Below are 56562 nucleotides of genomic sequence, written 5' to 3'. Positions count from 1 at the left end.
ACGCTGCTCGACCTCGCGAGGACGTACCACCTAATTGGAATCGATGTCAGCCTATCGTTCCTCGGCGCGATGTTGGTCTTGTCAGGCGTTCTTCTCGCCCACCGCGGACGGGGCAAACAGCCTTCCCATCGGCCAACGAAGCAACCGCCGACGCCAACCGGAAGCTCAAGAGTTGTGTAGACCTCTGACGCCCGGCGCAGCCGAAGTAACCCTACCTGGCGTCTTGGCGTCTTGTCGGTCGCCCCCTCAGCCAGCAAACGCCGGGGGCCGGGGGCGCTCCCGCAAGGGAAGCCCCCGCGAAGTACCAACCGCTTCCCGCCAACTGTCGGGGGCTTCCGCTGTCGCGGAGCGCCCCCGGCACCCGCCGAAACTCTTCTCACACTCCAGAGCCTCATGAAGAAACGGCTACGCAAGAAGCTTCGGCTGGGAGAGTTCCGCGAGTACGGGTTTGAGATCGCATTTGCAACCGATCCAAGAGTATCGGCAGCAACGAGAAACTCCGTGCTTGACGAATTCATCGAAATGATCGAATCGCGCAACCTGCAGTTCGGGGGAGGTGGACTCCGAGAGTACTCTGGATTCGTTGCAGGGCCGTGGCGAGGTTCGGCTACCGACGAAGACCGCCAGGCGGTTCTGCAATGGCTTCACGCACAAGCAGAGATCGTCGCCGCCAAAGCGGGCCCCATGCGCGACGCGTGGCATGGCTAGGACTGAGCCAGAATCGGTGGCGGCCAAGACTAGATCACAATCACCCTCTTTGGCGTCTTGGCGGTTCGAACACCCAACCGACAATCGCCCCGTCACTCCGCCGCGGCCCACCCTCGGAACTCCGGCTCCCGCAGCGTCACGCCCTCCTGCACCAACTGGTAGACCACCGGCGCCTCGGGCCAGCCCATCGTGCCCAGCACGGCGTCGAGAATGAGCTCGGGGCACTCGCCGTTCAGCTCGACGCGGTGCACGCGGCCCTGGTGCTCGTGCATGTGGCCGTTGAGTCGCCAGAACGTTTCACCGGCCTCAACCGGCTCGTGACCGGTGACCAGGAAGAAGCCGTCGGGCTCGGTGTCGGTGCGGGGCAGGTTGCGGAGCGACTGCTGCATCGCCTCGAACGTGACGGGCAGGGTCGCAACAAACTCCGGCGGGCCGCCGGTCTGGCTGAGCAGGGTCGCCAGCCTCTCGCCACGCAGCTCTACCGCGGGCCCGTCAATCGCGGCGGGCGGCTCGGCGAACACATTGGCGTGCAGTCGTAGCACAGGGCCATCCTGGAGTGAGATTCCCAAAGGAGAAAGGCGATGGGTGACGCGTGCAACTTCCCCTTTCGCCTTTCCCCTTTCGTCAGGCCCCCGGCAGCTGGTGGCCCATCTTGTCGCGTTTGGTGCTGAGGTACTTCTCGTTGTGCTCGTGGATCGGCGGCACGATCGGCACCTGGTCGACCACCTCGAGGTCGTACCCGCCGTAGACAAACGCGTCGGTCTTCTTGGGGTTGTTGGTCAGCAGCCGGATCTTCCGCAGGCCGAGGTCCTTGAGCAGCTGGATGCCGACGCCGTAGTCGCGGGAGTCGACCTTGAAGCCGAGCGCCACGTTCGCCTCGACCGTGTCCATGCCCTGGTCTTGCAGCGCGTAGGCCTTGATCTTGGCGGGCAGGCCGATGCCCCGGCCCTCCTGCGGCAGGTAGACCAGCGCGCCCACGCCCTCGCGGCTGATCATGTCCAGCGCCATGTGGAGCTGGTCGCCGCAGTCGCAGCGGAGCGACTCGAGCAGGTCGCCGGTGAAGCACGACGAGTGCAGCCGCACGAGCGGCGCGTCGGCGGCGTCGAGGTCGCCCATGGTGAACACCACCGGCTCCATGGTCTCGTGCTCAACGCGGTAGCAGATGATGCGGCCCTCGCCGTACCTGGTCGGCAGGTTGGCCTCGGCCTCGCGGTGCACCAGCTTCTCGCCGACGCGGCGGAACGCGATGAGCTGCTCGATCGAGATGATCGGCAGGTCGTGCTCCTGGCAGAACGCGGCGAGCTGGTCGCGGTCGGCGCGGTCGCCGGTGTCGTTGAGGATCTCGCAGAGCACGCCGGCGGGGGTCAGCCCGGCCATGCGGGCCAGGTCCACGGCGGCCTCGGTGTGGCCCGCGCGGCGGAGCACGCCGCCCTCCTTGGCCACCAGCGGGAACAGGTGCCCCGGCCGGACGAAGTCCGTGGGCACGCTCTTCGGGTCGCACAGCGCCTTGATGGTCGTGGCGCGTTCGCCGGCGGTGATGCCGGTTCGGGCCGTGCGGTGGTCGACCGGCACGGTGTAGTTGGTCCGCAGCGGGGCGTTGTTGTTCTCCACCATCGCGTGCAGGCCGAGCCGCTCGCTCACCTCCGGCAGCACCGGCGCGCACAGCTGCCCGCGGCCGTGCGTGATCATAAAGTTGACCGTCTCGGTGGTCACCTTCTCGGCGGCGCAGACGAAGTCGCCCTCGTTCTCGCGGTCCTCGGCGTCCACGACCACGACAATCCGGCCTTTGCGGATCGCCTCGACGGCTTCTTCAACACTCGAAAAACGGCTAGACACGGCGGCGGGTGGCCTCCAGGGAGCGGGCGGGGCGGCTGCGGGGGCGACCGGGACCCTCTCCGCTATCCCCGACCGCCGTCTGGGCTATTATACAAGCGAAGGCAACCGGGCAGCGAGCCCTGAGCCCCCGCCGCGGGCGTCGGGCCGGGGAACGCGAGGGGCGAGCTCCGACGGCATTCCCCACACGAGTCCTTTCGCATCGGCGCCCCGCAGAGCCATCGCCCCGCCACTCCCGGAACTCAGCACCTTGCCCGCCCCCTCCCCCCCGCCCGAAAACCCGATCGCCCCGCTGGGGAGGGAGGAATACGTCGAGCAGGCGCACTTCTTCGGCACGCTGGGCGACCGCCTGCGGGAGAACGTGCCGGCCCAGGAGGTGCTCAAATCGGTCCGCGAGGAGGTGCTGGCCACCACCCGGCTGCCGATGGCGATCGACTTCATGCTCAGCGAGCTGCGGCACGCCGGCGCGTTCGGCACGGCGATGGCCAAGCTGCCGCACTACTTCACCCCGTTCCAGGCGTTCGTGATCAACCAGGCCGAGGACGAGCGGGGACGCTTCGACCTGCGGGTCGGGCTGGAGGTGCTGCGGCGCGACGCCGACTACCGCGCGGGCGAGAACCCCCACGTGCCGCCGTCGCTGCAGGGGCTGTTCCTCTACCAGTTCGAGGTGCTCTGCCGCAACCGCCTAAGCTACGACCGCGGTCTGGGCGCAATGGCGGAAGACCCCTGCTTCGCCGGCGACTGGCGGGACTGGATCCTGCGGATCCGGGGCCGCGTGGGCATGGTGGACGTGGCCGACCTGATCTACGTGAACAGCGACCACTGCCGCAACCGGCAGAACCGCGTCTCGCCCGACTGGGACGACGCCCAGCCCGCGCCCGCGGGCCCGCCGCTGTTCGGCGACCGCGAGGGCCGCATCGCGCTGGCCAACCGGAAGAAGGACCCGGTGTACCTGTTCAACTCGCTGCACCGGCAGCTCGGCTACCCCGAGGCGCCACGACACGCGCAGGTGGTGCAGGACGAGAACCCGCTGCCGCAGATGGCCCGCCGGCTGGAGCAGCTCGAGAAGCGGATGACGCTGATTGAAGAAGAGCAACGCGGCGGCATCGACCTCACCAAGCTGTACCAGCCGCCGCCAGGCATGTAGCGGCCTCCATCAGGACGCACTCTCAGCGCCCACAGCCGCCCGCGCAAGCAAAGAGCCCGCCGGCGTTTGCCGGCGGGCTCTGATGACTCGTTTACTTGAACGTCTCGCCGCTGGGCATCAGTACTCGCTGTCAGATGGCTGCGGCAGCTTGCGGTCCGCGACGCCATTCTGCACGTAGCTCGACCGCTTGTAATTGGAGGTCATCAACTGGGCGTAGACTTTCGGGTCGATGTTCTCGGTCAGGAAGATCAGGTGACCGTCGCAGAAAGCCACGTTCACGCCGCCCGAGTGAGCCGAGTTGGGGTAGCCGTAGCCCGGGCGGAACGAGACCTCGCTCGACGGCGCCATCGGGTTCATCACGCTCGGCGGCAGCTGGTCGGTCAGACCATTGATCCGCGAGGTCTTGGTCTCGTCGAACTCAACCGTGTTGCTGTCGTCCGCGATTGCGTTGTGCCACACAAACCCGAAGTGCTGCTTGCTGTCGGGCACGTCCGAGTTGTTGTTAGTGGGGTTGGCGTACGGCGTGTAGGTCCAGTACAGGGCGTGGATGTTCTCGCTGAGCATCAGGGTCTTGGAGGTGCCGTCGTTGGCGCTCACGTAGTCGATCGAGCACTGCGCGGCGGGCGAAGCCTCGCGGCCGTCGGAGGGCCCTTCGACGTTCAGGTTCTTGCTGAGGTCGAAGAACACGCCGTTGGCAACGCTCTCGTCGGGCGAGGCGCGGTTGGAGTCGGCGAACGACTGCCCCGCGTTGGCGACATACGACAGGGCCGGCGCGGCCGGGTCTTCGGGCGGGTCGCTCGGGCAGACGAGACCCTCAATCGAATTGACCATCTGCGTGTTGAGCGACGCCGGCGGGCTGTCGGGCCAGTTGCTGGCCCACAGGTCGTACAGGGCGGTCTGCTCCATGTAGGGGAAGGTCATGACAACCCAACTCGCCCGCCGGGCGGTGCGGAACTGGCCGTTGCCGTCCTTCGGGCTGGTGACATCCTCCAACGAGTTCACGTACCCCGGCAGCTTACGCAGCGCGGTGTCGTACTGCAGCAGGGCCGACTGCAGCTGCTTCATGTTGTTGAGGCAGGTGTTCCGGCGGGCGGATTCGCGCGCCGACTGCACGGCCGGCAGCAGCAGCGCCACCAGCGTGCCAATGATTGCAATCACCACCAGCAGCTCGACCAGCGTGAAGCCGGACACGCGTCCGACGGGGCGGCGGCTGGTGTGGTTGAGTTGACTCATCTGTCCCTCGTTCCTGAAAAGTTCAATCGCGCCCGGCGGTCGGGGCGGCCTCGGTCCGATGGGCGACGCCGCGCGGAAGGTGCGCAGGGCGGGCCGCCAGGGCGTTGTGCGCCTCTGTTTATCCTGACAGAAACCGGTCGGCCTGTCTACTAATCTGGGGCCTGTCAGGCCGCGGGGACGCTTGAAACGCAGGCTCCCTCTGATATGCTCGCCCGACGGGCGACCAGCTATTCCCACGCCGGTTCCCCGAATCGACGACTACTCACGGGGCAAGAGGTTGTAACCTCGGTTTCGCCGGCACTCTCGCCCCCCGCGGCTACCCTCACAGCGGAGTGTTTCCTATGTCCATGTACATCGGCGAGGCCCTCGCCGGCGACGGCAACGAGATCGCCCACATCGACCTGATGATCGGCAGCAAGGACGGCCCCGTCGGCGCCGCCTTCGCCAACGCCCTGGCCAACCAGAGCGAGGGCCACACCAACCTGCTAGCGGTCATCACGCCCAACCTGGCGGTCAAGCCGGCCACCGTGATGGTGACGAAGGTGACGATCAAAGGGATGAAGCAGGCCGTGCAGATGTTCGGCCCGGCCCAGGCCGCGGTCGCCAAGGCGGTGGCCGAGTCGGTCGCCGAGGGCGTGATCCCCAAGGACCAGTGCGAGGACCTGGTCTGCGTCTGCGGCGTGTTCATCCACCCCGAGGCCGACGACGACAAGAAGATCCACGACTTCAACCTCGAGGCCACCAAGGCCGCCATCGCCAACGCCATGGGCGGCAAGCCCACCGCCGACGAGATGGTCGCCGGCAAGGATCAGGCCCACCCGTTCCAGGGGTTCTGAGTCTGCTGATGGGGCATGGCCCGGCCCGCAGGCGGGGCCGCCCACGCAATCAAAAAGGGGAAAGGGGAATGCCGAAAGGCGTGATTCCTCTTTCCCCTTTCCTCTTTCCCCTTGTGCAATATGCCCGCCAACATCCTTGTCTGCCTGGACACCGACCCGCAGCCCAGCGTGTTCGACGCGGTGACGGCGATCGACGCCGGCGCTGACCACCTGCTGCGGCACGGCGGCGTCACGGCCGCCGATGTCGAGCCGCTGGTCCACGGCGCCATGTTCACCCGCGGCCCCGACCAGCTGAAGCACACGGCGGTGTTCATCGGCGGGTCGGACGTGGCGGCGGGCGAGGGGCTGCTGGCCGCCGCCACGGGGTGCTTCTTCGGGCCGATGCGGGTGTCGGTGCTGCTCGACTCCAACGGCTGCAACACCACGGCCGCCGCCGCCGTGATCGCCGCCGGCCGCTGCTTGCCGCTCCGCGGCGCCGCCGCGGTCGTCATCGGCAGCGGGCCGGTGGGGCAGCGCGCCGCGCAGCTGCTGGCGGGCGAGGGCGCGCTTGTGAAGGTCGTGTCGCGAAAGGCAGACCGCGCGGCGGCCGTTTGCGAGCGGCTGGCCGGCAAGGTCGACGCTGGGCTGCTCGAACCAGTCGGCCAGGACCAACTGCCGTTGGCCGACATCCTGAAGGACGCCCAGGTGCTGATCGCCGCCGGGCCGGCGGGCGTCGAAGTTATCTGCCAAGAAGCGTTCGCTAGCGCCGATTCCCTGAAGGTCGCGATCGACCTGAACGCCGCCCCGCCAGTTGGCATCGGCGGGTTTGAGGCGACCGACAAAGCCGTCGACCGCGGCGGCTGCGCGTGCTACGGCGCTATCGGCGTTGGCGGAACCAAGATGAAGATCCACCGCGCCGCGCTGCAGCGGCTCTTCGAGAGTAACGACGCCGTGCTCGACGCCGCCGAGGTGTACGCTATCGGCAAGGCGATGGATGACTGATTCATTCGCAACCGACGGCTACGCGTGGCGCCGGGCGCTCGCTGATGCCCGGCTTGTCGAAGAGCTCCGCGCGGCCGTCGACTCCGCCACGGGGGATGACCAGCCCACCACCCGCGGCGGCGCCCGCTACGCCGCCCGCAACCTGCTGGATTCGCCGGGCATCGACCGCTTCGCCCGCGGCGGACTGGTGCAGCAGGCGATCGGCGAACTCACCGGCGCCGGCGCGTTCCCCGTGCGGGCGATCCTGTTCGACAAGCTGGCGGAAGCCAACTGGCGGGTCGGGTGGCACCAGGACCTGATCATCGCCGTTCGCGAGCGGATCGACACGCCGGGCTTCACCGCCTGGAGCGTCAAACAGGGCGTGCCGCACGTGAAGCCCCCGAGTGAGGTCCTGCGAGAGATGGTCACGCTCCGCCTGCACCTGGACGACGCCGATCATGGCAACGGGCCGCTGCTGGTGCTGCCCGGTTCACACCGCTGGGGCGAGGTCGAGCCGGCGGAGGTTCCAGAACGCATCGCCGAGCAGACGCAGACCGAGTGCCTGGCCGCTGTTGGCGACGCCCTGTTCATGCGGCCGCTGCTGATGCACGCCTCGTCCAAGGCCGCCGCGCCCCGACGGCGGCGCGTGCTGCACATCGAGTTCGCCGCGGCGCCGCTGCCCGGCGGGATGCGGTGGTCAACCGAGCCCTAGCGTTCGGCCTTTCATGCCGCTAGCCGGCAGGGCACAATAGCCCGCATGGAAGAACCCGCCCACCCGGCCGAACGCGACATCCGCCTTCAGACCTACTGCCTATTGACGCTGACCATCCTGGCGATCGGCGTGGCGTTGTGGATGCTGCGCCCGGTGCTGGTGCCGTTCATGCTGGCGTTGTTCTTCGTGATCGGGCTCTCGCCGCTGCTGGACCTGATCCAGCGGAGGCTGAGCGCAACCCGCCCGGCGGCGATTGGCGTGACCTTCATCCTGGGCGTGGCGTTGGTGTTCGTGTTTGGGGTGATGTTGATCTCGACCTACCGCTCCGTCGTTGGCGACGGCGACAAGTACATGGCCGGCGTCCAGAGCATGGTTGAGGCCGTCCAGGATGGCCTCGAGAAGGCCGGGCTGCCTATCCCTGACGAGATTGCCGAAGTGATGGAGCACACCGAAGAGTTCATGACGCAGCGGCTCAAGTCGGTCATCCTGTGGCTCAGCACCGCGCTGCTCGACCTGCTTGTCAACCTCGGCGCGGTGCTGATCTTCATGTTCTTCCTGCTCGCAGGCGCCAGCAGCGAAGCGAGACCCACGACCGGGCTCTGGGTCGAGATCGAGGACAAGATCCGTGGCTACATCGTTACAAAGACGGTGATCAGCATCTTCACCGGGCTTGCTTTCGGACTGGTCCTCGGGGTGATGGGCGTCGAGATGGCGCCCCAGCTGGGGGTGCTGGCGTTCCTGCTCAACTACGTGCCCAATGTTGGCCCGGTAATCGCGTCGTTGCTGCCGATCCCGCTGGTGCTGTTCCTGATGCCCGAAGCCTCGGTGTTCTACAAGTCGCTTACGATCGCCGCCGGCTGCGCCGTGCAGATGATCAGCGGCAACGTAATCGAGCCCAAGGTCATGGGCAACTCGTTCGAGCTGCACCCGATCGTGATCCTGCTCTCCTTGATCCTGTGGGGCATCATCTGGGGCCCGGTCGGCGTGCTGCTGGCGGTGCCGATGACCGCCGCGGTGAAGGTGCTACTCGACAAGCTCGACCGCACGCGGCCGGTCGCCGCACTGCTGGCGGGGCGGCTGGAGCCGCTGGAGCAGGCCATCGACCGCGAAGCGATGGCGTAGCCGAACTCTCTGGCTGGTTGCGATTTGGTTGTAGAAAACGGCCACCCCGCGCGGTCCAATACAGCTATCGCCGCGGTCCCCGCACGCGATCTGCTTGTTAAGCCCCGCCAGACTTTTGTCCCTATAGGGGCGCACTGGGGGGACAAAAGTCCGCCGCACCCGCGCCGGCAGATTTCGTTCGAGGCTGCTATAGCAGTGTGAAACGCAAGCCAACGGCTGAGCTGGGGGCCGACTTTTGTCCCTAAGAATCGATGTCGTATTGAGGGACAGAAGTCGGCCGCCTTCCGACCGCCGGCCCGATGGCCAACAATGCCGGCATGACCCGCACCAATGTGGCCGATCGGCTGACCACGCTCGCCCGCCAACGCCCCAACGACCTGGCGGTGGTCAGCGCTCGACGCGGCGGCTACGACCAGATCACCTTCGCCCAGCTCGACCAAGACGCCACCCTGCTCGCCCGGGGGCTGGTCGCGATGGGCGTTGGGCCGGGCAAGCGGATGGCGCTGCTGGTGAAGCCCGGCACGGAGTTTGTCACGCTGGTGTTCGCGGTGCTGCGGAGCGGCGCGACGATGGTGCTGGTCGACGCCGGGCTCGGCAAGAAGAACATCGTGCGGTGCCTGGAGTCGACCCAGCCGGACGGGTTCGTCGGCATCCCCCAGGCGCAGGCGTTGCGGGTGCTGCTGCGGAAGCGGTTTCCAGCGGCGCGGCTCAATGTCACGGTGGGCAGGCGTTGGTTCTGGGGTGGGGAGTCGCTCAGCTCGCTGAGGAAGCTTGGCGCCAGTTCAAACCGATCCCCCTCTCCCCGTGAGGGCGGGGGCGGTCACCTCGACCTACCGCACACGTCGGCCGACGACCCGGCCGCGGTTGTGTTCACCAGCGGCAGCACCGGCCCTCCCAAGGGCGTGCTGTACCGGCACGAGACGTTCGTCACGCAGGCCGACGAGATCCAGCGGCAGTACGGCCTGGCGCCCGGCGGGGTGGACCTCGCCTGCTTCCCGCTGTTCGGCCTGTTCAACGTCGCGTGCGGCGTGACGACCGTGCTGCCGGAGATGGACTTCTCGCGGCCCGCGTCGTGCGACCCGGAGAAGCTGTTCCGCGCTGCCAACCGGTGGGAGTGCACGCAGGCGTTCGCGTCGCCGGCGGTGTGGGACCGGCTGAGCCGCCACGCGGTTGAGCACGGCGACCAGATCCCGACCATGAAAAAGGTGTTCTCGTGCGGCGCGCCGGTGCCGGCGGCAGTAATCGAGCGGACCCTAGCGATGGTCCACTCGGAGGCCGAGCTGCACACGCCCTACGGGGCCACCGAGTCGCTGCCGGTGGCCACGATCGAGGCGCAGGAGATCCTGGGCGAGACGGCCGAGAAGACCGCGGCGGGGCAGGGCGTGTGCGTCGGCGGGCGGTTCGACAGCATCGACTGGCGGGTGATCCGGATCACCGACGATCCGCTCGCCACGATCGACCAGACCGAGGAGCTGCCGCCGGGGCAGATCGGCGAGCTGATTGTCCGCGGCCCGCAGGTGTCGCGGCGGTACCTGCCGGCCGCGGACGCCGACCACAACGCGGCCGCCAAGATTGCCGATGGCGACCACGTGTGGCACCGCGTGGGCGACGTCGGCTACTTCGACGAGCAGGAGCGGTTCTGGTACTGCGGGCGGAAGTCGCACCGGGTGGTGACTGCCCAAGGGACGCTGTTCACCGAGTGCGTCGAGGCGCGAGTGAACTCGCACCCGCATATCCGCCGCAGCGCGCTGGTCGGAGTCGGCGACCCTGGAAACCAACGGGCGTGCATCGTTATCGAAACCCTGACCGAAGCAGCTTCGGAACCCGACCCAGATTCGCGGCAAGTCCAGCAGACCATTGATGACATCCGAGCAGCCACGGCCGCGTTCCTGGCGCCGAGCCCGGTTGGTGGCGTCTGGGCAATGCCTTCCCCGTTGCCGGTGGACATCAGGCACAATTCGAAGATCCACCGGGAGTCGATCGCCGAGTGGGCGGCCGCACGGCTCGCCGAGGAGCGGTAGCTACGAATCCCTGCGTTGCAATCTTGTTCAAATCCGGCCAGTGTCCCTAGGCGCCTACCCACGCGAACGGGGCTGCTAGCACTGCCGGCGCCACGATCGCGGCGCCCTAGACCACCCACATCCTGTATCCTTGGCAGCCCACGACAGCACTCAAGCACCGACTAGGCAACTCCGATTTCCATGCAAGACGACCGGGCGGCCGTGCCGATTAGCCAACCTGTGCGGCCACCCTTTTCTTCTTGCGACGCGGTTCTATGAGCTCGATCAAGACCCTCCTCCGACAAACGATTCCGCTCCCGATCCGCAGCCGCGTGGAGAACGCGCTGGCGGTCTGGAAGAGCCGCAAGTTTGCTAGCGCCGCGCGCACGCGGCGGCTTGTCGGCAAGGCCGAGGGCGAGTGGCCCGAGCGGATCGCCGACGCGATCGCCTGCCCCGACAACGAGCGGATCCCGCGGGTCGCCGGCGCGGGCTCGCTGAACGGCGGGGTGCTGACCATGCACAACGGGGTGCGCGTCGGCGGCCTCAGCTACTGCGGCCCGGGGATGCTGAACCTGCTGATCGACAACCGCGGCGTGCACGAGCCGCAAGAAGAGCTGGCCTTCGCCGAGGTGCTGCCGCACATCCGGCCGGGCGCCACGATGCTGGAGCTGGGCGCGTTCTGGGGGTTCTACTCCCTGTGGTTCGCCAAGGAGGTGGACGGCGCCGACCTGCACCTGGTGGAGCCCCACCCGGCCAACATCCTCTCCGGCAAGCAGAACTTCCAACTCAACCACCGCGGCGGCCGCTTCCAGCGGGCCTACGTCGGCGCCGACGAATCGCCCGCCCCGGACGGCACGGCCACCATCGCGGTCGACCCGTACTGCGAGCGGCACGGGATCAAGCACCTGGCGATGCTGCACGCCGACATCCAGGGCGCCGAGGCCGACATGCTGCACGGCGCCCGGCGGATGCTGACCAACCACCTGGTCGACTACGTGTTCGTTTCGACGCACTCCAACCAGCTGCACGATGACTGCGTCGCGCGGCTCAAGCGGTTTGGGTACCTGATCCTCGCGTCCGCCAACCTGGACGAGAGCTACAGCGTCGACGGGCTGATTGTCGCCCGCCGTCCCGGCGCGGAAGGTCCCGGCTCGATCGCGATCACCAAGAAGAAGCCGCTCGTCGCGGCGGCCGCCTAGGCCAGACGCTACGGCGCATTCGCGTTGGCGAGCCGCTCGGCCCAGAACGCCTTGGCGTGCGCGAGCTCCTGCTCGCTCACATGCGCGGCGGACTCGTCCAACCAGGCGAGGAAGAACTCGCAGCTCGCGCGGCTGATCCGCGGCTGGCCGGCCATCGGTTGGTAGAAGTAGGGCGCCGTCAGGCCACGCTCGTAGCCGGGCGACTCCATCGCCACGGCCCGCAGCAGGAACCACCCGGCGCCCTGGCAGTCGATCGCGGGCAGCTCGCCACGCGCCTTCGCCAGGTCCCGCAGCGAGACCGAGTGCTCCACCTGCCCGTTCTTGACGACCTCCAGGTACTCCACGCGGGACCGGGTGGTCAGGTTCAGGCCGAGCGTCAGGTCGGTGTTGTCGTCCATCAGCCGGTACGTGCGGCCGGGCGGCGGGATCGGGCGCAGCAGCGGCCCGTTGGTGGCCATCGCCTCGCCGGCGGCTAGCGAGTCCCACCACGCGGCGGGCGTGAAGCCGTCGAAGTTGCGGGCGTACACGCGGCACGAGCCGATGGGCGATTCGTTGTCGCCGCTGCCGCTGCCGCTGCCGGCGGCGGGCGGAAGCTGGAAGCCGGCGTTGAGCACCTGGAAGTAGATCGCCTCGCGCCACAACGCGGGCCCGCGGTCGCCGGAGTAGAAGTCTTTGTCGGGCTGCCGGCCCCACGAGCGGGCCTTGTGTCCCCGCAGCTGGTCGCTGGCGTCGATGACGACGATCGCGTCGAGCACATCGGCCGCCAGCCAGACCGGCAGCCGCCAGGACGCCGCGTCGGCGGCGACAACGCGTACGCCAGACTCACGGAGGTCGGTCAACGCAGCCACCGAGCCGTCCGCGACCGGCGTCAGCTCGTCACGCGTCAACGGCGCGTCCGGCCGCACCAGCAGCAGATCACCGGCATCGTCCCTGGCGCGCGCCGCCCACGGGCCGAACGTGACCGGAGCGTCCGCGGGAGCGGTGGCGGAGGGGACTTCGTCCCACTTGCCGTCGTCCAATCGCCAGGCGGTGAGCGGCGCGTAGCGGAGCCCCTCCCCGCGGAGCGCCGCGTCGACGCCCTGTCCACCCCGCGCCGCTAGCAGGTCCGCGGCGGCCCAGCCCTCGGCCTGCAGGCTCACCACGCGGTGCATCTCGACGGTCTTCGAGTCGGAGGCGCGGCGGTCGATCTCGAACCGCCCGCTGACGGGTTTAAACTCAGGGCCGGTAGTCAGCTCGAACGTGTAGCTCCCCCGCCGCAGTCCCAGCACGGACTGGCCGTCGACGTAGAAGTGATCGCCCAGCTGCGAGAGCCCCAGCCCGCGGGTCTTGAGCGCCCGCCCACCGGCGCGGGAGAGCTCGACCCGGGCGGCCAGCGGCTGCCCGGATTCGGCGTCGATGACCTTTACTTCCAGTTCACCGTCCGGTTTAGCGGCTTGGGCAGGGGTAGCAAGCAGCGCCAGTCCGCACGTGAGAGTTACGATTTTGTCGGTCGTCATGCCTGCTGGTTGCCTCGGGTGGGGTGCGGCTGCGGCTCCCTCAAGGGTAGCATGCCCGCCGCTCAAATAAGCACCGCACAACTCTTCATTTGAGCTACTCTTGCGGTATGTCCGCCCCAGGATCACGCCCGCCCGCCCCCTCGATGCAGCAGCAATCGGTGCGCCGCATCTGGATTGATATGGCCGTGCTGCAGGTCAGCATCCTGTGGCTGGCCGGCTGGGCGCCGATGAATCTGCTGCTGGTGTCGCTGTCGCTGATGTTTGGCGTGGTGTACCTGCTGTGGGGCTGGGACCTGACCGGGCCCCGCCGGCACCGGATGGGGCGGATGCTGCTGGGCGCGAGCGTGGTGGTGGCGGTCGGCCCGCTGCTGGCGGCGCCGCACGTGGACCTGCCGACCGAGCCCCTGCAGCTGCTCTTGCTGCTCGGCGCCGGCTACTGCGCGATGCAGACCAACCACATTGTGACCGCATAGCACGGCCGCGAGACCGGTTTGTGAGCTAGAGTTGCGGTATGCCCTCGTCTCATCACGCCTCGGCAGACGCCGAGCCCCGCCAGAGCCACTGGGTGGACCTGGCGATGTTCCAGCTCAGCATCATCTGGCTGGCCGACTGGACGCCCCGCAGCCTCCCGCTGATCCTGATGGCGATCGTTTCGGCCGCGGTGTACGCCCTGTGGGCTTGCGGCCCGGCGGGTGGCGTGCGCTACCGCACCGCGCGTCTGCTGATGGCTGCGAGCGTCGCGGCGCCGCTGGCCGTTTTCCTCGCCGCACCCTCTACCCAGCCGCACACGGAGTTCTTGCAGATCCTCCTGCTGATCGCCGCCGGATTTGCCTCGATGCACGCGCGGCCGAGCGCGCGGTCGCTGCGAGCCGCGGCGTCTTAGCCGGCGATTGGGCGATGGCGTTGGGCGGCGCCCTGGCTTATGCTGCGGGCTCTTCGCCCCGCCCGCCAGCCGAAGTGCGCTCTTGAAGGACCTGCTACGCAACACGCTGCTGGTGTCGCGGCCGGGCCTGTGGGCGACGCAGCTCTGGTTCTACCTGCTGCCGCTGGGCGGTCGGCGCCTGCTGGACGAGCCCACCTTCTGGCTCGGGGCGTTCTACGTAATGTTCCCGCTGAGCCACCTGCTCTACGGCTGGAACGACACCGCCGACTACCAGACCGACCAGCAGAACCCGCGGAAGGGCAACCTGCTGTTCGGCGCGCGGCTCGGGCGGGCGGAGCTGCGGAGGCTGCCGCTGCAGATCGCCGTCGTGCAGGTGCCGTTTGCGTTGGCGTTCGCGCTGCTGATTGGGCCGAGGTTCTTGCTGTGGGTCGCCGCCGTGGTGGCGGTCAACACGGCGTACAACCATCCACGCGTCGGACTGAAGGGGCGCCCAGGTTGGGACCTGATCTGCCAGGCGGGGTACCTGCTGGTGTTCGTGCTGAGCAGTTGGCTGAACGAGGTCCCGCAGCTGCCGTGGCCGGCGTTTGTGTTCGGCGCCTTGTTCGCCATGCACTCGCATCTGTTCCACGAGGTGACCGACCTCGCGCCCGACGCCGCGGCCGGGCGACGGACGACCGCGGTCGTGATTGGCGCCGCGCGGTCAAAGCTGCTGGTCGCGGTGATGCTGTTGGTGGAGTCGGCGCTCGTGCTCGCCTACTTTGACAGCCTGATGGTCGCAGCCTTCCTTGGGCTCGCGGGCATCGGGTTCCCGCTGGACGCCTGGTTGCGTCGCAATCAGACCATCAGCACGGACGCGCTGAAGGTAGTCTTCGTCATCTGGAACGTGGTCGCGATTACGAGCATGTACTGGGTGTGGCGCGAGGCCCTGTTCGCCGAACTGGGGTAGCCGGCGCCACTAGCTCTCAAACAGCCGCAGCACCTCCGCCGCGACGTCGACGCCCGTCACGGCCGACAGCGCCCGCCAGCCCGGCACGGCGTTGACCTCGAGCACTAGCAGCCGCCCGTCCTCGGCCGGGAGCAGGTCGACCCCCGCCAGCGGCGCCGCGACCGCGGCCGCGGCTCGCCGCGCCAGCTCCGCCAGCTCTCCAGTGACCTCCAATGGCTCGGCTCGAGCGCCCCGGCTGATATTGGTCCGCCAGTCTTCTCGATTGACACGCCGCATGCCAAACACAGTCTGCCCAACGACCAACAGGCGCAGATCGGCGCCAGAGTGCGGGACAAACTCCTGCAAGTAAACTACGGCGCCAAGCTGCTCGAGCATTCGGAACGCCCGCTGCGCGATGGCCGGGTCTTGCAGGCGGGTGATGCCACGGCCTTCCCCGCCAAAGATCGGCTTGAGCACCGCGTCGCCGCCAAATCGGTCGTAGGCCTCGATCGCTTGGCCGGCCGTCTGGCAGGTGATCGTTCGCGGCACGGGCAGCCCCGCCAAACGCAGTCGGTCCAATGACAGGTGCTTGTCCACAGCCGCCTCGATCGCCTTGGGCGGGTTCAGCACCCGCACGCCGATGCTCTGGAGCGTGGCGAGAGCGTCCATGCGGAACACCACCTGCTCCAACGAGCCGGGCGGCATAGAGCGGACCAGCACCCCATCGGCGTTCGTGAGGTCGTGGCCACCGGCGGACACCACCGCACCGCTAGAAGTCAACTCGGCGGCGATTTCACCGAACGGCACGACGCTCAACTCGTGCAATCCGCTGGCGGCGCGCGCCAGATCACTGGCGTACCAGCTTGTCGGCGATCCCAGAACCGTGATGCGCATCGACTACGACAACCCAAACGACTGCCGCAGAACATCCGGCAGCACCTCGCCCGCAGCGTGGGAGCGGCCCGTGTCGAGGTTGGCCAGTGTCGCCCGGGCGGGGCTGAACAGCAGCTTGTCGATCTTGTAGAAGTCGTGGTCGTAGGCGGCGAACAGCTCGCCGAAGGGCCGCCCGTGATCGGGCGAGGCGCCGCTCGGCAGCCGCGGAGCGATGGCGGCCAGCGAGTCGTCGTCGCCCCGCACATACAGCACCACCTGCCCGCCGTAGAGGATCGCGTCGTTGGTGCGGCCGATGCCGGTCAGCGCATCGCCCGCCACGGGCGGCAGCGGCGCCGTCCCCCATGCGCTCTGGATCCGATTGAGATCGAACCCGAGCTCGTGGAGTTTGTGCAGCGCAGTCTCGACGCTGCGGGCGACAACCTGCAGGTTTCCAGCAAGGCTGTTGGTGGGGGCGTACAGCAGCGTCAGGTTGTCAGTCGCGACCCCACACTTGCGGGCGATGTCGGCGCAGACTTCCGCCGGAGGAGCGGTGTTGGTCTCCAAGACCCCGAGGCACGCCTCGGCCTGCTCAGTGAACCCGATGTCGGCAAACAGGTCCTCGCGTCCGGCCGCGGCCCGCATTGGGCCCGACCCCATTGCGAAATAACCGTCCCCCTTCACCTCCCAGCCGGCGTACTGTGCGGCCATGCACGCGGCGATGGGGTGGTCGGTGCGGACCACGGCCGCGGGCCCCTCCTCTCCGGTGACCGCGGTGGCCGCGACCGTGACGGCGCCCAGTCCGGCCATCGACGCCTCGGCAAGCAGACGCCCCGCCTCGACGCCGCCCGGCACGGCGGCGCCGCAGTCGATCAACCGGGCGCCGTCGTCTTCGGTGACGCTGATCCGCAGCCGCTCGGCGTCCGCGGCCATGCGGTCGGCGACCTGAAGCGCAAGCCGATTCAATTGGGGGCCAGGCACAAGGATGCTTCGCTGGGCGATGAAGAAGATAGAACGCCCCTAGCGTAGCGAACCAGCCGCTACTTGAACAACGACCCCACCGGCGCCAGCCGGCTGCCGATGCCACCCACGGCGCCGCCACCGACGCTCCCGGCCAGCGCCTGCAACGCGTCTGCCGGCCCGCCCAACGCCGCGGCGACCTGGTTGTTGAGCTCGTCCAGTTCGGCGGTCAGCTGCTGCAGCTCGCCCGTCACTACCTGCTGGCCATCAGCCAGGAGCTTCTTGGCCTGACTTCCGGCGAGTTCGCGGACCGCGTTGTCCATCGCCTCGGCAACCGCCGGGCCGGCCGTCGACCAGACCTTCCATTCTGGCTGGCTCAGCTCACCCGATAGCGTGACGGTCGTGACAAGCTGCGGCGTCTGCGACAGCTGCTTGGCGAGCGAGTCTTCTAGCTGCACGTCCTGGATCACCCCTCCAAAGGAAGCCTTGACGTGGGGCGTCACCCGCACGTTGTGCTGAACGAGCTGCATGTCGCCCACCAGCTTCTCACCGGTGATCTGCAGGCTGATCGACAGCGCCGCGGTGCTTGGCGCCACCGTGATGCCCAGCGAGTCGGATCGGCCCAACGCGAGCCGCGGGATCGACAACGCTGGGCAGTCGACAATGAGCTCGTCGGTCGGAACGTCGCCGCTGCGGTCGACCTTCGCCCGCACCTCAATCGGCGCCGCGCCGGTCGTGGCGAGGCTGAGCCGCATCGGCTGCCCCAGCACGCGGGGTTGGGTGGTAAAGTCGGAGAGCACGCCGCTGAACTCCAGTGGACGCCCCGCAAGCCGGGTCGCGCCGCTGAGCCGCAGCGACCGGACCAGAAGGTCGGGCGTGGGGCGCACGCCGCGCGGCAGCACGTCGACGCCACGGCCGCGCTCGTCGCCCGCGTCTCCGCTGGCGGGCGCCAGCCGGCGGGCCCAACGCACCCACCCAACCAGTTCACCGACCGGCCCGGAAATCTGCTCGCCGAGCAGGTAGGTGCTGAGCGACGACGCGTCCATATTCTTGAAGTCAAGCTTCTCTCGCAGCATCGCCTCATCGGCCCTTCGCGCGGCGGCGATCGCCTCGCGGTCGGCCCGCACCTCGTCCGGCAGACGCTTCAGCCGTTCCTGGATGGCCGTCAGCTCCGACTTGAACCGCGTCACCTGTTCGGGCACGCCGCGTAGGAATTCGACATTACGCAGCGGGTTGTCCCGCGCGTCCTTTACCCTGGCGGTGAACGCCTTGATGTCTGCCTGCAGCCGCTTAGCCCGCTCCTCCAGGCCCGCGTACTCGGTCGGCCACTTCTGCCTCAGCTCCTTAGCGAGCCGGACCGACTCGAGCTGCAAGTCGGCCGTGAAGCGGTCCTGAACCCCTGACAGCCACTTGTCGGTTGCCTCGGCAGTAACGAGATTCGGCAGGGCGAACCCGCCCTCGGACTCCTCGGCCTCGGGCCGGGCGGGCAGTTCGCCCGACGTGTCGCGAGGCGTGCCGAACCGCAGGCCGCTCAGCTCGCCCTCGCTAACCCAGGCCTTCCTGCGGAGGGCGGCGGACGAATCAAAGTCCAGCGACAGGCGTTGGGCCTCAAAGAGGTTGGTCATCGGGTCGCGCGGATCGGCGACCGAGATCCCGGTGAGCTCCGCCCGTGTGCCGAGCAGCGACGCCGAGCTGCCAGCCACCTCGACCCTCGCGCCCACCGCCGCCTGCCCCGACTGCACGGCGGCGTAGCGGACCAAGAGCCCGACGCCGAACTCCGAGAACAGGTACAAGAGCAGCAACGCGATTAGGCGGGGGACGATGTAGCCCCAGCGGAAGAGTCTCATCATGATCCTCCCTCGAGCCCCGCGGCCCCCAGCCGCGAGGTAAAGTCGATCCCCATCAGCGCGCGGGCCACACGGTACCGCATCAGCCACTTAGCTACCGGCGGTTGCAGCTTGGCCGCGACCAGGTGGGCCAGCAGGTAGCAGGGGTAGGCAAGGTACAGGCCGGTAACCAGTGCGCCCAGCACAACTGTGTTGTTGAATCCGATCCACGGGCCGAGCGGCTGCTCGTAGAGCCAGGCGTAGTGGGTCTGCAGGCCCTCGATCCGCAGCAGCTTGGCGCCCAGGCGGTGGAAGAACGGGTCGCACGCCAGGCCTATCCAAGAGAACAGCGACGCGGTCGCCAACCCCGCGGGCTTGTTCACACGCAGCGAGAAAAGCAGCACGCCGAGCGCGACCGCGACAAGGTTGCCCTTCGGCGCCAGCCCTAGCATCATTCCGAGCGCGGCGCCGGCGGCCACCTGACGCGGCGAGTCGTTCGCCATCAGAACACCCACGGTCTGTCGCAACGGCCGCAGCAGCAGAGATAGCATGGTTGGCATCCGGCAGGGACCTGGAACTGGGCGCGCAGCCGTTGCGCATCCACCCCCATGGATCGGCCGATCGCTACAACCGCCTTAAGCGGAAAAGTCGGCCGGGGGCCAACCGCAGGTCCGACGTCATGCCGGCGATTGCCCGACTGGCGAAGCGAGGCGGGATAGGCTTGTTCTGGCGGCTCGGTCCTGCTGGCTGCAACACGTGTTCGGTTGCCCATTTATTTGGTGGACTTTTAGGACCATCGGCGCAACCTATTGCGACAGCAGTGCTTGCGGCGCAAACCAGTGTTTCGGGCGACGCGAAATGGTGTGGCCCCGTTTCGAATCTGACGTCACAATTCCGCGGCTTTATACCTGGCCCCGCAGTCTTCTACCAACTGCCGCGGGGCCAACACCCTGAGGGGAATGCTATGTGGACGAAGCTGTGCGCAGGGATTGCGTGCCTGGTCGGCGGCGCCGCCGGGATTGCGAGCGCCCAGGGCGTTGTTGAAGAGACCGGGACCCTGCCGGCGCTCGTGGAGCGCCTCACCAGCAAGGACTACCTGCTCCGCCACCCGGAGGAGGACAGCCGGCCGTACGTCGCGCCCGGTGACGCGCTGCGTCTGGCGCGCCGCGCCGCGGCCCTGATGGCCGTCGGCGAGCTGCATCAGGCGGCCGTGACCGCCGCGCAGATCGGCTACGAGCTGGTCGACTTCTACGACACCGGTTCCCGCTCACGCTACTACGTGCTGCGCGAGGACCTGTCCGCGGTCGATCAACTGCGGGGCTGGGGCGCCTACCTGCTGAACCCCGAGCCCAAGTTCAACGCCCTCGTCGAGGCGCCGCACCCGCTGGGCGACTCGGAGACCGCCCCGCTGGCCGCCAAGGTGTTCGAGAGCGGCGCGCGGGGCCTGCTGATCGCGGGCGCCCACCGCAAGAAAGCCGACCTGCCCGACTTCGTCGAGTCGGTGTTCCATCAGGTCCACTCCGCCTGGATGGGCGGGCAGACCCTGCTCCCCGTGCTCCAGGTCCACGGCTTCGCCGCGCACAAACACGACTTCCCCGCGGACGCGCAGCTGATTCTGTCGACCGGCGGGGGAGGCGTGACCAAGGAGCTGCTCAAGCTCGACGAGCGGCTCGATCAGAACGGCTTCCCCAGCTACGTCTACAACACACTGGATCCGACTTCCAAACGCAACCGCCGCGTGAACGGCGACTCGCCCGGCGACCGCTTCCGTTCGCTGGCGGCCACCAAGAACGTCCAGGGGCAGCACTCCCGCAAAGAGGGCGCCGCGTTCATGCACCTCGAGTTCGACTACAACCTCCGCCACGACCCGCAGCGACGAGAGCAGGCCGCAGCGGTAGTCGCGTCGGCGATGCTCGAAATCGCCTCGGTCGAGTCGTTCAACGCCCCGCTCGACCGGCCCACGCCGATCACGGTCGCGCGAAGCAACAAGAACGGCCGCAACGATGGCAAGAACGCCCGCCGCGGCGGCTGACCCACAACTCAGCGCCGCTACCCCGGCGCCAGCCTGACGCCGGCGTCGATCTCGCGGTCGAGTGGCTCGCCAGACAGCAGATGGTCCGCGTAGTGCCCGGCCAGCCAGGGCGCCCACAGCGTTCCAGATGCGCCCAGGCCGTTCAGCACCCCGACGCGATCGCGGCCCGGCAGCGCGCCCGCGATTGGCCGCCGCGTACGCACGATCGGACGCACCGCGGCTGAGTGGTCGACTACCTCGTAGGGCAGCCTCAGCAGCTCTCCCAGTTTTGACTCCAGCTCGCGGCGCCCAGCGACTGTCGGAAGAACGTCCGCCGCGCCTGGATGAAACGTAGCGCCAACGCGGAACAACGCGTTTCCAATCGGCGCAAGCCACACGCCGCGTTGCACCACCCGCCCCTCACTTACGCCCGGCGCGCGGATGGTGAGCGTCTCCCCCTTGGCGGGCTCGAAAGGCAATGGGCGCCCGTCGCGTTCCGCGAGTCCACGGCAGAGAACCACCCGGGGTAGTACAGAACCGAGCGAGTCGACGGCGACCCCGTGTTCGGTCTCACGAAGCCCGTCGGCTGGCAGGTCCTCCTCTACCAGCAGCCCGCGGCGAGCAAACTCCGCGCGAGACGCGTCCAGAAAACGGCCGACATCCAGCCGGCCGCCAACCACCTGGCAGCCCCCCAGCGGCGCGAAGAACACCCGTGGATCGACCCCGGCATCCTCAGCGACCAACCACTGCCCGAGCGGCCCCGAGGCCCGGCGGTCAAACTCTGCCCGCTGCTGCGGGTCGACGAACAGCCGCACGATAGGCGCCTCGCTGAGCAGCTCGACGCCCAGCCGGTCTTCGACCTCGCGGTAGAACCGCACGGCCGCTGGCCACGCCTGCTCCGCCCGCCATGCCAAAGCCAGCCGTTTTCCGCCCACCGGCGCCAGCAGCCCGGCGGCGGCCCTGGATGCGGCGGGGCGGGCGGCCGCGTCCATGACCAAGGGCCGCCCGCCGCGCAGCAGCAGCGACCAGGCGAGCGTAGTGCCCGCCAGCCCCTGCCCCACCACCAGAGTGTCCGGTTGCGCCACGGGATGCCGCCCCTGGTCCTGTCCGCTGAGCGTGGCCCAGGCGATATAGCGTCCCCGGCCAAAAGGCCTACAATAGGCTGTTTGGCCGCCCCGCCCCAGCTCTGTTCCCCGATGTCGAAGAAACACAACGTGTTCCTCTCGTCCGCCGCCACGGTCGAGCACTACGACCTGGACCTCAAGAACCGGGGCCTCGCGGCGTTGCTCGCCTGGCTGGTCCCCGGCCTGGGGCACTTCTACCAGGGCCGCAACGTGAAGGGCGCCATCTTCATGCTGTGCGTCGGGTCGCTGCTGGTGTTCGGCATCTACGTCGGGCAGGGCCGCGGCGAGTCGATGGCCCAGGTGGTGCACGCGTCGACAGCGCCGTTCGGCACGCCTGCGGGCGCGCCGTCGCGGGGCGTGTTCCGCACGCTTGTTCAGGTCGGCGGCTCGCACTGGAAGTTCATCTGCCAGTCGGGCGTTGGCAGCGTGGCGTTGCCGGCTCTGGTGCAACGCGACCGGGCCCTCAAGGGACGCCCGCCGCTTCTCGGCGGCCTGTTCTCTCCACCCGACATGGACGGCGACGGCCACGTCAGCAGCGACAGCCTCGGCAACACCGTGCGGCACCCTAACGAGCTTGCGAAGTGGAACTACGACGCCGGCTTCGCGTTTGAGGTCGGCACGATGTACACGGTCATCGCCGGCCTGCTGAACATCCTGGTCATCTACGACGCCGCCTGCGGGCCTCTGGTCCAGGCGCACCTGGCCGACGAAACCGACCCGGATGCCGATCCCGAACCCGACGCCGCCTAACCGTCACTCCTTGGGCCCGCCATGATCTGCCTGCTCGCCGCGCTCCTCAGTTCGCCGCTCGCCACGCTCCTGCTGGCCGAGACCCGGCTGTGGTACGCCGCGCCGCTGATCGTCAGTGTAAGCCTGGTCTTCTCCGGCACCCGCCACGAGGACCCAAAAGACATCCTGACGCACGCGCTCCGATTCGGCGGCTGGGTGCTGGTGTTCATGGCGGTCGTGACAGCCGTGCTGCAATTCATGGCTTGGCTGCAGTAGCCGACCGACGCCACGTTCCGTCTGCCCGTGAACCCACCGCACTGACTCCCCTTCCAGGGATTCCCCCGCCAGCTCTTATCGCGGATACTTACTCAGACACGCGTCCGTAGCTCAATTGGATAGAGCACTGGTCTTCGGAACCAGGGGTTGCAGGTTCGAGTCCTGCCGGGCGTGCTCTACCGTACCCCGGGAAACGCTTGGTTTCTCGGGGTTTTTTGCTGTGCTGGGGTCGGGCGGTCGGCGCGGCGAGTTGTCAGCGGTAGCCCTCAATTTGCTAGGCTGCCCAGATTTTGGTGCAACCGTTGGTGCAACCATTCGATCGTCGGTCCCGGTGGCCCGCTGGCGGTGGTCATCAGGGCGGCCCAGATTAAGAGGTAGCGCCGGCAGGGAGTCTAACGCGCCGGCAACGTCCAACACCCGAGGATCGGTGTAGACGTTCATCGTCAGGTCGATCGAGCTGTGCCGCATTGCCGCCTGTGCGGTGCGAGGGGCGACTCCCCCCGCAGACAGCAGCGAGCCGAAACTGTGCCGCAGGGCGTGGACATCGAGCGATCGGCCGCGGTCGTCAATCTTGGCGATGCCGGCGGCGGCGAGGTCGCGGTCGAGCGTCTTGACCAGTTGGCGCGGGACTTCGAACAGCGGTAGGCTTGCCGCGTCGGCCTGTGACGTCCTCAGCGGCACGGAAACCGCGGCCGACTCCGCGTCCCGATCCCGGAGCCAAATCCGCAGGTCGGCGACAAGGTCCTCCCGCAGCGGCACCTCGGTGCGTTTGCGATTTTTGGCGGCGGACGCCTCTAGGGTCGCGTAGGGTAGGGGGGCGTCGAGTTCGAGCGATCCGACCGTCAGCGAGGCCAGCTCGCCGCGCCGAAGGCCCGTAAGCACCAGCGTCTTGTAGATCAGGGCGCGTTGACGTCCAAGCGATTCTAGCCTGACAATCTCTTCGGGCTTCTTCGCTAGCTTCTTCCTTGCCCGCTGCAAAGCGTCGTCGATGTTGTCGAACTCTAGCGGAGTCAGCCTCCAGGTATCACGGGCGCCGGTCCGCTCGCTCGGATCGGTCGGCTCCGACAAGCGGCCCCGCTCTGCTAGCGGGCGCCAGCGGGCAACGTACAGCAGCCGTTCGAGTTCCGCCGGCGTCATCGACCGCCGCACGATCCGCCGATCGCTGTTCTGGTCTACCTTGCCAATCCGGGTGAGTGGGTTGGAGGCCAGCCGCTGACCGTTGACGCACCAATTACCGAACGCCTTGGCGACTTCGAGGTAGCTGTTGCGGGTGCGAGGCGCCATCCCCTCTTCCCGACGGGCCGCCAGCCATTTCTCGAAACCCGCCGCCGTGAGATCCCGCAACTGCACGAGCCGTAGATCGCGGACCAGACGATTCAGTCGGATCTCGACTCCCTCTAGGGTGTTTCCAGAGCTACCACGGTCGCGGTGCGAGTCGAGGTAGTCTGAGATACTCTCGGCGATCGGCGTCGAGAGCCAATCCCGCACCGCATCGTCGCTGGCGGAGACAATGCCCGACCGGACCCGCTCGGCGCGCTCGACCAGCTCGCTCAGCACCGCCTGCGCGGCATCCTTGGTTTTGCAGCCGGTGGCGACTTCACGGACCACGCCGGCGCCGTCGCGAAACTTGGCGGTGTAGGTGCCGGCTTCGGTGCGGATACGCAGGCTGCCGTCGCGCCCCTCAATCACCGGGGCCGTCTGACGCTTGCCGCTGCGGTCACGCCAACGGGCGAGGCGTTCGCCTTTGCGTTTGAATAGCTCGGCACCGTCGGGGAGGTTACGGGTGATTGTCTTGCGGTAGATTGTGGCCATCAGAACCTACCTTCTGTCTGCTGAACCCAATTCTGTAGTGATTCGAAGCTTGCGATAAGGTCGTTAAAGTACGTTGGGTCCTTCAAAAGCACACGCAGCATACCCTGAACTGCTTCAATCACCTGCTTCGCATCATCCGGACTTGGCGATGCGAGTGGCGGCTTTGGATGCGTCAACTGGTCTCTTATTCTCTTGGCCTCAAGATAGTTCCGCCATTCAGTTGTAGTCTTGTTGAGTGGTTCCTGATGGCGATACGTGTACAAGAACGTGTAGCGATCTTCGAGCGGATAGTTCTTCTTCTCTCTCTTAAACTGTCCCTCCCTTAGAACGCTGTATTTCTCGTCGCACACGTTGCGTTCCAACTCGCCGAGATCGCTTCCAGCTGACCGAACCAACCGGTAGCAATAGTCGTTCACGTGCGCCTCAAACGCTGCGAATGCAGCTAATACCGATGCCCAAGTCGCTCGCCTGCATTCCGGAGAGTCAATGGCGGCTCTCGATGCTAGCTCATAGTTCCACATTGCGTCAGACAGAAGCCGATCCGGCATATGGGTGTCGTGGTCCGGATCTTCCCAATAGAGTTTGTCCGGGGCTCTTTTGGGAAACCGCTTGCTTGGGATGTCGCTATCCAACACTTGCGAGCCTTTCTCGCTACCTTGTCCGTCCATCTTCTTCCTCGATGAGTTGTCGCACAGGGTTGCTAGTGACCAGGCGCTGATCGCTACGTCGATGCCACGAGCTTCAACTTGAAGTACACCGCCAATCTATCCGCTGTCTCCAACCGCATCCCCGATTCCTCTCGGGCAAACTTCATCAGCACCTGCCGCTTGACGCCGGTTTCGCGTTCGAGCGCCTGAAACGATAGCGGCGACTCGTTCACGGCGGCGCGGAGCGTCTCCGTCAGGGTCGGCGGTTGGGTTGGCCTCTTTCGCATGTAACAAACCTTACACACATTGCCGGCCAGCCGCAAGCCTTTCTCATGTGCCCGCCCCACTCTGGGGCGCGGCGCCCTTCTGGTCCCTTATGGGATATAGGCACTAATTGGTTCCTCCGTCGCGGCGCGCAGGGTTCCTCTGTACTGCAGAACTCATTGGTTCCGCCGTGGCGATCGCCCGGTAGCGGCTGACGCCGCGGTTGAGGCCGCCGCGGTAGACGCACCGCAGCAGGCCGCGACGCTCTAGCCGCCGCACTGCGGTACGGACGCCGCGAACGCTCAGGCCAGCCCTACGGGCGATGTCGGCCTGCGAGGCCCGGGCGGTGCCGTCGCGTGTGTCGCGATAGAGCACCAACCAAACGGCGATGTCGCCGCGGCAGAGGTCCGCCATCGTGACGTCGACGAACGCGTTGAGCACCGCGAACCGGCTCGGAGTGCGAGTCGAGGCGCTTCGACCTTTTCTGCGTTTCGATTCGTTAGGATTCGGCTCGTGCCTCGGCGGCGTCATCGGCGGCAGCGCCGCGGAGCTTGCGGGGTTCGCTCACGATACGCTCTCCTCCTCGGCCGCGGTGGTGCGGCTCCACAGGTCGGAGATTGCCGATTCAAACTTGCCGCTGTCCGGCAGGCCGCCGTCGTCGACGGTGAAGCTCTGACAGGTCCGGTCGAACCGCAGCCGCAGGTCGCGGGGCTCTGTGTGCCGCGCCTTCAGGTGCTTCAGCGTCACACAACGGACCGGGCTCGGATCGTCGTCGTCCGGCGCCAGGATAAACGCGTCGTCGGCGCCGAACTCCAGCTCGCTCGACTCCCGGAAGCTGGCCAGCGACAGCGAGTCTCCGCCGTAGGTCGAGCGGCCCGACTTATCCTTCGACCGGCCGACCGCCGCCACGCCAACCACCGCGGCGCCGGCGTCGGCAAACTGGCGGAGGTAGTTCATCGTAGCGTCGACCGCGCCCCGCTTGTCACCGTGCTGGCCCGGCGGCGCGATTCTCTGAATGTAGTCGAGCGTCACCAAGTCGCCGCCGAACGCGTCGGCAGTCGCCGCCAAGTTGGCCAGATCGAACGGCGGTCGCACGAAGCAGAGCCGCTCGGCGATCTCCTCCAGCGCCGACATCCCCGCGTCGAGCCGCTCGCCGTGCTCCTCGCCGAGCCGCCGGTAGCGGATCATCTCAGCCGGGATGCCCGACAGCCGCGACAGCTGCCGGTCGAGCAGCACCGCAGGCGGCATTTCGATATTGAGCACCACCGCCCGCAGGTCAGGGTCGAGTCGCAGCGCGTCGACGACCGACTGCATCACGAACGCCGTCTTGCCTGCGCCCGGCGCCCCGCCGAACAGCGTGACCAGGTGCGGGCCGACCTCGATTTGGGCCAGCTCTCCTTCGCCCACCGGGTAGAGCTTGGGCGGCGTGCCGGTCAGCAGGTTCTCCCGCCACTGGTCGAATGCGTCGGCCGCGGTCTGGTAGTTGGCCCTGATTAAGCTACTTCGCATTGGGTGTCTCCCAGCTTATCTTTTGTCAAACGACGGCAAGGTTTCTGACTTAAGTTGTCCCCCACGCAAAAGTGGAGCTAGACGCTTCACTTACTAAGACTTATGCAAAAGCTGACGAACGAAGTCCTTGCAATATGCCTATTCGATGTCCTCCAGACTTTCGCCCGCTGTTTTTTAGTCGTTGGCGTGATGCAAGGATTGAGCTATCTCGAAGAGCCGATTCTCCTCGCAACGCCGTTAAGTAGGAGCATGGTAAAGAACGCCGAAGTCCTCATTTCTATGGCTGTATTAGTGGTTAGCTGCTTACTCGGAACCTGGCTGTTGAACGGTACTGATCGCATGCGTGAATTAGCCACAATGATTGAGCAGGCCAATAGCCAACGGGAAGCAAAAGTGTTTTGGTGGTCTTGCTTTGCTTTCCTCTGGTTGCTCTTGGTGCCGCTCGTTCAACCCGGTTTCCTGCGAGGTCTATCGTCACTTGTTGCTACGTGCAGCGGCATAACTGCGCTCGGTTGGCTAGTTAACGCTGCCATGACTGGCGAACGCTAGTCCGCAGGCAATCTGCCGCCGCACTTCCGACGGGGGCAATCCGCTGTCGAGCGCGGCCTCGCTGAGCAGCGCCTCCGCCAGCGGCGCCGGGCAGCCAAACTCCGCTAGGTTGGCCGCCGCGCTGAAAAGCAGCCGGTGCCGGTCGCCGTGTGTGGCGCCGTCGCGGATGAAATCCAACGTCAGGCGGTTGAGCCTGGCGTTAGGGTCGGCCCGCCGCTCGGCAATCGCGCTGCGCCGGACGGCGACCAGCTCGGCCGCCTGCTGCCAGTCGGCTACCGCGGCCGGGTGCGGGTTGGGCGGCGGCGGTAGCTCGAACGCATTGGGCTCCTCCGCCATCCGCACGAGCGTCGCCAGCGACAGCGCCAGCAGCTCGTCGAACGTCAGCCGCCGCTTGTAGCGGCCCGTCTTGCGGTGCCGACTGTTCGGCGCCCGGAGGGCGCGGACCTTGTCGAACACACCGGTGTCGATGTCAACCCGCTGCCGCACGGCGAGCTGCTCGGCCACCGCCCGGGCGATCGTGTTGAAATCTCCGGACGCCGGCGGAGATCCTGCCACCGAGAGCGGCAGGCCAACGTGAAACCCCTTCGAGCCACTGAAGAAGATCAGCAGCGCCGACTCGTCGAGCGCGTACCGTTCGACCAGGCCCGCACAGAGCCGCTTGGCGCCATCGTGAGCCGCGTCGAGGTCGCCCTCGCTGTCGAGGTCAAACCATAGCCAGTCTCCGCCACAGGGGCCGTCGTAGCCCCGCACGTCGACGCGCCAGCCGTCGTGCCGCTGGCGGAACTCCGGGCCGAACGTGAACGCGCTGAGGTAGCCCTCGCTTTCCACCTCAGCCGCCGGATCGCACGCCGCGTAGCCGCAGAGGGCGGCTGGCCAATCGACCAGCCGCCGCTCGCTCCGGCAGTCCCCGACGATGCGAAAGCCATAGGCAGGCTGTCGATCACTCGAACGGGACATCCGCGCCCCCTTTCAGATCGAGGTCCTGCTGCTGCGGCGCCTCAGGAGCGGCTGGCGCCTCTTCCGGTTCAGGCGCGAACGCGTCCGGCTCGGGCGTGTCGATGCCGATGACATCAAACCGCCGCACCCGGTTGCGCTCGGTCCCGTCATCGTCGCGGCGAAGAGCTACCTGGACCCGACAGCGGAACCCTGACGGCAGCGGCTGCTCTAGCTGCGATGGCTCGACGATGCCGAGCTTCCGCAGGTCGCGTTTCGCCATCGGCAGCGCCGCCGGCGTCAGCCAGAGGTCTTGCCACAGCTTGCGGCCCTCGTGCTCGCCCTCCAGCACCACGAACGTGAGCTTGTAGCCGGGCGTGCCGCGATTGCTGGCGTCCAACTCGCCCGACTCGATCCGGCAGATGTACCAGCCGGCCGGCAGCGGGTCGAAGTCGCCCGCCGCGGCAGTGCTGGCCCAGTTGCTGGTGAAATCGTCGCCGCCGTATCCACCGGCGTTCAAAATTTCGCTAAGCTTTCCCATGGTTTGAGTCCTTTCCTGTGATGGGATTCGATCCAGTCCACTCGCCGGCCGCCCGTTTCTTGGCAGAGGGGGCGGTCGGCGATTTTTTCTCGTCAAACGGCAGCGCCAGCTGATCGCCGGTGGTCAGATCCGGCAGCGGCTCGTGAGCGGCGAGCCACCGCTCCGCCTTGCGGACGTCGGCCAGCCGCCAGCGGGTGAGGCGCCGAGCGTGGGCTTCGGCTCTTCGGGTCGGAACCCAATCATCCCGCCGGATGACGCCGGCCCGGGCGAGCACCGTTGGCACCGCGCCGAACAGCTTCGGGTTCACGCCGTCGGGCAGCTCAACCGCCGCCCTGACGTCGTCCATCGTGGCGATGCCGTCCCGCAGCAGGATTTCGAGCAGCACGCGCCTCGCCTGACGGACGTAGCTTTCTCGGCGGGCTTCGAGCAGTAGCAGGGCGGCGTCCTTGCGGCGCTCGCCCTCGGGCGGCCGCTGGTCGCGGTTGCGAGGGGTCATCGGCGGCCCCCCTTCAGCTGACGGATATTAGGGCAGCCGGCCGCTATCCAGTCGTCGACCGATTGCTGCGGCCAGCGGACAAGGGTCCCCAGCTTAACAGGGGCGGGCATCCGGCCAGCGTCGGCCAGACGGTAGACGTGCCGCGTTGAGCAGTCGAGCCGCTCGGCGACGGCGCGAACGTCGAGCAGCTTCGCCGGCGACGATTCTACGGGGGGAGACATATCAGGAACTCCGGTCTCAGGGTGCGGCACGTTGCCAGCCGACCCACTCGGCGGACAACATTTGCCATTTACAACCCAGAGACCGGACCCCGAAGAATCCGGTTTGCAGCGAGGCGGGACTTAGACAAGTTGTTGATAAGTAACAACTTGCGTTGCGGGGGGACAAAACCCCGGATTCTGAAAAGAATCCGGTCCCGCGGATGTCGCGTCAACCGGACTGTCGGCGACCACTTCTCGGTGTGTACTTGCGTTCGTCTAGAGCCTTCCGGGCAAATCGGAGATACCGGCTCCACGTATCGAACGCCGGCAACTCGTAGTCTTGCAATTCCGAACGCTCAGCGTCATCGACACCATTCTCTTTTAGCCAGTTATAGGCGTCCCGGTCTTCCAAACGCCTCTCACTTTTTGCTTCAGCGTAGAGGAACGAGTAGTAGGCTTTGCGGTGTGCCGGTACTAGATCTTCGAGACGTGAATATCGGTTCTCGTCGCCCCCAGCCTCCTGAGCATCAGCCTCGGCTGGCGTGGCCCCGCTAGAGCCAGAACTAACATCAGAAGCAACGCCGTTGACCACTTCCCGCAATCGCTCTCTAAAGGCCACCAGTGACAACCGGTTGATCTCGGCGGGCGCACAGTCGAGCGATTCGCACAGCTTCCCTCGAAGGTGCTCAATCCCGCGTTTCGACCACTCAACATTGTTTGCATCGCAGTAGGCCCGTAGTCGATCCGACCCGGGACACTCACTGATGTCACGCAGAAACTGATTGGCAGACTGACGGCGTTCACGCCCTACTGAATCGTAGTGGGCCTCGACTGATCCTAGCGCGGGTGCTCGCTTGATTTTGGCAAACTGTTCTTTGGCCAAGCGGTCATAGAGCTCGTACCCCTGCAACTGACTTAGAAGCCAACTCAGCGTTTGCGTGTGAACCTGGGGAGACTGAACTTCACCTTCCGGTGTTCTCGTGGCGATCTGGTTATCACCTTCTACAATCTTCGCCAACCGCCGGCACATCTGCTCTCCGCCTGCTCTCCCTTCCTCAATCTGACCCGTTGAGTGCATCAGATTGAACACCTCCAAGTACACAGCCTCCTTCATCATTTCTTGCTGTGATCGCGGGTATCGGAGCCCGGTCCGCGAATAGCTGGAACGGTGCTGTTTAGCTGCTTCTGCAGGCGGCGGATTCTCGACTACCCAGCCAACCGCCCTATGGACGGCGGGCTCATTTACGAGTAAGTCATGCAACCAAGCCGAGTGGATAGCCGTCCCGATCGAGTAGTCCATCGAGCCGTCCATCCACTTTGCTCTTGAACTTGCGAGCTTGTCCGCAAACTGAGCGAACTTGGCTACCAGAGTCTCCCGAGCTGAGCGCGGGGGAGAACTACCATTCCCAGAGAGAACGTCGGCTGTTGACCCAGTGTTGGGCGTTTCCTCGGTTTGCTCCGACGAGTCCCGCGGGGCGACATGATTCACCAAACTGCGAAGGTCGTTGGCGGTGAACTCTGCAGGAAGCACGCTCCGCAAGAACCGCTCGGGCGAATCGAGGTCCGACAAGAATCGCTCGCACAGCGCCGGATCTTCGGTAAGCCAGTCGGGCACTTCTCCTTGCTCAACACACTCCAGCACTAGCCGCCCTGCTTGCCGGAGCAGCTCGCCGGCTTCCTTCGCATTCGGGGCACCATCCTCCGACAAGCTGGCGTACTCGTTGACCAGCGCCCACAGCCGCGTCGCCGCGTTCGAATCGGGCTCCAGCACCGAGCCGAGATCCGGCCCCCGTCGCGCCGCCCAGCCGCGGACCTGCACCCCTAAGTGCCAACCATTGGAGATCAGCCAGCGCAGGTTTTCGTCGTCGTGCAATAGCCGATCGGCCACCCCTCCCGAACGATTGGCGGCCTCCTGAACCGCTTTCGCTCGCTGGGCTACCACCCACAGCCAGAGCGACTGCAGGCCGCGGCCCGGGGGAGGGCTGTGGATCTCGCCGCGGACATTAACGAGGGCGCACTCCAGCGTTCGCCAGGCGCCCATGAACGGGGTTGCTGCCGTCGTCGAAAACGGGGCCGGCCCGTCCGGTTGTAGAATCTGCTGGAGCTTCTCCAGCGTGCCCAGCACGATGTCCGCGGGCTCGCCCTCCGGCTCTGCTGCGAACCGGATCTTGTCCGAAAGCGCCACCGATACCGCCTCCTGTTGCGGCCGTGAGAATCCTGAAAGAAATTGGGGGGGAAGGCGGTCAGGAAACCGCGGTTCGGGCCGTCGCCCTATCCCCGCTGTGATTGTATCCGCTGCGACGGCTGTGGGTCCAACGAGGGCCGCACTCCGCCGCCCCCTACCACCGACATTCACCATGCCGCGAACCAAGAATTGTACCGATCGGCAGGGGGCTGCCCCGCACGGGGACGGCCCGAAAAGAACCTAGAGCGCGGGGGTTCGGTCAGAACCGGCGCTGCGTCAGGCAGCCGGCGAGCATTGTCCACCCCAACAATATGACGGCGGTCGGCTCGGGAGCGGCGGCCACCGAGCCTGAACCACGCACGCCGTAGTTGTCACGCCACACCCCGTAGTCAGTCAGCAGGGGCGCCAGGAACGCCGGCGCGTCGCGCCACACCGTATAGTCTGCCCCGTCCACAGCCGAGTCGCTGTTAAAGTCACCGGGGAGAAGTTCGGTCAGAGCGACTTCTAGATTGCTAGGATTGAACGATAGCAAGAGCTCAATCTCCGAACCGCTCTGAGTGTTGAGCTTGCCGATAGACTTCACGTACCGCGCCCAAGAATCGGGCTGCGTTCTGAACGCCACGAATTCAGGATATGCCGATACTCCTAAACTCGTCGCCGCAGTACCCCTTGTGCCGGTCTGCGGAGTACTCTCGTGCGTCTGCTCGAAACTAACCACGCGCTCTGTTACTGAAAACTCGTTCTCCCAATTGAGAGTAGACTGAGGCGCGTAGGTAATGCCTAACGCATCAGGGAATGAAAGGTCCACCGCTCCGGGCGTGTACATTCTGCCGGCGGACGAGAGTCGCGTCTCGAAGGTTTCCTCGGGGGCACCCGCCATCAACAGCTCAACATCCCAGCTGAACTCGAACAGTACAGTGCTATAGTTAGTTGTGAGAGTTATTTCGACCGGTCCGCGGCCAACAGCCGACGCTGAGCCTTCTCGCAGCTCAAAGGTGCCTTCAACTTGCGCGACAAACGTGCTCTGCGCCAAAGCCTGACAACCGGCGAAGAGGACCACAGCAACACAGATCGAGAGCTTCATAGATCGCGTCTGGAAAGGGTCGGGCAGGCATCGACACAGTAATGCAACAAACCGCAAAGGCCATCCTAGCCACTGCTCGGACCCCGCGCCTAGCTGCGGATTCGACAAGACAAGCCGGTCGGGTCCTCGCCGACCACACCCGCCCCATGCAGGCGGAGCCCATCGGATGCAGCCCACATATGGCGCAAGGATTAAGGGGGTTCTACTACTACAACCTGCGGAGCGACGGATACGGGTTTAGTTCTGCCGATTGTTCTCCTAGCCGTGTCCACCGTTCGCCAGGTAGTACCTACGCTCATTTATCAAGTAAAGACAGTTGGGTCAGTCGGCTGTTCCCTCTAGTGGCACTGCGCAGGGTCACAACAGTACCTAGGCGAACCAAAGACTGTTCTCGGCTATCTCGCAGTGAGCGGCAGCCGGCAGCCGTTGGAATCGATGTAGAAGAAACAGGAGACGCTCGCATCGCGTTGAATCGCCTCGCCAATTGGCACCAGATCCTGCATGAACCGCAGATGCGCCCGCATCGCCTCTTCGTTTGCAACCAGAGCCTGAGCGGTCTTGATCTGGTTCTCTAGGATCACCAGCTGTGGTCGTAGATGGGCGTTGTTGGCGTTTCGGTTGATAAGCCGCGTTATCCGCGCCGCGTCGTCTTGGAGGCTGTGCAGCGCTGATCTAGCCTTACTGGCGAGTTGTAGAGAGTTCTGCAGCTCGGCGGTCGTGCGACGAACGTGGCTGGCTGTTAGACCGAACTCCCTCCCGCCAGGGATCTGATAGCGGAACGAGAATTCGGATGCGCAGCTCTTGCCCCGCACCTTGAACTGGCATTCAACCGAGACATGAGGGTGCTTAGCATGGGTCAAGGTCACGGTATCACCGTCCGCCAGACCTGCAAGTTCGGAAAGATCTTCAACCCAAAGACCAGGAACTCCGACGGAAAGCACGCTCATCCGGATATCATCTGGCGGGTAAATCTTGGAGAGATCTAACTGGACCGTAGTTTTCGGCTTCTCAAGATCCACCTCTACCGCCGGCAACAGCTGCGGCGCGTTGAACCCGTATCCTCGGGCGTCGGTTCCTTCGCCGACAATCAAGAAAGACGAACGCAGGAGTTCGGCAAGCTCTTCCGTGACTCCGTTCGCCCACAGGAACTGCAGTTCTATGTCGACCATCCCCAAATGAGCAACCGTGCGCTGCGGCTCGTCAGTTTCAATGATGCTCCACCTACCGGGTTTGGCGGAGGGCTTCAGTTCGAGTGCGGGCGTATCCCGCATCACACGACACGAGTAGAGGCGGAGCGGTAGCTTCCCAGCTGACAGCCCGTCTAGCTTGAGCAGCGACACGGGCCGCACGGTATTCAAGGCGGCAGGAACGTCGAGTATGACGCCATCAGCTCTGGTCGGCGGTTGCTCGCCTCTTCCCCTCTCCGCGAAGCCCCGCAGGTCCCTCTTCGGAACGCCCTCATTCATTGCTGGCGGTGCGGCGCCGACGTTATCGCTCGGTCGTTCGGCGGGTGGCTGCTGCCCCACCCCCCCATCTGCCACGGCGTCCGGTACGTTTGGCATACGGGGTGGGAAGCGATGTGCCGGTCCAGCCCCTAGACCCGAGCGCCCAGGGCTATTGGAACCTGCCGGGGGCGTGCCCTGATTCGTCTCACGCGGTTCCCGTTGCCGAGCATCGTCAGAACCTGTCGCCGCCGGGAGGGCGGGCGAGTCCGCTACATCCGCGACCGGCTGCGCCAGCGGGCTCTGTCCGTTCAGCAAGTCCTTCAAAATGTCGCTGTTCAGCGCCAATACATAGGCGACAAAGCAGAGTCCCCCGAGCAGGACGAATAGCGAGATCCATCCCAGAATTGGACTGCGACGCTTCCGCTTCTTCCTGCCCGTGTGCGCCGAACTACGCCGAGATCCAGTTTCAACAGTCGTGAAGGGGTTGTCAGGCTCGGCTGTAGGGAGTGCTGAGCCCGCCCCCGTTTGTACAGCCGGAGAACTGCGGTCGGAGATCGCCGCCACTGCAGCGGCAGTCTGCTTCAGACTTCGGTCGTAGTGTTCCCTGCGTGATTCGTCGAGCAAGCAACGACGCGCCGCTGAAACCTCGCTCAGTAGCTTCTGGGCGTCCTGAGAGTGCTTGCCGGCCTGGAATGACCTCAAGTAGGCCATCTGCCGATCGGCCGCCGCTGCGATGACCTCCGCATCGGATTCGAACAGACGAAGTCCGAGCAATCGGTAGTGGTTGCACGGCTGCTCGTCGACAGGTATCCCGAGCCACTTGTAGTAGGGGTCGAAATTGATCGAAGCACCGTCCACGGCCATTGCAACGGCAGCCCCGCTGCGGGAAGATCAAACCTTGTCTACGCCGACCCGCATCCTAGTTAGACGGGTCGAAAAGTTCAATTCCGCGACGCACAAACCAGCTTTCACCCGGTACACAATGAGCCTACGAATCCCGGTGGGGATCGATCTCGGCACGACTTTCTGTGCCGCGGCCAGAATCAATGAAGCCGGCCGAACGGAGATCGTCGAAAGCCGACCCGGCAAGAAGCTGCTACCGAGCCTTGTGCATTTCGCACCAGATGAGGTCACGGTAGGGTTGCCGGCTGGCGAATCAGATTCTCACCCTCGCACGACCACCATTGCCAACGCCAAACGCCGCCTTGCGGGGAGCAATCGGCTCTGCGAGGTCAACGGCAAGCCGATGCCTGCCGAAGTGGTCCTTGGCTACCTGCTAAAGGACATCAAGAACACACTTTCCAACCAGCTCGGCCCGGCGTTCAGCTCAGTCATCACCGTCCCCGCCTACTTCGACGAGGTCCGACGCCAAGCAATCAAGAACGCGGGAGAGATGAGCGGCCTTGAGGTGGTCGACATCGTTAATGAGCCCACCGCCGCCGTGCTGGCGTTTGGTGAACACCTCGGCTACCTCGATAAGACTGGCGTTCCCTGCCAATCGCTTAACGTTCTCGTCTACGACTTGGGTGGCGGTACGTTCGACGTTACTGCCATCCAACTTAGAAATCAGGAGATCAAAACCCTAGCAACCGACGGCGACACCGAACTCGGTGGGCTCAATTGGGATGAGTGCCTGGCCGAGCTTCTGCAACACCGCTACGAGGAAGCGTTAGCAGCCAATCAAACGACGCTCGCCAACAATGAGCGGTATTGGTTGGAGATGGCAAACCGCTTCAAGCATGCGCTCTCCTCATCGCCCACTGCTACTGACGTTTGCGATGGGAGCGCCGGCCCTCAAGAGATCACAGTAACCCGCAACGACTTCGCAGAGGCAACCGCGCATCTAACCGATCGCACATTGTTTACGACTAGGCAATGCCTCAACGCGGCCGGCTGGGCATGGGGTGACATTGACCGCCTGATTCTCGTCGGTGGATCGACGCGGATGCCGTGCATTCGAGAGTCGCTCAGACAAGAGAGCCGACTAGATCCAGAGAGTTGTATCGATCCAGACGAAGCAGTCGCCCGTGGCGCCGCCATCTATGCACAATCTCGGCTCTCGCAACAGGGTGTCTCTACCGTGGCTAGAGAACTCACGATCACTAACGTCGCGTCGCACAGCTTGGGCATTGTGGGCGTCGACATCGACACGCTGCACCGCGAAGTCATTCATTTGATACCGAAGAACAACCCTCTACCCACCGACGTAGAGCGCGATTTTGTGACCCGCGTGGAAGGGCAAAAATCAGTAGAAGTCCAGGTCACCGAAGGCGAAAGCTCGTCACCTGAGCACAACCAGATAATCGGCAAAGCAAGAATCGTGAACCTCCCACCGGGCCTGCCAGCTGGCGCCAAGGTTCGCATCAAATACTCCTACGATGCCAACGGCTGCCTTAGTGTCGACGCCGTCGTCCCCGGGGCTGGATTGCCGGCAAAGCTTGATTTGAAGCGAGAGAAGACGCTCAACAGCAATCAGCTTTCTCGCTGGTCGGAAGTCGTAAATCAACCGGGCGGATTCAACGATTTCAGCGACGCTATCCTATCGATCATGGACGAACCCGAACTAGAGTCAGCCGCAGCGGCGGATACCAATCGGGCGTACACTCCAGCGAAACCGTCGAAACAAAGAGACCGGTCGCTCGAACCGGCTCACCCCGAAGGCGCCCCCAAGGCGGCATCATCGAAGCTGAAGCAGTCGGCGAAAGAGAGCGCGGACCGGGTGGCTTCAGGGGCGGGAGCGACATCGACAGTCCCCAAGGCAAGATTGGTCTCAAAGGGCACACGTGGCAGGCGCAGCAACCCGTTTGCAAGCCTGCTCGTGAACGGCACGATGTCGGTCCTTTCCGCTGTGGTTGGTCTTTTGCTGGGTTACTACGTCCTTTGCGTGGTCCGCCCCGAGGCCAACGTCTTGAACCTTCGATTACCGGGAGTCGACAGCCCAGCGCACGAAGTGAGCCCACCGAATGGCCCCTAGGCCGGGTCGCAGCCGGGGCACCCCTCCCCAATCCACTCTCGAACCCTCTCCGCATCCCACAGCACCCGACCGCCTACCTTAAGCGGCGCCGGCATCACGCCCTGCTTCGCCCAGCGGCGGATCGTCGAGCGGTCGGTATCGAGGCAGAATGCCAGCGAGTCGGCGCTCACCAGCAGGCGTCGGTCGAATGCGTTGAAGTCGAGGCCGGGATAAACGCCATTCTCGGCGATCTCGCTGCGGATGCGCTGCTGTGCGCCCAGCGCTTCGTGGATAATCGGGTCGGTGGATTCGCTCATGCGTACGGATGTCCCATCGGTTCTAGGCGCCGACCCATGGCGATCAGCGCGGTAGGTTCCCTCTAACTGATGACGCCACAATGGCTTGCGGTGTCTGCCCATGCCGGCGATACCCCCCTCCCCCGAATATTGCCAAAAAATGCGTGCGACTGCCCTAACGGTCTACGTTCGAATCGGCTGTAGAAACGAACCGCCCCCCCCTCCCCCTACTGCCCCTGTCCCGATTTACGATTGTGGCAGCGAACGCAGAGCGGCTGATGATTCTCGACCGCCCAAAACTTCACCGTGTCTCCGCGGTGCGGCTCGATATGGTCGACCACCGTCGCCGCAACCACCCGCCCGCGATTCGAGCAGTAGACGCAGAGCGGGTGCGATGCGAGGAACTCCGCCCGGTACCGACGCCAGCGGCACCCATACCCACGGGCCGCAGCCGACGGGCGGCGTTCACTCTGACGGCGCGGCGAGGCCCGGCAGTTATCGCACACCGCCGGCCGGTTGCGGGTGCGACGAACCCGGCAACGGCCGCAGCGGGTGAGGGGCGAGAGAGCCATCAGACTTCACCCTCCTACAGCAGCCGAGCCGCCAACCGCACCCGGTCGCCATGCCCCAACGCAGCACACAACGCCGCAGCGATTCGGTCTAGATCCGGCTCGCTGGTGCAACCATTGGTGCAACCGTTCGGAAGGAGAGGCGTAAGCCCCTGCGTATCAAGAGCTTGCAACTCTGCGCCCCTGGTCTTCGGAACCAGGGGTTGCAGGTTCGAGTCCTGCCGGGCGTGCTTCCGTTCTTAGGGGTCCGCGGCAGCCGAGCGGGCCGATGGGCTCCCCGGCGCGTCGTCTTGAAAGACCAGCTGGGAGAAGTGGTACAGCGCCTTCTTCCAGTGGTCGAAGTCGTGCCCGTGGTGGTCGACGTGCCAGACGTGCGGCACGCCCTGGTCTTTTAGGTAGGCGTGCACGTTCTGGCTGACGCGGATCAGGCCGTCGCGGTCGCCGCACGAGAGGTACAGCAGCCGCAGCTGACCGGAGGTCTGCTGCGGATCGGGAACCAGCTCGGCCGCGGGCTTCGTGTTTGGCGCCGAAGAAAAGCCGCCCACCCACGCGAACGTGTCGAGGTGGCCCAGCCCGAAGTTCAGCGACTGCCCGCCGCCCATCGACAACCCCGCCAGGGCGCGCGACTCGCGGTCCGCCTGCACGGCGTACTCCGACTCGATGAAGGGGATGAGGTTGTCCAGCAGATCCCGCTCAAACTTGGCGAACGCCGGCGCGCTGGCCATGACATTGCCCTCGGCCCGATCGTTCTTCTGGGCCCGGCCGTTGGGCATGACCACAATCATCGACTCGGCCTGCTTATCGGCGATTAGGTTGTCGAGGATCGCCTCGGGGCGTCCGCCCCGGCGCCACTCCTCTTCGTCGCCGCCGATGCCGTGCAGCAGGTACAGCACGGGGTAGGTCTTTTCCTTTGAATAGCCCGGCGGCGTGTAGACGAGCGCTTTGCGGCGCGTGCCCACGCTGGTCGAGTCGTACTCGCGCATCTGAAGTTCGCCGTGCGCGATCCCATCGCGTGGTTGGTCGAATCCTGCGGGCGGGTCGGCGAAGGCTGGCTTGTCGTCGGGGCCGAGCGTGATTGGCCCGCCAAACCGTCCTCGTCGCCCGCTACGCGCCGGCGCCCGTTCCGACCGGTCAGAAGACTCTACCGATCGACCATTGTTGGCGGGCGCTGCTTCTTGGGATTGGGCGGTCTGCAACCAGTCGCCGCTTTGCAACAGCATCACTGCGCTACAGCACAACGCCACAGTAATTCGGTTCATGGGAGCCTGCCGACTTGAGGAGTGGGGTCGCACGCGGCGTTCCGTGCGCGGTCTCACAGTATACCGGCCCGCAATAGCCGCTGCACCAATGCCACGCCGCTAAGAAATGCGCGTGCCAAGCGGCGCCGCATCACTACCTCGACAATTCGATCACCGTCAGCGACGACGCCGGCGCGGTGTAGTCGATCGCGTCGCTGAGATCGAGCGTTGATTCCCGGGGCAGGGGAGGGCCGTCGGCGGCAGGAGCGAGCGTCTTTACGCGAGCGGCGGAGGCGAAGGTCTCCCACCCGGCAAGCTCCAGTGAGAGCCGGCGGTCGGCGTCGGTCGCGTTGACCAGCTTGAGGAATACCTGGCCCGACCCGCTGTCACGGACCACCGACAACGGGAGCTCGGACTCGCAGGCCAGGTAGATGTCGCCGCTGGTATTGGAGAACATCCGCTGCACATGGTAGCTGGGGGTCAGCCGGACCTCGCGGTTGGTGAAGTAGATCAGGTTGGGGTCCCACTGGGTGTGTCCGATCTTGCCCAGCAGCGGCGCGTACGACGCCAGCCGCACGATGTCCGCGTTGCGTTCCAGGTGCGTCAGGTAGGCCGCCTCGGCCAACGCGGCCCGCAAAGTCCGGCGGCGGCGGTCGTCGTGGGCGGCGTACTCCCCCAGGTAGACCGCCGACCGGGCGCGGTCGTAGCTGTCGTACCGCTGGAGGTTGTCGTGGAACCAGTTGGGCGGGCGGTAGTAGTGCTCGTCAACCATGGCCACCTTCAGCTGGTTGGCGATCCGCCAGCCTTCCTCATAGTCGGGGCCGTCCGGCGCGGGGCCGACCGTGCCGATCACAACGATCTCCGGGTGCGCGGCGGTGACGGCGTCGTGGATCTGGCGGAACCGCTCCTCGAACTCGGGCGTGATGTGGTCCTCGTTCCCCACGCCCAGGTACTCCAGGCCGAAGGGTTCGGGGTGTCCCATCGCGGCCCGCTTGGCGCCCCACCGGGAGTCGGCCGGGCCGTTGGCGAACTCGATCAGGTCGAGTACCTCCTCGGTATAGGCGGGCATCTCGTCGAGCGGGATCCCACGCTGCCCCTGCCCCCACTTGCGGGTGACGCTGGCGCCGGCGTTCTGGCAGCAGACGCCGGCCGGCACCACCGGAACGGGCTTGGCGCCGATGTCCTCGCAGAACTGGAAGTACTCGAAGTAGCCCAGGCCCAGGCTCTGGTGGTAGCGCCAGATGTTGCGCTGTGACCGGCGCTCGTGCACCGGGCCGATGGTGTCCTGCCAGCGGTACATGTTGTCGAGGCCGTCGCCGTGCACCAGGCAACCGCCCGGGAAGCGGACGAACTTGGGCTCGAGGTCGGCGATCGCCTGGGCAAGGTCCTTCCGCAGTCCATTCTTCCGGCCATGAAACGTGTCGCGGGGGAAGAGCGAGATCATGTCCAGCGCGACGCGGCCGACCCCGCGCGACAAGACCACCAGCCGCGCGTCGTCAACCGTGGCGTTGGGGGCAAGTTCGCCGCTAAGTTTTGTCCAGGCCCCGCTGGGCGCTGCCAGCTCGAGTCGGGCGAGTTCATCACCAGCGGCCGACTCGAGCAGAACAACCAGCGGGCCGCCGGCGCCGGCGACCTGCCGCGCGAAGACCGAGAAGTCGTACGCGTCGCCCTCGGTCACGGCCAGCCCATGGTAGCCGCCGTTCTCGACGCCCACCTCACCCTCACCGTTCACCACACCCAGCACGGCGTAGTGGGGGTTGTTGGAGTGCAGCGGCTGATTGGCCTCGACCACCACCTCGCCTCGGCCGCCGTCGCGCTCGACAAGCTTCCAGCCGGTCAGGGCGTCCCAGCCGCGGCGGTCGGCCGAGGAGAACTCGAACGAGCGGTTCTCAACCAACTCCGCGTACAGCCCGCCGTCGGCGGCGAAGTTGAGGTCCTCGAAGAAGATGCCGTGCAGGTCGGCGCTGATCGGCTTGCCCTCCTGCCCCAGGTCGACGCTAACCACGCCGGGACCATCGTCAGCGGTCGTCTGGCCGCTTGCAGTGGCCGGTGCGAGGATGGTCAGGAGCGCAAGCAGCAAGAGGGGGTAGCGGGGCGTCACGGGCCTGTTCCAGAGGAGAGTAGTCAGTCATGGCGAGGCGGGGCGCCCGCGGATTCCGTGCCATTGTAATCGACACGCCGGTGGTGGTGTGGTCCTGACGATTGTGCGGGGGCGCCCTCACGCATCCCAACCTGGAGCGGCATCGTGTCAAGATCGGCGTGAGAAACTCCACCGCATTGGCTTGCCCATCGCCTGCGGTGAGCTACGTTGCAGATAGCCTCGGTTCGCCGGCTAGCAAGCCGTGGCGAATCTTCATCTCTGGCGTGCCAAATCCACGCCGGGCCAGTCCTTCAAGCTACGTTACGACAGGGTGTTTACCCGCAGCCGACCGCTGCCATGAAACCCAGCCGAAATGGCGCCTGCCCCGCCGTGGGGCGCCGCCGCGTTGAACGTAGCCAGCCGTGAATCTGCACCATCACGCCAAGCGGCAGCCGCCGCTGGAGAAGGAGACGCCCACCATGTCCACGCTTCTAGACTACCAGATGTCCCGCATCGCGACCGAGCACGCCGCGACCCGCACGCCCCGCGTCCTCTGCATCGACGACGACCCCGATATCCACACCAGCATCGAGCTGGCCCTGGGTCGGTACGACGTAGCGGTCGAGCACTCGTACTACGGGATGCAGGGGATCGTCGACGCGTTGGGGCAGGGACCCGACCTGATCATCTCTGACGTCGCGATGCCCAACGGCGACGGCCGCTACCTGGTTGAGAACCTCCGCCGGAACACGGCGACCGCCCAGACCCCGATTATCGTGCTCTCCGGCATGAGGGACCCCGCCATCCGCAGCCGGCTGTTGCGTGACGGCGTCAACGCATTCCTGCCGAAACCGGTCCGCTCAACAGAGCTGATCCGGCAGATCAGCGAATTCATTGAGCTCCGCGAACGGGACGACCGGTAACGGCCGCGGTCCGACGCCCGCGCTGGCGGGCGGATTAATTGCGTTACTCTTTTCGGGAGACCAGGCTGATGCTGCGCACACCAGAAGCCACCGACCGTGAATCCGACGTGATGGACGCGTTGTTCGGCATTCTAGGCGTCGAGGACGAGGGCGCCCTGACCGAAGACGCGCCCGCCACCGAGGCCCCGCTGTCCGACGCGCCGTGGGTGCTGTCCATCGAGGACGACGACCACGTCGCGCTGGCGCTCAAGCTGCGCCTCGACGAGGTCGGCGTCGAGTTGGTCCGTGTCGCCGCCGGCGCGGACGGCTACCGCCGGGCATTCCTGGACGCGCCGCGGGCGATCCTGCTCGACTACGAGCTGCCGCAGGGCAACGGCGACTACGTGCTCCGGCGTCTCAAAGAGACGCCCGCCACGCGCGACATCCCGGTGATCTGCCTTACCGGGCGGCGGGAGGGGAGCATCGAGCGGCAGATGCGTGGACTTGGCGCGGACGAGTTCCTCACCAAGCCGTTCAACTGGCGCCGGCTGTGGGAGTGCCTGCGGCCACGGCTCGAGCAGTGCGCGGCCATCGACTGACGCCATCGCTACACCGGCTCGGCCTCCCGCGAACCCTCCGAGCAGTAAAGGTCGATTGCGTCCGCTAACGCTAGAGCGTCCAGACGCAGACGCCCAAACTCGGTCCGGCAGTCGCGGCGGTTTGGCGCCTCGGCTAGCGACTCTACTTCCTCGGCCACACTCACCATCTGGCGCCGCTGGAAGAACCGCAGGGCGTTCTTGAGCTTGTGTATGTGCCGGCCGACTGAGTCTAAGTCGCCGGCGTCGCGGCTGCTTACGGCGGCGGCGATACCGTCGATCGTCGCCCGGATCTCGGCGGCGTAGGCTGACGCGATCTCTTGGAGGGTCTCGCGATCGCCGCCAACCTGCGCTAGCAACTCGTCCCAGGGAAGATCGCCGTTGTCGGTCAGCTCGGCCTGTACGGCAACAGGCGCCGCGTCCGTCGGCAGCTGAGCGCCGACCACCTTGTCGATAACGCCTAGCAGCTGGTGGGCGCGGATCGGCTTGGCGAGGTATTCGTCCATGCCGGCCTCTAGGCACCGCTCGCGGTAGCCGGCCAGGGCGTGCGCGGTCATGGCCACGATCGGCAGCCGCGCAGCCCCCTGCTGCTCGCGGAGGCGTATCGCCGCGGTCGCGGCGAAGCCGTCCATCTCCGGCATCTGCACGTCCATCAACACCAGGTCGAACCGCTGCGCCGCGCTCACGTCAACCGCCTCGCGGCCGTTCTCGGCGACCACGACCTCGTGCCCCTCGCGCCGCAGCAAGGCCAACGCCAGCTTCTGGTTCGGCAGGCTGTCCTCCGCCAGCAGGATCTTGAGGTCGCGCCGCCGCGGTTGATCGCCGCTCGCGTCCGACAGTCCGGCGGGGTCGTTTGCCCGTTCGTCCAACCCAGCCACCGGCGTGAGTGCGCGCAGGATAGCGTCGCGGAGCTCGGATTGCTTGACCGGCTTGCTCAAGCGTGCGGCGATGGATGACGCCTCCTGACTCGCCTCGTCAGCGGCGCGGCCGGACGAGTCGAGCAGAATCACCGGCAGTCCCTGGGTGTGCTCTGCCTCGTCGATGCGGGCGGCCAACTGGAAGCCGTTGATCCCCGGCATCTGCACGTCGGACAGAACGATTGAGTACGGCTCCCCTTCGCCGTCCGCGGCCGCCAGGAACTCGAGCGCGTGCCGCCCGTCCTCGGCGACCGCCACCCGCAGCCCGAACCCTTCGAGCATTTCCGTGAGGATCAACCGGTTGGTGGCGTTGTCGTCCACCAGCAGCGCACGTCTGCCGCGGAGCTCGCTCCCGGCCAGCGGCGTCGGCAGGGCGGGGGGGGACGTGCCGACGCCGAACGGGGCGCGGAACCGGAAGGTGCTGCCGGCGCCCAGCACGCTCTCGGCCCAGATCTCGCCGCCCATCTGCCGCACGATCCGCGTGGAGATCGCCAGCCCCAGTCCGGTGCCGCCGTGCCGCCGCGAGGAGCTGGAGTCCGCCTGCTCGAAAGCGTCGAAGATGCTCGACAGCTTCTCCTCCGCGATCCCGATGCCGGTGTCCTCGACCGCGAACAGCAGTTCCACAGACCCGTCGTCCGGGCCAACCGGGCCGGTCGGCGCGACGTCGATGCGTATGTGGCCGCTGTCGGTGAACTTGAGGCTGTTGCCGACCAGGTTGACCAGCACCTGCCGCAGGCGAGTCGGGTCGCCTACCAGCGTCTGGGGCACCGCCGGGTCGACGCGGAACGCAACCTCGACGCCGCGTTCGTGCGCACGGAGCGACAGCGTCTTGAGCGTGTCGCCCACCAGGTTGCGGACGTCAAAGTCGATTGCTTCGAGCTCGAGCTTGCCCGCCTCGATCTTGGAGAAGTCAAGGATGTCGTTGATGATGTCCAGCAGCGCGTCGGCGGAGGAGAGCACGGTGTCCAGATGGTCGCGCTGCGTGGCGTCCAGGTTAGAGCCCAGCACCAGCTCGGTTAGGCCGATGACGGCGTTCATCGGGGTGCGGATCTCGTGGCTCATGTTGGCCAGAAACTCCGACTTGGCGCGGGAAGCCTGCAGAGCCTGCTCGCGTGACTTCACCAACGCGTCCTCCGCCTTGCGGCGGTCGGTGATGTCCAGGATGGCGCTGAGCACGAGGATCCCCTCGTCGGTGATCACCGGGTTAAGCCCGACCTCGATGGGGAACTCGCGGCCATCGCTGCGGACGCCGCGCAGCTCGCGGCCGTCGCCCATCTGCTGCGACCGGGGTCGGTTGAAGAAGCCCTGCACCTGTCGCCGGTGCGAGGCGTGGAACCGCCCCGGCATGAGCAGCTCGACCGGCTCGCCCTTGAGCGAGTCGCGTGAGTAGCCGAACATCCTCTCCGCCTCGGCGTTGACCAGCACAATCAGGCCCTGGTCGTTGATCATGACCATCGCGATGGGCGAGGACTCGACCGTCGCCCGCAGGCGGCTCTCTAGGATCCGCTGGTCCCGGTCCGCGGCGGCAAGCGCCTCGTCCCGCGCGACGAGCGTGCGCCGCATCTGGTTGAAGGCGCCGGTGAGCCGGCCGATCTCGTCGTCGGTCTGCACCGGCAGGTCGTCGGACAGCTCGCCGCCGGCGAGCTGCTCCGTGGCTAGAGAGAGGTCGACGATCGGCCGCGCGAGACGCCTCGCGCGGCGGTCCGAGACCACCAGCGCCACCAAGCCCATGCACATCAACAGGGTGGTCGCGGTCACGACCGCCGCCGACGCGTAGTTCGACAACAGCCGCGTCTGGTCGTCGACCTTGGCGCTCATCTGGGCGGTGATCTCCTCCAGCAGATCGCTCGCGCGGTTGGCCAGGGGGATGGCGTCGTCGGCCAGCCGCGATTGGGCCAGGTTGGAATCCTCAGCGCTTGTGGCGGCCAACGCCTGCGCCGCCAGGCTCTCGTAGGCTCTGACCTCGCTGGCGATCACGCCCAGCAAGCCCTGCTGGGTCGATGTGAGCTGGTCGGCGACACCGTGCAAGTAGCGGATCCGGTGGTTCACCAGGCCGGTCGCGTCGTAGAACGCGGCGCTCTCGGCCGACGCGTCGCCCTCGATCCGCGCCGCCAGCAGGCTGCGGCTTAGGCTGAAGAAGCCGCGGATGTCGGCCATCGCGGCGAGCATCTCCTTGCGGCCGGCCTCGGGCAGCCCCTTCTCCAGGTTGATGCAATCGGTGACCGCCTGGAACACCACCCGCGCAATCGGCTCCACCTCGCGCGTCAGCGTCGAGCGGGCAGGGTTGTTGCCGGGCGTCTGGGCAAGCTCCTCGATCCACCACTGCGCGTCACGCAGCCGCACCAGCACCCGCTGCAGCTCGTCCAGCTTGTCCCCCAGGCCGGGACGCGGCCATTCCGAACTCGACTTGCGCAGCTCGGCCAGGCTGGGTTCGATGTCGTCGGTCCACGCGCGACGGCGGATGCCCTTGAGCTCGGGGTCGCCCAGCACGATCCATCCCCGGAGCGCCGCTAGCGACCGCTGCACCGCCGCCCGCGCCCGCATCGACTCGCGGAGGGTCGGGCCGGTCTCGGTGGCCAGGGTCCACACCACGGCGTTGAGCCACATGGCCAGCCACAGCATGGCCACCAGCGACAACAACCCGAATGACGCCACCGTGAGGTGCGAGCGGCGGAGCTCGATCCGCAGGCTCCCCTCGCCCCGGGAAGCGGCCGCGGCCGGCGCTTCGGCCAGCGGTTGCTGCTCGCCGGGCTCCATCTTAGCGCGCCCCCGTCATCAACCAATCGGGCTGCAGGCCGGCGTGTGCGCGGAGCTCGGTGAGCTGCCGCTCCAGCAGGCCCACCCGCTGGTAGACGTCCGACGGGAACTTGCGCCCGACGTAGTACACGGCGGGCGGTTCGGGCAGCCCGCCGTGCTGTGAGTGCAGGTACGACACCTCCGACAGCACGAGCGACGCCAGGTGGTAGACGTCGCTCGGCGCCGCCTGCTCGATATCCGCCTCCTCGACATGAAGCTCCAGCAGCGGCTGACCCGCCCCCGCTGAGATCTCCCGCACAATCTCTCGGCAGCCCAACAGCCGCCGGTAAACGTCCCCAGGCCGCCGGCCAACCACGTACTCGGGTTCGGCTGGGATGGTCACCGCGTCAGGGAACACCTCTAGCAGCCGAGCGGTGTAGCCCACTGCGCGGGTGACCTGCTCGAACACGTCGCTCGGCGCGACCTGCTGATCCAGCAGCAGGTTCAGCTGGCGGTTGGCCTGCACCACGGCGCAGAACAGGTCGCTAGGGGTTTGCTCGCTCTCCGGCAGTCCCGCGCCGCTCGGCGCCTCGACCCCGAGGTGGCGGCGCACCTTGCGGAGCAGCGACAGCACCGCGTCCGCCATCCGCAATGAATCCGCGGCCGTGACCTCGGCCCCCTCTGGGCGGCGGGCGATCGAGTGCTCGCGGAGGTGCTGGAAGCAGAGCCGCTCGGCGTTCCGGAACGTGGCGACCAACTGGTAGTAGACCTCACGCGCGTCGGCGCCGTTCACGTCGAGGGCCGGCTGCTTGTTGACCGGTTTGCCCATGTAGAAGCGCAGCGCCTCGAGCTCGGCGCCGATCGCCTCGACCTTGGACCAGATCCTCTGGCTGTCGTCGTCGGCCAGGCCGATCCGCTCGCTGCCCGCCGCCCCCACAGGCGCCAGCGTGCACGCCACGGCCACCGCCGCGAACAGCAACTCGCTACGATAGCGCATAGTGGGCCTCCGCCTGCTGCTCGTTGTTGGAGGCGGCCGCCGCCGCGTCGACCGTCGGCAGGGTAAACCAGAACGTGGTGCCTACGCCAAGCTCCGACTCGACCCAGATCTCGCCCTCGTGCTGCGCGATAATCCGCTTGCAGGTAGCCAGGCCGATGCCGGAACCCTCGTACTCCGACTTCTGGTGCAGCCGGCGGAACGGTGCGAAGATCTTGTCGTGGTCCTCCGGCGCGACGCCGATCCCGTTGTCCGCCACCGAGACCAGCCAGCGTCCCTGCTCCGGGCGCGCGCCGATACGGATCACGGGCGTGGCGTCGCCGCTGAACTTGATGGCGTTGGCCAGCAGATTCTGCAGCAGCTGCACCAGGCCGAAGCGGTCGCCCAGCACGGTCGGGAGCCCGTCCGCGTCGATGACCGCGCCGGTCTGCTGGATGCGACGCTGCAGGTTGGCGGTCGCCGCGTCGACGACCTCGGCCAGTCCCACCGCCTCAAGCGGCTGCTGCGAGCGGCCTACCTCGGCGTACTCGAGCAACGCGTCCAGCAGACGGGACATGTTGTCCGCGCCGTCCAGCACCCGGGTGAATACGCCGCGGGCCTGATCGTCCGCCTGGTCGGCGAAGCGGTCCTGCAGCCACTCGACGAACAGGATCACGCCCGCCAGCGGCTCGCGCAGGTCGTGCGCAGCAACGTGGGCAAAGTCCTCCAGGTCGCGGCGCTGCTCGGCCAGCAGCCGCTTGAACCGCACCTTCTCGATCGCGTTGGTCAGCGACCGCTTCACGCCCGCCGGCGTCAGGCCGGCCTTGACCATGTAGTCCTGGGCGCCGAGGCTGAGCGCCTCGACCGCAACCTCCTCGCTCCCGTTGCCGGACACCGCGATGATGGGCGTGTCGTCCCCGGCGGCGCGGATTGCGCGGATCACCTCCAGGCCGCTGTCGCCCTCGAGCAGGTAGTCGAGGAACACGCAGTCGAAGCGGCCCTGCGTCATCTCGTGGCGAGCATCGGCCGCGGACTCGACGTGCAGCGCGTCGAAGCTATCGCCGAGCGCCTGCGTCAGTAGCGACAGGAGGAACCTGGCGTCCCCCAGACTGTCGTCGATGATGAGCAGAATGAGTCGTTTCTGGTCCACGGACGGGCCCCGCTGCCGGTTGGGTGGCTGGGTTGCCGGGCGTCCGTGCCGGCTGCGGGTTCACCCGCGAGAGCTAGGGATCGGCGGCCGGCGTTGGCCGACGCGAGGCTTTGTCGATCGCCGAAGGCCCTGCGGGTGATGCCGGATACGCGGCCCGGCCGCCGCTCCGTTCCCCACGGCGCAACCGGCGCAGCCGACGTCACCCGACCGAGACCAGCTGGGCGGCGCCGTCCGGCTCCGCGCTGATCGGCACGCCCAGCAGCGTGCGGAGGATCTCGATGTGCGTCACCGAGTGCCGGGTCAGCGGCAGCGTGCGGAACCGGCTGGCCAGGCCGTGCCGCCAGGCGATGATCCCCAGCGGCAAGAGGAGCTGATCGGCCAGGTGCTTGCCCACCGGGGCGTCCGACGCCAGGTAGTTGCGGGCCTGGTTGACCGCCTCGGACGCCACGCGTTCCGCGCGGGCGCCGTGACGGCCGAAGCCGGTGAACAGCTCGCGCAGGCCATCGTGGTTGACCTCGATCATCACGATGTTGCCGGGCCCGGCCGAGTCGTTCGCCTCGTAGGTGTGCAGGCAATCGGGCGGCCAGTTCAGCTTCTTGGCGATTGTCTGCAGCTCACGATCGGCAATCACCTTCGGCAGGTTCGCCACGATGGCGGTCGCGGAGCGGCAAAGCAGCTCGCCCCGCTCCAGCAGTTCCAGCCCCAACGCTTCGGCCACCGGTTCGATGCCGACGCTGAACCGACCGCCGCCCGCCGGGTAGAAGCCGTGCCGCTCGAGCCCCGCGGTGACCCTCGCGCCCAGCCGGCCGAGCAGCGGGAAGTAGACCTGCGCAAGGAAGTCGTACGGCGGCGCCCACTGGTTGTGCGTGCCGCCCTCCACCACCACCTCCGACGGCCCATCGGCAAACATCAACGCCGGCAGCACCGTCTGCAGCACCAGCGTGCCGCTGCCGGCGGTGCCCACCGAGAACTCGTACCGGCCGGGCCGGACGCCATTCGGCGTGAAGGTGATCTCGGTGGAGCCGACCGCGTCCCCCTCGACGCGGGCGTCGCCCACCTCGGCCGCGGCGCGCACCGCGGTCAGGTGCTGGCGCATCAGCCCCGGTTTGTCGCGGCCCGCACGGATGTTCTCGATCCGAACCGGCTTGCCGGTCACCAGCGCAAGCGTGAGCGAGGAGCGGAGGATCTGCCCCCCGCCCTCGCCCTGGGCGCCGTTGATGGTGGTGATCTCGATCTGGTTTTCCTCCGATTGGTGGCTACAAGACGGTCTAGTCGTCCGCCTTGTCGCCGTCCTTTATCACAAACCGCGCCTTCAGCCGCGCGACTTCACTGGCCAGTCCTGCCGCTTTGACGGACCGCAGCACCTCATCAAAATCCTTGTAGGCGGCGGGCGCCTCGTCGATCGGGTACTGACGGCAGTTTGACAGGATGTCGGCCGCGTCGAACGACGCGTCCACCTCACGCTGGTCGAGCGCCCGCTTGGCCGCCTTGCGGCCCAGCTGACGCCCCGCGCCGTGGTTGACGCTGTAGCAGCTCAGCTCGGCGCCCGGGTCCGCCACCATCACCGCCGACCCCGCCTGCGGGTTGCCCGGCAGCAGGATCGGGTGGCCGGTTTCGGCGAACGGCGTGCCCGCCAACGCGTGGTGGCCCGCCGGCATCGCCCGCGTGGCGCCCTTGCGGTGCACCCACGCCGGCCGGCTGTCGACGATCTCCTTCCGCGCGATGTTGTGGCTGATAAAGTACACCAGCCGGCCGGTCACGCCCGGGATCACCTCCTGGAACGCCTCGAGCACCAGCGCGTTGATCAGGAGGTGGTTCACGGTGGCGAAGTTCGCGCCCAGCGCCATGTCGTCCAGGTACGCGTCGGCCTCGGGCGTGCCGAGCGGCGCGTACACCAGCTCGCGGTCCTGGCCCGGCAGCGGGATGTCCCAGCGGTCGAACTTTTGCTGCAACGCCTTGAACTGGCCGGTAGCGAGCTGGTGTCCGATGCCGCGCGAGCCACAGTGCGACAAGAACGCCACGCCGCCGTCGATCAGGCCGAACGCGTCCGCCACGCGGCGGCTGCGGTCGTCCTCGCCGAACTCGACCACCTCGCACTCGCCGAAGTGGTTGCCGCCGCCGTACGAGCCAAGCTGCGTCACCTTGCCGGCGAAGTTGTGCATCTGCGGCATCAGCTTCTCCAGCCGCAGCGCGAGCGACGCGGTCGAGTCGTCGTGCCCCACGTGGGCCGAGTCCTCGCACCGCTCGGCCCACTCCGGCGGGATGCCCAGCGCCTCGCACACGCCGCGCGACGCGCCCTCCACCAGCACGCGGCGTCCGAGCGCCTCATCGACGCGGCGGGACTTGGGCGCGTTACGCTGGCCGCGGCCGGCGCCGGTCGGCGTCCGCTCGCAGATGGCGTTGATCAGCGCCCGGCGGGTCGGCTTGTCGATGACCGCGTCGGCCGGCAGGCTGGTCTGCAGCAGGCTCATGGAGCACTTGATATCGACCCCCACCGGTCCCGGGTACACGTGCGTCGGCGAGACCATCACGCACCCCACGGGCGCCCCGTACCCGCAGTGCGCGTCCGGGTTGAGAACCAGGTCGGTCACGCCCGGCGCGGTGCGCGAGTTGATCGCCTGCTGCAGGCAGAGCTCGTCGAACGTGCCCCGGATCGCCTCGGTGCCGATGACGGTGATCGGCTTGTGCTTCCCGCCGGTCGGCAGGATAGCGGTCGCCTCGCCGTCGGCGATAATGCCGTTGTTCGGCTTCGTTTCGATAGTCTGGCTGGACATGGCAATTAGACCGCGGCGACAAGGAATTGAAGAGACGCAGGCTTGGCGCTCTACCAACTGAGCTACAGCAGCACGCGGCCGCTGGCGGGGATCGAACCCGCGACAATCAAGGTGATGTAGTCCCTCCGGCATTCGCCGCAGTGTCTCCTATTTGTAGTTAAGAAATCAAAGGCAAAAGGACGCGACGACAAGGATTGACGAAACGCGTTACGCGCTCTGCCAGACTGAGCTACGGCCCCCTAGGATTGCTGTCGGCCACGTTGAGCCGCCAGCAACACCACCAGCGAGCGAGATTATGGCGCTAGCCAATTCAAGCCGCTAGAAACACACCAGCGAGCGAGATCTTGGCGTCAGCCCAGTCGAGCCGCTAGCAACTCAGTGGAGCCGGTGGGATTCGAACCCACGACCTCGGGTTCCAGAAACCATGTAGTTCCGCCCGCATTCGTCGCGTGTATCAAGATGTTTCGCAAGGCCAGGCGACAAGCCGGTTGGCGAGACATCCCCCGGCTTGCGCCGCGGGAGGGGGATTCGAACCCCCAGGACCAATGTAGTCCCGCCGTTCATTCGCTGACCAAAGTCTCAAATGGGCCGACAAGGTTTGCCGAGACGCGACATGGTTGAGATGTAATCCCGACGGCATTCGGCCCGTTCGCTTCTGTCTTCGTGTTCTCCGTTCCCGGGGGAGGCGGGCCCGGACGGCGCCCGCCTCCCCGTACGCAGTTACAAAACAGTTGCTGGCCTACAGGCGGACCTGTTCGACCTCGCGGACCCAGTGGTCCACCGAGTGCCGGCCCGCCGCCACGGTGGACAGCAGCCCGAACACCTGGTCGCTGAACCCGCCCACGTTCACCACGTCCTCGCGCTCCCGCGCCTGAACCGTGCCGTGCGGCTGGATGTCGATGCAGACCATCCGCGCCCGCGGGTTGCGGGCCTTGAACTTGGACCACTGGTTGATGGTCTCGGTTCGGCCTCCACCGAACCGACCGTACTCGGGCGAGTCGATCCACGACTCGTTGTCCGAGACGAAGACCACCAGGTCGCCCACCGCGCGGCGGCAGTTCAGCTCCCGCAGCGGGGCGCTGCAGTTTGTGCCGCCGGGCGAAACGCGGGCGATCTTCTCGGCGTTGGTCATCACGGTGTCACGCGGGTTCAGCCGCAGCTTCACCACGTCCTCCTTGAACGGGATGACCTCCGCCTCCGGGTTCTTCCGCAGCACGGTCGCCGCGACCAGGGCCGCCACGTCCAGGCATCGGACCGCGGTCGAGCTGCCGAAACGGCTCCCGGTAGCCGGCCAGTGCATCGAGCCCGAAACGTCCGGGCAGACGTACACCTTGCCCGCCACACGCGGGGCGTTCTTGATCGCCAGCTCCATAGCATCCTGCAGCGCGTCCCGCACGCTGTGCGGAACGCCCTCGCCCGCGTTGGCGTAGGCGACCATCAGCTGGTACGGGAACACCCGCGCCTTCTCGACCAGCCGCGGGTTCCGCAGCCGGTTGGCCAGCTGGCCCGCCAGCTCCCGATCCTTGAACACGCCGTGGCGTGCCAAGGTGTTCAGGTTCATGCGGGTCATCTGCCACGAGGCGTTGCGGGCGATCTGCGCCCAGTCCTTCTCGGTCAGCGGCAGCGCGGTCAGCAGCTGGAACGGCACGTCGGGCGGCGCCACCTTGCCCGGGTTGGTGTTGCGCTTGAACTTCTCGTAGTGCTGCACCAACTCCGGCAACGCTTCGCGGTTGTGGTCGCGGCCGATGAGGTAGCCGTACAACGCCTCGCGGGACGCGGTGGCCGGCTTCGGGTGGACCATCCGCAGCACGTCCGCCAGCGACGGGTCGGCGCCAACCGATCCGCGGAACAACTGGTCGTCGCTCCGGGCGTCGAGCCACTGCACCACCAGCCGCTTCGGCAGCGAGCCGAGGCTGCGGCGGCCGACCACGCCCGATCGCATGACCTGCACGAAGTTGCGGAGCATCTTCGGGTTGTCGATCACGCGGTCGAACACCTCGGCCAGCAGACCCGGCGAGCGGACCGACAGCACCGCACACAGCACGGCCGGCGTGTCCTTCATGTGCCCCTGCTGCCGCGCGTAGATCGCCAGGCGGGCCAGGAACTCGGGCTCGACCCGCTGGGCCAGCTCCAGCACGCGGTCCAGCTGCTCGTCGGCCGACGCGTAGAACGTCGCACCAAGACAGCCGGTCGCGGCCAGTTGGGCGAGCGCCTGCTTGTCCGTGCGTTGGTAGGCCAGCCCACCCGCCTCGTTGCGGGCGTCGGCCTTCGCGCTCCAGCCGCCGCGGGCCGATCCAAAAAGTGCCTTGTTTGCCATGATCATCTCCTCAGGGTTGGCCAAGTGCTCTGCATGCCAGTTTCGATGGGAGGCACTTAAGCACCGGATGTGCCAATCCCTGATCAGACCACCCGTGAATCGACGTAAATCCTTCGATAGGTACGCCTTACAGATTTCTTTGGCGGCATTTTCGGCCGAGTCCTCACCCAGATTGATCTGCTACAATTATCTTTCTGGATAGCGACATATCTCCTGGGAAGCAATTCAGCTCATGCCCTGCAAGCAAGTCGTGTTCGGACTGCTGGGAACTCGCCTCGATCGGGGCCACAGCGGCGACCGCTGGAACTCCTGGCGGCCGACGGTCGCGTTGTGCCAGCACGAGGACCTGTTGATCGACCGGCTGGAGCTGCTTTACGAGCCGAAACTTAAGGCGCTGGCGGAGCTCACGGCCAAGGACATCGCCTCGGTTTCGCCGGAGACCGATGTGCGCCTGCACGAGGTTGGCTTCCGCGACCCGTGGGACCTGGAGGAGGTGTACGGCCGGCTGCACGAGTTTGTCGGCGCGTACCAGTTCAAGCCGGACGGCGAGGACTACCTGATCAACATCACCACCGGCAGCCACGTGCAGCAGATCTGCCTATTCCTGCTGGCCGAGTCGCGGCGGCTGCCGGGCAAGCTGCTGCAGGCGTCGCCGCCGAAGCGGAACAAGCCGGGCATCGGCACCTACCGGGTCATCGACCTGGACCTCTCGCGGTACGACCAGCTCGCCGCCCGCTTCGCGCTGGAGCAACAGCAGGGCGTGTCGTTCCTGAAGTCCGGGATTGAAACCCGCAACGCCGGCTTCAACAAGCTGATCGAACAGATCGAGCGGGTGGCCATCCACAGCGCGGCGCCGCTGCTGATCACCGGCCCCACCGGCGCCGGCAAGAGCCAGCTCGCCCGCCGCATCTTCGAGCTGAAGCTGACCCGCCGCCACCTGAGCGATCGCTTCGTCGAGGTGAACTGCGCCACCCTCCGCGGCGACCAGGCGATGTCCGCTTTGTTCGGGCATGTGAAGGGCGCGTTCACCGGCGCGACCGGCGCCCGGGAGGGCCTGATCCGCGCGGCCGACGGCGGCATGCTGTTCCTCGACGAGATCGGCGAGCTCGGCCCCGACGAGCAGGCGATGCTGCTGCGGGCGATCGAGGAGAAGCGGTTCCTGCCGGTCGGCGCCGACCAAGAAGCCCAGAGCGACTTCCAGCTGATCGCCGGCACCAACCGCGACCTGTCGCAGGAGGTCGCCGACGGCCGCTTCCGCGAGGACCTGCTGGCCCGCATCAACCTGTGGACGTTCCGCCTGCCGGGCCTGGCCGAGCGGCGCGAGGACATCGAGCCCAACCTGGACTACGAGCTGCAGAAGTTCGCCGCCAGCACCGGCGGCGTGGTGCGGATAAACAAGGAGGCCCGGGCGCGGTTCCTCCGCTTCGCCGAGGCGCCCTCGGCGCTGTGGAAGGCCAACTTCCGCGACCTCAACGCGGCGGTCACGCGGATGGCCACGCTGGCCGCCGGCGGGCGGATCGGCGTGGATCTGGTCGACGAGGAGTCTAGCCGGCTCGCTGCGCAGTGGCGCGTGCCCGCTGCTGCCGACTCGATCGAGGCGACGCTCGCCGGCCTGGTAGACGCCGCGCAGGTCGACCGTTTCGACCAGGCCGGCCTGGCCGAGGCGGTCTGTGTGTGCCGCCAGTCGAAGTCGCTGTCGGAGGCGGGCCGCCGGCTGTTCGCCGTCTCACGCCAGGCGAAGGCCAACCCCAACGACACCGACCGCGTCCGCAAGCTCCTCGCCCGCCACGGCCTAAGCTGGACGGACGTGAGCGGCGGGTAGGGGCTCGGGCGCCCTCATCAGGCGCGGTGTAGCGCTCGCGCTTAATAGTGTGGACCATCTCTCACGCTGCTGGGCAGGATTTCGCCTAAATCGCCTGCTTCCGGGCCCGGTACTGCGCGACGAATTCTTCGGGGTCGTCCACCTCGTGCACAATCTGCAGGGTGCCGTGCAGCAGGTACACGATGGCCAGGGGGATCAGCACGATGGTAAGACAGAGCAGCCAGAAGCCGAGGATGCTGCCGGTGAACTCGTGGCGGATGATCTTGCCCATGGGCGGGCTGTTCTCCGGTAGTTGGGTTGTTTTGAACTGCTAGTCGCAAAGGGGGTTCGCGTTGTCACGGCGGCAGGCCGATCGGGAAGTGCAACGCCGCTAGTAAAAGTCGTAGTATAACTTCCAAGTTCCCAACTCAGGGTGGCGCCAGAAAGTGAGGCTCCCGTTGTCGATCACGTTCAGTTGAATCTTGGGGTCTGACGACACCTGAAACACGAACTCAAAGGGATGAAGATCGACGCCTGACTGGCAGAAGGAAGGATACCCGCCAAACTTATGCCCGTAGATGTGGGAAGTGACGTCGAAGTAATCTGCAATCGCTCCTTCCCGCTCCAGCGCAATGAATGCGTCCTCCTGTTCCGCGGTCAGGCCGCCGCCGTCCCAGACGGGGTGGTCGGCATCGACAAGATAGCTGCGTAGGGGGAGCGGCTTCAGCCCCGTAGCTGTCTTCTC

51 protein-coding genes, 2 tRNA genes and 1 pseudogene (1 of these 54 running past the window's edge) are annotated in these 56562 nt (G+C 66.5%); 21 read left to right on the top strand and 33 right to left on the bottom strand.

What is annotated here, in order from left to right; all coding sequences use genetic code 11:
- Positions 1–393 precede the first annotated feature (393 nt).
- Positions 394–708 carry a 50S ribosome-binding protein YggL gene (locus KOR34_RS09785; protein ID WP_146564406.1) on the top strand — a complete coding sequence of 105 codons (315 nt, stop codon included), beginning with the start codon at positions 394–396 and terminating at the stop codon, positions 706–708.
- A 92-nt stretch (positions 709–800) separates the two neighbouring features.
- Here KOR34_RS09785 and KOR34_RS09780 read toward each other — a convergent pair whose 3' ends face one another.
- Positions 801–1250: a hypothetical protein gene (locus KOR34_RS09780; RefSeq protein WP_146564405.1), complete on the bottom strand. Its 450-nt coding sequence runs from the start codon at positions 1248–1250 to the stop codon at positions 801–803.
- A gap of 82 nt (positions 1251–1332) precedes the next feature.
- On the bottom strand, positions 1333–2544 hold the full coding sequence (gene ribB, locus KOR34_RS09775; RefSeq protein ID WP_146564404.1) for a 3,4-dihydroxy-2-butanone-4-phosphate synthase: 1212 nt from the start codon (positions 2542–2544) through the stop codon (positions 1333–1335).
- Between the two features lie 247 nt (positions 2545–2791).
- On the opposite strand from ribB, the gene KOR34_RS09770 reads away from it, so the two are divergent.
- Positions 2792–3688 (top strand): hypothetical protein, encoded by an 897-nt coding sequence (locus tag KOR34_RS09770; RefSeq protein ID WP_228714564.1) that lies wholly within the window; start codon positions 2792–2794, stop codon positions 3686–3688.
- Between the two features lie 117 nt (positions 3689–3805).
- Here KOR34_RS09770 and KOR34_RS09765 read toward each other — a convergent pair whose 3' ends face one another.
- A complete protein-coding gene (locus KOR34_RS09765; RefSeq protein WP_146565928.1) occupies positions 3806–4921 on the bottom strand; it encodes a DUF1559 family PulG-like putative transporter in 1116 nt (371 codons plus the stop codon).
- Between the two features lie 341 nt (positions 4922–5262).
- On the opposite strand from KOR34_RS09765, the gene fae reads away from it, so the two are divergent.
- The 6 genes from fae to KOR34_RS09735 all read left to right on the top strand — a co-directional run bounded on the left by fae (position 5263) and on the right by KOR34_RS09735 (position 11750).
- Complete coding sequence (fae, locus tag KOR34_RS09760) at positions 5263–5757, top strand: formaldehyde-activating enzyme (protein ID WP_146564403.1); 495 nt, start codon at positions 5263–5265, stop codon at positions 5755–5757.
- A gap of 120 nt (positions 5758–5877) precedes the next feature.
- A complete protein-coding gene (locus tag KOR34_RS09755; protein ID WP_146564402.1) occupies positions 5878–6738 on the top strand; it encodes a methylene-tetrahydromethanopterin dehydrogenase N-terminal domain-containing protein in 861 nt (286 codons plus the stop codon).
- Positions 6731–7429: a phytanoyl-CoA dioxygenase family protein gene (locus KOR34_RS09750; protein WP_146564401.1), complete on the top strand. Its 699-nt coding sequence runs from the start codon at positions 6731–6733 to the stop codon at positions 7427–7429. The genes KOR34_RS09755 and KOR34_RS09750 overlap by 8 nt, the downstream gene beginning before the upstream one ends.
- Before the next feature lie 45 nt (positions 7430–7474).
- A complete protein-coding gene (locus KOR34_RS09745; protein WP_146564400.1) occupies positions 7475–8551 on the top strand; it encodes an AI-2E family transporter in 1077 nt (358 codons plus the stop codon).
- 299 nt (positions 8552–8850) lie between these two features.
- Positions 8851–10572, top strand: coding sequence for a fatty acid CoA ligase family protein (locus tag KOR34_RS09740; RefSeq protein WP_146564399.1), 1722 nt, complete (start codon positions 8851–8853; stop codon positions 10570–10572).
- 254 nt (positions 10573–10826) lie between these two features.
- On the top strand, positions 10827–11750 hold the full coding sequence (locus KOR34_RS09735; protein WP_146564398.1) for an FkbM family methyltransferase: 924 nt from the start codon (positions 10827–10829) through the stop codon (positions 11748–11750).
- Positions 11751–11758: 8 nt separating this feature from the next.
- On the opposite strand, the gene KOR34_RS09730 is transcribed toward KOR34_RS09735, so the two are convergent.
- Positions 11759–13246, bottom strand: coding sequence for a hypothetical protein (locus tag KOR34_RS09730; RefSeq protein WP_146564397.1), 1488 nt, complete (start codon positions 13244–13246; stop codon positions 11759–11761).
- Positions 13247–13389: 143 nt separating this feature from the next.
- Here KOR34_RS09730 and KOR34_RS09725 point away from each other — a divergent pair, with 143 nt between their 5' ends.
- From KOR34_RS09725 to KOR34_RS09715, 3 genes are all read left to right on the top strand, one after another.
- On the top strand, positions 13390–13719 hold the full coding sequence (locus KOR34_RS09725) for a hypothetical protein (RefSeq protein WP_146564396.1): 330 nt from the start codon (positions 13390–13392) through the stop codon (positions 13717–13719).
- Positions 13720–13757: 38 nt separating this feature from the next.
- Positions 13758–14129: a hypothetical protein gene (locus KOR34_RS09720; protein WP_146564395.1), complete on the top strand. Its 372-nt coding sequence runs from the start codon at positions 13758–13760 to the stop codon at positions 14127–14129.
- A gap of 82 nt (positions 14130–14211) precedes the next feature.
- Entirely contained in the window at positions 14212–15075 is an 864-nt protein-coding gene (locus tag KOR34_RS09715; RefSeq protein ID WP_146564394.1) for a UbiA family prenyltransferase, read from the top strand.
- Positions 15076–15084: 9 nt separating this feature from the next.
- On the opposite strand, the gene KOR34_RS09710 is transcribed toward KOR34_RS09715, so the two are convergent.
- The 4 genes from KOR34_RS09710 to KOR34_RS09695 are packed head-to-tail and all read right to left on the bottom strand — an operon-like array spanning position 15085 to position 19261.
- Complete coding sequence (locus KOR34_RS09710; RefSeq protein ID WP_146564393.1) at positions 15085–15948, bottom strand: ATP-grasp domain-containing protein; 864 nt, start codon at positions 15946–15948, stop codon at positions 15085–15087.
- A gap of 3 nt (positions 15949–15951) precedes the next feature.
- Positions 15952–16905, bottom strand: a complete 954-nt coding sequence (mch, locus tag KOR34_RS09705) for a methenyltetrahydromethanopterin cyclohydrolase (RefSeq protein WP_228714563.1) — start codon at positions 16903–16905, stop codon at positions 15952–15954.
- A 59-nt stretch (positions 16906–16964) separates the two neighbouring features.
- Positions 16965–18731 carry a TIGR03545 family protein gene (locus KOR34_RS09700; protein WP_197531290.1) on the bottom strand — a complete coding sequence of 589 codons (1767 nt, stop codon included), beginning with the start codon at positions 18729–18731 and terminating at the stop codon, positions 16965–16967.
- A complete protein-coding gene (locus KOR34_RS09695; protein ID WP_197531289.1) occupies positions 18731–19261 on the bottom strand; it encodes a TIGR03546 family protein in 531 nt (176 codons plus the stop codon). Before KOR34_RS09695 ends, KOR34_RS09700 begins: the two co-directional genes overlap by 1 nt.
- Before the next feature lie 413 nt (positions 19262–19674).
- Between KOR34_RS09695 and KOR34_RS09690 the strand changes: the two genes are divergently transcribed.
- The gene (locus tag KOR34_RS09690; RefSeq protein WP_146564389.1) at positions 19675–20742 is read left to right on the top strand and encodes a hypothetical protein; all 1068 of its coding nucleotides are present in this window, start codon (positions 19675–19677) and stop codon (positions 20740–20742) included.
- A 17-nt stretch (positions 20743–20759) separates the two neighbouring features.
- Here the strand turns inward: KOR34_RS09690 and KOR34_RS26605 are convergent, their stop codons facing one another.
- Entirely contained in the window at positions 20760–21806 is a 1047-nt protein-coding gene (locus KOR34_RS26605; RefSeq protein WP_197531288.1) for an NAD(P)/FAD-dependent oxidoreductase, read from the bottom strand.
- A 111-nt stretch (positions 21807–21917) separates the two neighbouring features.
- On the opposite strand from KOR34_RS26605, the gene KOR34_RS26600 reads away from it, so the two are divergent.
- The 3 genes from KOR34_RS26600 (at position 21918) to KOR34_RS09675 (ending at position 23024) form a co-directional block, all read left to right on the top strand.
- Entirely contained in the window at positions 21918–22595 is a 678-nt protein-coding gene (locus KOR34_RS26600; RefSeq protein ID WP_197531287.1) for a DUF6677 family protein, read from the top strand.
- 21 nt (positions 22596–22616) lie between these two features.
- Positions 22617–22850 (top strand): hypothetical protein, encoded by a 234-nt coding sequence (locus KOR34_RS09680; RefSeq protein ID WP_146564387.1) that lies wholly within the window; start codon positions 22617–22619, stop codon positions 22848–22850.
- Between the two features lie 100 nt (positions 22851–22950).
- A tRNA-Arg gene (locus tag KOR34_RS09675) sits at positions 22951–23024 on the top strand.
- Positions 23025–23330: 306 nt separating this feature from the next.
- On the opposite strand, the pseudogene KOR34_RS27480 reads toward KOR34_RS09675, so the two are convergent.
- The 5 genes and pseudogenes from KOR34_RS27480 to KOR34_RS09650 form a co-directional block, all read right to left on the bottom strand.
- Positions 23331–23987: pseudogene (locus KOR34_RS27480) on the bottom strand (site-specific integrase); the annotation flags it as partial.
- A gap of 674 nt (positions 23988–24661) precedes the next feature.
- Positions 24662–25330, bottom strand: a complete 669-nt coding sequence (locus tag KOR34_RS09665; protein ID WP_146564386.1) for a hypothetical protein — start codon at positions 25328–25330, stop codon at positions 24662–24664.
- A gap of 53 nt (positions 25331–25383) precedes the next feature.
- Positions 25384–25596 (bottom strand): hypothetical protein, encoded by a 213-nt coding sequence (locus KOR34_RS09660; protein ID WP_146564385.1) that lies wholly within the window; start codon positions 25594–25596, stop codon positions 25384–25386.
- Between the two features lie 103 nt (positions 25597–25699).
- Complete coding sequence (locus KOR34_RS09655) at positions 25700–26014, bottom strand: winged helix-turn-helix transcriptional regulator (protein ID WP_228714562.1); 315 nt, start codon at positions 26012–26014, stop codon at positions 25700–25702.
- A gap of 123 nt (positions 26015–26137) precedes the next feature.
- On the bottom strand, positions 26138–27082 hold the full coding sequence (locus KOR34_RS09650) for a DnaB-like helicase C-terminal domain-containing protein (RefSeq protein ID WP_146564383.1): 945 nt from the start codon (positions 27080–27082) through the stop codon (positions 26138–26140).
- 102 nt (positions 27083–27184) lie between these two features.
- Here KOR34_RS09650 and KOR34_RS09645 point away from each other — a divergent pair, with 102 nt between their 5' ends.
- Positions 27185–27631, top strand: coding sequence for a hypothetical protein (locus KOR34_RS09645; protein ID WP_146564382.1), 447 nt, complete (start codon positions 27185–27187; stop codon positions 27629–27631).
- Here the strand turns inward: KOR34_RS09645 and KOR34_RS09640 are convergent.
- The 7 genes from KOR34_RS09640 to KOR34_RS09610 form a co-directional block, all read right to left on the bottom strand.
- Complete coding sequence (locus KOR34_RS09640) at positions 27599–28588, bottom strand: DNA primase (protein ID WP_146564381.1); 990 nt, start codon at positions 28586–28588, stop codon at positions 27599–27601. The genes KOR34_RS09645 and KOR34_RS09640 overlap by 33 nt on opposite strands.
- A complete protein-coding gene (locus KOR34_RS09635) occupies positions 28572–29105 on the bottom strand; it encodes a DUF669 domain-containing protein (RefSeq protein WP_146564380.1) in 534 nt (177 codons plus the stop codon). Before KOR34_RS09635 ends, KOR34_RS09640 begins: the two co-directional genes overlap by 17 nt.
- Positions 29092–29601, bottom strand: a complete 510-nt coding sequence (locus tag KOR34_RS09630) for a hypothetical protein (RefSeq protein ID WP_146564379.1) — start codon at positions 29599–29601, stop codon at positions 29092–29094. The genes KOR34_RS09635 and KOR34_RS09630 overlap by 14 nt, the downstream gene beginning before the upstream one ends.
- The gene (locus tag KOR34_RS09625; protein ID WP_146564378.1) at positions 29598–29822 is read right to left on the bottom strand and encodes a helix-turn-helix transcriptional regulator; all 225 of its coding nucleotides are present in this window, start codon (positions 29820–29822) and stop codon (positions 29598–29600) included. The genes KOR34_RS09630 and KOR34_RS09625 overlap by 4 nt, the downstream gene beginning before the upstream one ends.
- Before the next feature lie 208 nt (positions 29823–30030).
- A complete protein-coding gene (locus KOR34_RS09620; protein WP_146564377.1) occupies positions 30031–31986 on the bottom strand; it encodes a hypothetical protein in 1956 nt (651 codons plus the stop codon).
- Positions 31987–32245: 259 nt separating this feature from the next.
- Positions 32246–33070 carry a hypothetical protein gene (locus tag KOR34_RS09615; RefSeq protein WP_146564376.1) on the bottom strand — a complete coding sequence of 275 codons (825 nt, stop codon included), beginning with the start codon at positions 33068–33070 and terminating at the stop codon, positions 32246–32248.
- A 395-nt stretch (positions 33071–33465) separates the two neighbouring features.
- Complete coding sequence (locus KOR34_RS09610; protein WP_146564374.1) at positions 33466–35379, bottom strand: hypothetical protein; 1914 nt, start codon at positions 35377–35379, stop codon at positions 33466–33468.
- Positions 35380–35497: 118 nt separating this feature from the next.
- Here KOR34_RS09610 and KOR34_RS09605 point away from each other — a divergent pair, with 118 nt between their 5' ends.
- Positions 35498–37489 (top strand): Hsp70 family protein, encoded by a 1992-nt coding sequence (locus KOR34_RS09605; protein WP_228714561.1) that lies wholly within the window; start codon positions 35498–35500, stop codon positions 37487–37489.
- On the opposite strand, the gene KOR34_RS26595 is transcribed toward KOR34_RS09605, so the two are convergent.
- Positions 37486–37785 carry a helix-turn-helix transcriptional regulator gene (locus KOR34_RS26595; protein WP_197531286.1) on the bottom strand — a complete coding sequence of 100 codons (300 nt, stop codon included), beginning with the start codon at positions 37783–37785 and terminating at the stop codon, positions 37486–37488. The genes KOR34_RS09605 and KOR34_RS26595 overlap by 4 nt on opposite strands.
- A 206-nt stretch (positions 37786–37991) precedes the next feature.
- Positions 37992–38336, bottom strand: coding sequence for an HNH endonuclease (locus KOR34_RS27475; RefSeq protein ID WP_146564370.1), 345 nt, complete (start codon positions 38334–38336; stop codon positions 37992–37994).
- A 123-nt stretch (positions 38337–38459) separates the two neighbouring features.
- On the opposite strand from KOR34_RS27475, the gene KOR34_RS26590 reads away from it, so the two are divergent.
- Positions 38460–38563 (top strand) — tRNA-Arg (locus tag KOR34_RS26590).
- Positions 38564–38572: 9 nt separating this feature from the next.
- Here the strand turns inward: KOR34_RS26590 and KOR34_RS09590 are convergent.
- Both KOR34_RS09590 and KOR34_RS09585 read right to left on the bottom strand, forming a co-directional pair.
- Positions 38573–39592 carry an alpha/beta hydrolase gene (locus KOR34_RS09590; protein ID WP_228714560.1) on the bottom strand — a complete coding sequence of 340 codons (1020 nt, stop codon included), beginning with the start codon at positions 39590–39592 and terminating at the stop codon, positions 38573–38575.
- A 133-nt stretch (positions 39593–39725) separates the two neighbouring features.
- Entirely contained in the window at positions 39726–41672 is a 1947-nt protein-coding gene (locus tag KOR34_RS09585) for an alpha-L-arabinofuranosidase C-terminal domain-containing protein (RefSeq protein WP_197531285.1), read from the bottom strand.
- Positions 41673–42073: 401 nt separating this feature from the next.
- On the opposite strand from KOR34_RS09585, the gene KOR34_RS09580 reads away from it, so the two are divergent.
- Positions 42074–42574: a response regulator gene (locus KOR34_RS09580; protein WP_146564368.1), complete on the top strand. Its 501-nt coding sequence runs from the start codon at positions 42074–42076 to the stop codon at positions 42572–42574.
- A gap of 68 nt (positions 42575–42642) precedes the next feature.
- Complete coding sequence (locus tag KOR34_RS09575; RefSeq protein ID WP_146564366.1) at positions 42643–43152, top strand: response regulator; 510 nt, start codon at positions 42643–42645, stop codon at positions 43150–43152.
- Positions 43153–43160: 8 nt separating this feature from the next.
- On the opposite strand, the gene KOR34_RS09570 is transcribed toward KOR34_RS09575, so the two are convergent.
- The 6 genes from KOR34_RS09570 to KOR34_RS09545 all read right to left on the bottom strand — a co-directional run bounded on the left by KOR34_RS09570 (position 43161) and on the right by KOR34_RS09545 (position 54016).
- Positions 43161–46823, bottom strand: coding sequence for a hybrid sensor histidine kinase/response regulator (locus KOR34_RS09570; RefSeq protein ID WP_146564364.1), 3663 nt, complete (start codon positions 46821–46823; stop codon positions 43161–43163).
- Between the two features lies 1 nt (position 46824).
- Positions 46825–47799: a hypothetical protein gene (locus KOR34_RS09565; protein WP_146564362.1), complete on the bottom strand. Its 975-nt coding sequence runs from the start codon at positions 47797–47799 to the stop codon at positions 46825–46827.
- Positions 47786–48925: a sensor histidine kinase gene (locus tag KOR34_RS09560; protein WP_146564360.1), complete on the bottom strand. Its 1140-nt coding sequence runs from the start codon at positions 48923–48925 to the stop codon at positions 47786–47788. Before KOR34_RS09560 ends, KOR34_RS09565 begins: the two co-directional genes overlap by 14 nt.
- A gap of 199 nt (positions 48926–49124) precedes the next feature.
- The gene (gene rtcA / locus KOR34_RS09555; protein ID WP_228714657.1) at positions 49125–50144 is read right to left on the bottom strand and encodes an RNA 3'-terminal phosphate cyclase; all 1020 of its coding nucleotides are present in this window, start codon (positions 50142–50144) and stop codon (positions 49125–49127) included.
- 49 nt (positions 50145–50193) lie between these two features.
- Positions 50194–51699: an RtcB family protein gene (locus KOR34_RS09550; RefSeq protein ID WP_146564356.1), complete on the bottom strand. Its 1506-nt coding sequence runs from the start codon at positions 51697–51699 to the stop codon at positions 50194–50196.
- A 739-nt stretch (positions 51700–52438) separates the two neighbouring features.
- Complete coding sequence (locus tag KOR34_RS09545; protein WP_146564354.1) at positions 52439–54016, bottom strand: TROVE domain-containing protein; 1578 nt, start codon at positions 54014–54016, stop codon at positions 52439–52441.
- A 232-nt stretch (positions 54017–54248) separates the two neighbouring features.
- On the opposite strand from KOR34_RS09545, the gene rtcR reads away from it, so the two are divergent.
- On the top strand, positions 54249–55838 hold the full coding sequence (rtcR, locus tag KOR34_RS09540; RefSeq protein ID WP_146564351.1) for an RNA repair transcriptional activator RtcR: 1590 nt from the start codon (positions 54249–54251) through the stop codon (positions 55836–55838).
- 85 nt (positions 55839–55923) lie between these two features.
- Here the strand turns inward: rtcR and KOR34_RS09535 are convergent, their stop codons facing one another.
- Both KOR34_RS09535 and KOR34_RS09530 read right to left on the bottom strand, forming a co-directional pair.
- A complete protein-coding gene (locus KOR34_RS09535) occupies positions 55924–56109 on the bottom strand; it encodes a hypothetical protein (protein ID WP_146564349.1) in 186 nt (61 codons plus the stop codon).
- 99 nt (positions 56110–56208) lie between these two features.
- Positions 56209–56562 carry the 3' portion of a DUF1963 domain-containing protein gene (locus KOR34_RS09530; RefSeq protein ID WP_146564347.1) on the bottom strand. It continues 339 nt past the right edge of the window, so only the last 354 of its 693 coding nucleotides appear in the window; its start codon lies beyond the right edge, outside the window — the gene reads right to left on this strand; it ends in the stop codon at positions 56209–56211.

Origin of the sequence: Posidoniimonas corsicana, from assembly GCF_007859765.1 — a bacterium.
In the GTDB taxonomy this organism is placed as follows: Bacteria; Planctomycetota; Planctomycetia; order Pirellulales; family Lacipirellulaceae; genus Posidoniimonas; species Posidoniimonas corsicana.
Note: the sequence above shows the minus strand (reverse complement) of the source record. Positions and strands in the feature narration are given on the sequence as shown.

Coding starts and splice junctions, on each gene's coding strand:
- KOR34_RS09730 (WP_146564397.1), bottom strand. CDS start 13,246: ATGACGACCGACAAAATCGTAACTCTCACGTGCGGACTGGCGCTGCTT.
- KOR34_RS09680 (WP_146564387.1), top strand. CDS start 22,617: ATGATCTGCCTGCTCGCCGCGCTCCTCAGTTCGCCGCTCGCCACGCTC.
- KOR34_RS09700 (WP_197531290.1), bottom strand. CDS start 18,731: ATGAGACTCTTCCGCTGGGGCTACATCGTCCCCCGCCTAATCGCGTTG.
- KOR34_RS09665 (WP_146564386.1), bottom strand. CDS start 25,330: ATGGACGGACAAGGTAGCGAGAAAGGCTCGCAAGTGTTGGATAGCGAC.
- KOR34_RS09575 (WP_146564366.1), top strand. CDS start 42,643: ATGCTGCGCACACCAGAAGCCACCGACCGTGAATCCGACGTGATGGAC.
- KOR34_RS09640 (WP_146564381.1), bottom strand. CDS start 28,588: ATGTCCCGTTCGAGTGATCGACAGCCTGCCTATGGCTTTCGCATCGTC.
- KOR34_RS09755 (WP_146564402.1), top strand. CDS start 5,878: ATGCCCGCCAACATCCTTGTCTGCCTGGACACCGACCCGCAGCCCAGC.
- KOR34_RS09740 (WP_146564399.1), top strand. CDS start 8,851: ATGGCCAACAATGCCGGCATGACCCGCACCAATGTGGCCGATCGGCTG.
- KOR34_RS09610 (WP_146564374.1), bottom strand. CDS start 35,379: ATGGCCGTGGACGGTGCTTCGATCAATTTCGACCCCTACTACAAGTGG.
- KOR34_RS09545 (WP_146564354.1), bottom strand. CDS start 54,016: ATGGCAAACAAGGCACTTTTTGGATCGGCCCGCGGCGGCTGGAGCGCG.
- KOR34_RS27475 (WP_146564370.1), bottom strand. CDS start 38,336: ATGGCTCTCTCGCCCCTCACCCGCTGCGGCCGTTGCCGGGTTCGTCGC.
- KOR34_RS09785 (WP_146564406.1), top strand. CDS start 394: ATGAAGAAACGGCTACGCAAGAAGCTTCGGCTGGGAGAGTTCCGCGAG.
- KOR34_RS09745 (WP_146564400.1), top strand. CDS start 7,475: ATGGAAGAACCCGCCCACCCGGCCGAACGCGACATCCGCCTTCAGACC.
- KOR34_RS09570 (WP_146564364.1), bottom strand. CDS start 46,823: ATGGAGCCCGGCGAGCAGCAACCGCTGGCCGAAGCGCCGGCCGCGGCC.
- KOR34_RS09725 (WP_146564396.1), top strand. CDS start 13,390: ATGCAGCAGCAATCGGTGCGCCGCATCTGGATTGATATGGCCGTGCTG.
- KOR34_RS26595 (WP_197531286.1), bottom strand. CDS start 37,785: ATGAGCGAATCCACCGACCCGATTATCCACGAAGCGCTGGGCGCACAG.
- KOR34_RS09630 (WP_146564379.1), bottom strand. CDS start 29,601: ATGACCCCTCGCAACCGCGACCAGCGGCCGCCCGAGGGCGAGCGCCGC.
- KOR34_RS09650 (WP_146564383.1), bottom strand. CDS start 27,082: ATGCGAAGTAGCTTAATCAGGGCCAACTACCAGACCGCGGCCGACGCA.
- fae (WP_146564403.1), top strand. CDS start 5,263: ATGTCCATGTACATCGGCGAGGCCCTCGCCGGCGACGGCAACGAGATC.
- KOR34_RS09765 (WP_146565928.1), bottom strand. CDS start 4,921: ATGAGTCAACTCAACCACACCAGCCGCCGCCCCGTCGGACGCGTGTCC.
- rtcR (WP_146564351.1), top strand. CDS start 54,249: ATGCCCTGCAAGCAAGTCGTGTTCGGACTGCTGGGAACTCGCCTCGAT.
- KOR34_RS09635 (WP_146564380.1), bottom strand. CDS start 29,105: ATGGGAAAGCTTAGCGAAATTTTGAACGCCGGTGGATACGGCGGCGAC.
- KOR34_RS09535 (WP_146564349.1), bottom strand. CDS start 56,109: ATGGGCAAGATCATCCGCCACGAGTTCACCGGCAGCATCCTCGGCTTC.
- KOR34_RS09735 (WP_146564398.1), top strand. CDS start 10,827: ATGAGCTCGATCAAGACCCTCCTCCGACAAACGATTCCGCTCCCGATC.
- KOR34_RS09660 (WP_146564385.1), bottom strand. CDS start 25,596: ATGCGAAAGAGGCCAACCCAACCGCCGACCCTGACGGAGACGCTCCGC.
- KOR34_RS09625 (WP_146564378.1), bottom strand. CDS start 29,822: ATGTCTCCCCCCGTAGAATCGTCGCCGGCGAAGCTGCTCGACGTTCGC.
- KOR34_RS26600 (WP_197531287.1), top strand. CDS start 21,918: ATGTCGAAGAAACACAACGTGTTCCTCTCGTCCGCCGCCACGGTCGAG.
- KOR34_RS09695 (WP_197531289.1), bottom strand. CDS start 19,261: ATGCTATCTCTGCTGCTGCGGCCGTTGCGACAGACCGTGGGTGTTCTG.
- KOR34_RS09750 (WP_146564401.1), top strand. CDS start 6,731: ATGACTGATTCATTCGCAACCGACGGCTACGCGTGGCGCCGGGCGCTC.
- KOR34_RS09690 (WP_146564389.1), top strand. CDS start 19,675: ATGTGGACGAAGCTGTGCGCAGGGATTGCGTGCCTGGTCGGCGGCGCC.
- KOR34_RS09550 (WP_146564356.1), bottom strand. CDS start 51,699: ATGTCCAGCCAGACTATCGAAACGAAGCCGAACAACGGCATTATCGCC.
- KOR34_RS09645 (WP_146564382.1), top strand. CDS start 27,185: ATGCAAAAGCTGACGAACGAAGTCCTTGCAATATGCCTATTCGATGTC.
- KOR34_RS09710 (WP_146564393.1), bottom strand. CDS start 15,948: ATGCGCATCACGGTTCTGGGATCGCCGACAAGCTGGTACGCCAGTGAT.
- KOR34_RS09615 (WP_146564376.1), bottom strand. CDS start 33,070: ATGAAGCTCTCGATCTGTGTTGCTGTGGTCCTCTTCGCCGGTTGTCAG.
- KOR34_RS09605 (WP_228714561.1), top strand. CDS start 35,498: ATGAGCCTACGAATCCCGGTGGGGATCGATCTCGGCACGACTTTCTGT.
- KOR34_RS09590 (WP_228714560.1), bottom strand. CDS start 39,592: ATGAACCGAATTACTGTGGCGTTGTGCTGTAGCGCAGTGATGCTGTTG.
- KOR34_RS09565 (WP_146564362.1), bottom strand. CDS start 47,799: ATGCGCTATCGTAGCGAGTTGCTGTTCGCGGCGGTGGCCGTGGCGTGC.
- KOR34_RS09720 (WP_146564395.1), top strand. CDS start 13,758: ATGCCCTCGTCTCATCACGCCTCGGCAGACGCCGAGCCCCGCCAGAGC.